General features: G+C 71.7%; 59 protein-coding genes and 1 pseudogene (2 of these 60 only partly in view). 37 read left to right on the top strand and 23 right to left on the bottom strand.

Annotated elements, in window-relative coordinates; genetic code table 11:
• Positions 1-361: the start of a TIGR04222 domain-containing membrane protein gene (locus ACLQ3K_RS13915; RefSeq protein WP_426000043.1), read on the bottom strand. 548 nt of this gene lie to the left of the window's left edge; the window shows 361 of its 909 coding nt (coding positions 1-361); the start codon lies at positions 359-361; its stop codon lies off the left edge, out of view.
• A 106-nt stretch (positions 362-467) separates the two neighbouring features.
• On the bottom strand, positions 468-1,388 hold the full coding sequence (locus ACLQ3K_RS13920) for a TIGR04222 domain-containing membrane protein (RefSeq protein ID WP_426000045.1): 921 nt from the start codon (positions 1,386-1,388) through the stop codon (positions 468-470).
• A 248-nt stretch (positions 1,389-1,636) separates the two neighbouring features.
• Here ACLQ3K_RS13920 and mshC point away from each other — a divergent pair, with 248 nt between their 5' ends.
• Complete coding sequence (gene mshC, locus ACLQ3K_RS13925; protein WP_426000047.1) at positions 1,637-2,881, top strand: cysteine--1-D-myo-inosityl 2-amino-2-deoxy-alpha-D-glucopyranoside ligase; 1,245 nt, start codon at positions 1,637-1,639, stop codon at positions 2,879-2,881.
• A gap of 25 nt (positions 2,882-2,906) precedes the next feature.
• The gene (locus tag ACLQ3K_RS13930) at positions 2,907-3,218 is read left to right on the top strand and encodes a hypothetical protein (protein WP_224651275.1); all 312 of its coding nucleotides are present in this window, start codon (positions 2,907-2,909) and stop codon (positions 3,216-3,218) included.
• A 19-nt stretch (positions 3,219-3,237) separates the two neighbouring features.
• On the opposite strand, the gene ACLQ3K_RS13935 is transcribed toward ACLQ3K_RS13930, so the two are convergent.
• Positions 3,238-4,101 (bottom strand): PAC2 family protein, encoded by an 864-nt coding sequence (locus ACLQ3K_RS13935; protein WP_255604208.1) that lies wholly within the window; start codon positions 4,099-4,101, stop codon positions 3,238-3,240.
• A gap of 53 nt (positions 4,102-4,154) precedes the next feature.
• Here ACLQ3K_RS13935 and metH point away from each other — a divergent pair, with 53 nt between their 5' ends.
• From metH to ACLQ3K_RS13950, 3 genes are read left to right on the top strand one after another with little or no spacing between them, the layout of a single operon-like run.
• On the top strand, positions 4,155-7,760 hold the full coding sequence (gene metH / locus ACLQ3K_RS13940; protein ID WP_426000049.1) for a methionine synthase: 3,606 nt from the start codon (positions 4,155-4,157) through the stop codon (positions 7,758-7,760).
• Positions 7,761-7,800: 40 nt separating this feature from the next.
• Positions 7,801-8,229, top strand: coding sequence for a class I SAM-dependent methyltransferase (locus ACLQ3K_RS13945; RefSeq protein WP_336670295.1), 429 nt, complete (start codon positions 7,801-7,803; stop codon positions 8,227-8,229).
• Positions 8,226-8,408: a hypothetical protein gene (locus ACLQ3K_RS13950; protein WP_224651279.1), complete on the top strand. Its 183-nt coding sequence runs from the start codon at positions 8,226-8,228 to the stop codon at positions 8,406-8,408. The genes ACLQ3K_RS13945 and ACLQ3K_RS13950 overlap by 4 nt, the downstream gene beginning before the upstream one ends.
• Positions 8,409-8,427: 19 nt before the next feature.
• On the opposite strand, the gene ACLQ3K_RS13955 is transcribed toward ACLQ3K_RS13950, so the two are convergent.
• Positions 8,428-8,967 carry a Uma2 family endonuclease gene (locus tag ACLQ3K_RS13955; protein WP_224651281.1) on the bottom strand — a complete coding sequence of 180 codons (540 nt, stop codon included), beginning with the start codon at positions 8,965-8,967 and terminating at the stop codon, positions 8,428-8,430.
• Positions 8,968-9,044: 77 nt separating this feature from the next.
• Between ACLQ3K_RS13955 and ACLQ3K_RS13960 the strand changes: the two genes are divergently transcribed.
• Positions 9,045-9,920, top strand: coding sequence for a DUF2268 domain-containing protein (locus ACLQ3K_RS13960; RefSeq protein ID WP_426000052.1), 876 nt, complete (start codon positions 9,045-9,047; stop codon positions 9,918-9,920).
• Here the strand turns inward: ACLQ3K_RS13960 and ACLQ3K_RS13965 are convergent.
• Entirely contained in the window at positions 9,907-11,619 is a 1,713-nt protein-coding gene (locus tag ACLQ3K_RS13965) for a bifunctional metallophosphatase/5'-nucleotidase (RefSeq protein WP_426000054.1), read from the bottom strand. The two genes, ACLQ3K_RS13960 and ACLQ3K_RS13965, sit on opposite strands and share 14 nt — an antisense overlap.
• 84 nt (positions 11,620-11,703) lie before the next feature.
• On the opposite strand from ACLQ3K_RS13965, the gene ACLQ3K_RS13970 reads away from it, so the two are divergent.
• The gene (locus tag ACLQ3K_RS13970; RefSeq protein ID WP_426000056.1) at positions 11,704-12,366 is read left to right on the top strand and encodes an HAD family hydrolase; all 663 of its coding nucleotides are present in this window, start codon (positions 11,704-11,706) and stop codon (positions 12,364-12,366) included.
• Here ACLQ3K_RS13970 and ACLQ3K_RS13975 read toward each other — a convergent pair.
• Positions 12,353-12,751: a hypothetical protein gene (locus ACLQ3K_RS13975; RefSeq protein WP_426000058.1), complete on the bottom strand. Its 399-nt coding sequence runs from the start codon at positions 12,749-12,751 to the stop codon at positions 12,353-12,355. The two genes, ACLQ3K_RS13970 and ACLQ3K_RS13975, sit on opposite strands and share 14 nt — an antisense overlap.
• Positions 12,752-12,853: 102 nt before the next feature.
• Positions 12,854-14,626: an alpha/beta hydrolase gene (locus ACLQ3K_RS13980; RefSeq protein WP_426000436.1), complete on the bottom strand. Its 1,773-nt coding sequence runs from the start codon at positions 14,624-14,626 to the stop codon at positions 12,854-12,856.
• Positions 14,627-14,788: 162 nt separating this feature from the next.
• Between ACLQ3K_RS13980 and ACLQ3K_RS13985 the strand changes: the two genes are divergently transcribed.
• Together ACLQ3K_RS13985 and hisG are read left to right on the top strand one after the other, a co-directional pair.
• Complete coding sequence (locus ACLQ3K_RS13985; protein WP_068525912.1) at positions 14,789-15,052, top strand: phosphoribosyl-ATP diphosphatase; 264 nt, start codon at positions 14,789-14,791, stop codon at positions 15,050-15,052.
• 23 nt (positions 15,053-15,075) lie between these two features.
• The gene (gene hisG / locus ACLQ3K_RS13990; RefSeq protein ID WP_426000060.1) at positions 15,076-15,921 is read left to right on the top strand and encodes an ATP phosphoribosyltransferase; all 846 of its coding nucleotides are present in this window, start codon (positions 15,076-15,078) and stop codon (positions 15,919-15,921) included.
• A gap of 40 nt (positions 15,922-15,961) precedes the next feature.
• On the opposite strand, the gene ACLQ3K_RS13995 is transcribed toward hisG, so the two are convergent.
• The gene (locus tag ACLQ3K_RS13995; protein ID WP_426000062.1) at positions 15,962-16,792 is read right to left on the bottom strand and encodes a thioesterase family protein; all 831 of its coding nucleotides are present in this window, start codon (positions 16,790-16,792) and stop codon (positions 15,962-15,964) included.
• A gap of 121 nt (positions 16,793-16,913) precedes the next feature.
• Here ACLQ3K_RS13995 and ACLQ3K_RS14000 point away from each other — a divergent pair, with 121 nt between their 5' ends.
• The 6 genes from ACLQ3K_RS14000 (at position 16,914) to ACLQ3K_RS14025 (ending at position 24,942) form a co-directional block, all read left to right on the top strand.
• Positions 16,914-17,741, top strand: coding sequence for a tRNA (adenine-N1)-methyltransferase (locus tag ACLQ3K_RS14000; protein WP_426000064.1), 828 nt, complete (start codon positions 16,914-16,916; stop codon positions 17,739-17,741).
• A 96-nt stretch (positions 17,742-17,837) separates the two neighbouring features.
• On the top strand, positions 17,838-19,502 hold the full coding sequence (gene arc / locus ACLQ3K_RS14005; protein ID WP_426000438.1) for a proteasome ATPase: 1,665 nt from the start codon (positions 17,838-17,840) through the stop codon (positions 19,500-19,502).
• Positions 19,503-19,572: 70 nt separating this feature from the next.
• Complete coding sequence (locus tag ACLQ3K_RS14010) at positions 19,573-22,194, top strand: ATP-binding cassette domain-containing protein (protein WP_426000066.1); 2,622 nt, start codon at positions 19,573-19,575, stop codon at positions 22,192-22,194.
• Positions 22,195-22,253: 59 nt separating this feature from the next.
• Entirely contained in the window at positions 22,254-23,744 is a 1,491-nt protein-coding gene (gene dop / locus ACLQ3K_RS14015; protein ID WP_426000068.1) for a depupylase/deamidase Dop, read from the top strand.
• Between the two features lie 4 nt (positions 23,745-23,748).
• The gene (locus tag ACLQ3K_RS14020) at positions 23,749-24,207 is read left to right on the top strand and encodes a nitroreductase family deazaflavin-dependent oxidoreductase (protein ID WP_426000070.1); all 459 of its coding nucleotides are present in this window, start codon (positions 23,749-23,751) and stop codon (positions 24,205-24,207) included.
• A gap of 6 nt (positions 24,208-24,213) precedes the next feature.
• On the top strand, positions 24,214-24,942 hold the full coding sequence (locus ACLQ3K_RS14025; protein ID WP_426000072.1) for a hypothetical protein: 729 nt from the start codon (positions 24,214-24,216) through the stop codon (positions 24,940-24,942).
• Positions 24,943-25,061: 119 nt separating this feature from the next.
• On the opposite strand, the gene ACLQ3K_RS14030 is transcribed toward ACLQ3K_RS14025, so the two are convergent.
• Positions 25,062-25,448 (bottom strand): hypothetical protein, encoded by a 387-nt coding sequence (locus ACLQ3K_RS14030; RefSeq protein WP_426000074.1) that lies wholly within the window; start codon positions 25,446-25,448, stop codon positions 25,062-25,064.
• Between the two features lie 74 nt (positions 25,449-25,522).
• Between ACLQ3K_RS14030 and ACLQ3K_RS14035 the strand changes: the two genes are divergently transcribed.
• The 4 genes from ACLQ3K_RS14035 (at position 25,523) to ACLQ3K_RS14050 (ending at position 28,142) form a co-directional block, all read left to right on the top strand.
• Positions 25,523-25,717 carry a ubiquitin-like protein Pup gene (locus tag ACLQ3K_RS14035; protein WP_224647175.1) on the top strand — a complete coding sequence of 65 codons (195 nt, stop codon included), beginning with the start codon at positions 25,523-25,525 and terminating at the stop codon, positions 25,715-25,717.
• Positions 25,714-26,490 carry a proteasome subunit beta gene (prcB, locus tag ACLQ3K_RS14040; RefSeq protein ID WP_426000076.1) on the top strand — a complete coding sequence of 259 codons (777 nt, stop codon included), beginning with the start codon at positions 25,714-25,716 and terminating at the stop codon, positions 26,488-26,490. Before ACLQ3K_RS14035 ends, prcB begins: the two co-directional genes overlap by 4 nt.
• Positions 26,487-27,197 carry a proteasome subunit alpha gene (prcA, locus tag ACLQ3K_RS14045; protein ID WP_224647171.1) on the top strand — a complete coding sequence of 237 codons (711 nt, stop codon included), beginning with the start codon at positions 26,487-26,489 and terminating at the stop codon, positions 27,195-27,197. The genes prcB and prcA overlap by 4 nt, the downstream gene beginning before the upstream one ends.
• 78 nt (positions 27,198-27,275) lie before the next feature.
• Positions 27,276-28,142: a CPBP family intramembrane glutamic endopeptidase gene (locus tag ACLQ3K_RS14050; protein ID WP_426000078.1), complete on the top strand. Its 867-nt coding sequence runs from the start codon at positions 27,276-27,278 to the stop codon at positions 28,140-28,142.
• Here ACLQ3K_RS14050 and ACLQ3K_RS14055 read toward each other — a convergent pair.
• A complete protein-coding gene (locus ACLQ3K_RS14055) occupies positions 28,135-28,854 on the bottom strand; it encodes an SDR family oxidoreductase (protein WP_426000080.1) in 720 nt (239 codons plus the stop codon). The genes ACLQ3K_RS14050 and ACLQ3K_RS14055 overlap by 8 nt on opposite strands.
• 54 nt (positions 28,855-28,908) lie before the next feature.
• Between ACLQ3K_RS14055 and ACLQ3K_RS14060 the strand changes: the two genes are divergently transcribed.
• The 8 genes from ACLQ3K_RS14060 to ACLQ3K_RS14095 all read left to right on the top strand — a co-directional run bounded on the left by ACLQ3K_RS14060 (position 28,909) and on the right by ACLQ3K_RS14095 (position 37,730).
• Complete coding sequence (locus tag ACLQ3K_RS14060) at positions 28,909-29,478, top strand: TetR/AcrR family transcriptional regulator (protein ID WP_224647168.1); 570 nt, start codon at positions 28,909-28,911, stop codon at positions 29,476-29,478.
• 35 nt (positions 29,479-29,513) lie between these two features.
• Positions 29,514-30,872 (top strand): Pup--protein ligase, encoded by a 1,359-nt coding sequence (gene pafA / locus ACLQ3K_RS14065; RefSeq protein ID WP_426000083.1) that lies wholly within the window; start codon positions 29,514-29,516, stop codon positions 30,870-30,872.
• A gap of 54 nt (positions 30,873-30,926) precedes the next feature.
• Positions 30,927-31,901: a helix-turn-helix transcriptional regulator gene (locus ACLQ3K_RS14070; protein ID WP_224647166.1), complete on the top strand. Its 975-nt coding sequence runs from the start codon at positions 30,927-30,929 to the stop codon at positions 31,899-31,901.
• Positions 31,898-32,872: a helix-turn-helix transcriptional regulator gene (locus ACLQ3K_RS14075; RefSeq protein ID WP_426000085.1), complete on the top strand. Its 975-nt coding sequence runs from the start codon at positions 31,898-31,900 to the stop codon at positions 32,870-32,872. The genes ACLQ3K_RS14070 and ACLQ3K_RS14075 overlap by 4 nt, the downstream gene beginning before the upstream one ends.
• Positions 32,873-32,967: 95 nt before the next feature.
• Positions 32,968-33,219, top strand: a complete 252-nt coding sequence (tatA, locus tag ACLQ3K_RS14080; protein ID WP_336670275.1) for a Sec-independent protein translocase subunit TatA — start codon at positions 32,968-32,970, stop codon at positions 33,217-33,219.
• A 12-nt stretch (positions 33,220-33,231) separates the two neighbouring features.
• A complete protein-coding gene (gene tatC / locus ACLQ3K_RS14085) occupies positions 33,232-34,239 on the top strand; it encodes a twin-arginine translocase subunit TatC (RefSeq protein WP_426000088.1) in 1,008 nt (335 codons plus the stop codon).
• Positions 34,226-36,976, top strand: coding sequence for a DEAD/DEAH box helicase (locus ACLQ3K_RS14090; protein WP_426000090.1), 2,751 nt, complete (start codon positions 34,226-34,228; stop codon positions 36,974-36,976). The genes tatC and ACLQ3K_RS14090 overlap by 14 nt, the downstream gene beginning before the upstream one ends.
• 70 nt (positions 36,977-37,046) lie before the next feature.
• Complete coding sequence (locus ACLQ3K_RS14095) at positions 37,047-37,730, top strand: DUF4333 domain-containing protein (RefSeq protein ID WP_426000092.1); 684 nt, start codon at positions 37,047-37,049, stop codon at positions 37,728-37,730.
• Positions 37,731-37,768: 38 nt separating this feature from the next.
• Here the strand turns inward: ACLQ3K_RS14095 and ACLQ3K_RS14100 are convergent, their stop codons facing one another.
• The gene (locus ACLQ3K_RS14100) at positions 37,769-38,722 is read right to left on the bottom strand and encodes a 5'-3' exonuclease (protein WP_426000094.1); all 954 of its coding nucleotides are present in this window, start codon (positions 38,720-38,722) and stop codon (positions 37,769-37,771) included.
• A gap of 17 nt (positions 38,723-38,739) precedes the next feature.
• On the opposite strand from ACLQ3K_RS14100, the gene ACLQ3K_RS14105 reads away from it, so the two are divergent.
• Together ACLQ3K_RS14105 and ACLQ3K_RS14110 are read left to right on the top strand one after the other, a co-directional pair.
• Entirely contained in the window at positions 38,740-39,864 is a 1,125-nt protein-coding gene (locus ACLQ3K_RS14105; RefSeq protein ID WP_426000096.1) for a M24 family metallopeptidase, read from the top strand.
• A 21-nt stretch (positions 39,865-39,885) separates the two neighbouring features.
• Entirely contained in the window at positions 39,886-41,328 is a 1,443-nt protein-coding gene (locus tag ACLQ3K_RS14110) for a sugar porter family MFS transporter (protein WP_426000098.1), read from the top strand.
• 13 nt (positions 41,329-41,341) lie between these two features.
• Here the strand turns inward: ACLQ3K_RS14110 and ACLQ3K_RS14115 are convergent, their stop codons facing one another.
• Positions 41,342-41,743: a PPOX class F420-dependent oxidoreductase gene (locus ACLQ3K_RS14115; protein WP_426000100.1), complete on the bottom strand. Its 402-nt coding sequence runs from the start codon at positions 41,741-41,743 to the stop codon at positions 41,342-41,344.
• 41 nt (positions 41,744-41,784) lie between these two features.
• Between ACLQ3K_RS14115 and ACLQ3K_RS14120 the strand changes: the two genes are divergently transcribed.
• From ACLQ3K_RS14120 to ACLQ3K_RS14145, 6 genes are all read left to right on the top strand, one after another.
• Entirely contained in the window at positions 41,785-42,570 is a 786-nt protein-coding gene (locus ACLQ3K_RS14120; protein WP_426000102.1) for an SDR family NAD(P)-dependent oxidoreductase, read from the top strand.
• Positions 42,567-43,706: a precorrin-6y C5,15-methyltransferase (decarboxylating) subunit CbiE gene (cbiE, locus tag ACLQ3K_RS14125; RefSeq protein WP_426000104.1), complete on the top strand. Its 1,140-nt coding sequence runs from the start codon at positions 42,567-42,569 to the stop codon at positions 43,704-43,706. Before ACLQ3K_RS14120 ends, cbiE begins: the two co-directional genes overlap by 4 nt.
• On the top strand, positions 43,703-44,461 hold the full coding sequence (cobM, locus tag ACLQ3K_RS14130) for a precorrin-4 C(11)-methyltransferase (protein WP_426000106.1): 759 nt from the start codon (positions 43,703-43,705) through the stop codon (positions 44,459-44,461). Before cbiE ends, cobM begins: the two co-directional genes overlap by 4 nt.
• Positions 44,461-45,201, top strand: a complete 741-nt coding sequence (locus tag ACLQ3K_RS14135) for a cobalt-precorrin-6A reductase (RefSeq protein WP_426000108.1) — start codon at positions 44,461-44,463, stop codon at positions 45,199-45,201. The genes cobM and ACLQ3K_RS14135 overlap by 1 nt, the downstream gene beginning before the upstream one ends.
• A 126-nt stretch (positions 45,202-45,327) precedes the next feature.
• Positions 45,328-45,657, top strand: a complete 330-nt coding sequence (locus tag ACLQ3K_RS14140) for a nuclear transport factor 2 family protein (protein ID WP_426000110.1) — start codon at positions 45,328-45,330, stop codon at positions 45,655-45,657.
• A gap of 5 nt (positions 45,658-45,662) precedes the next feature.
• Positions 45,663-45,929 carry a hypothetical protein gene (locus ACLQ3K_RS14145; protein WP_426000112.1) on the top strand — a complete coding sequence of 89 codons (267 nt, stop codon included), beginning with the start codon at positions 45,663-45,665 and terminating at the stop codon, positions 45,927-45,929.
• Here the strand turns inward: ACLQ3K_RS14145 and ACLQ3K_RS14150 are convergent.
• On the bottom strand, positions 45,910-46,281 hold the full coding sequence (locus tag ACLQ3K_RS14150) for a MerR family transcriptional regulator (RefSeq protein WP_224647146.1): 372 nt from the start codon (positions 46,279-46,281) through the stop codon (positions 45,910-45,912). The genes ACLQ3K_RS14145 and ACLQ3K_RS14150 overlap by 20 nt on opposite strands.
• Before the next feature lie 9 nt (positions 46,282-46,290).
• Between ACLQ3K_RS14150 and ACLQ3K_RS14155 the strand changes: the two genes are divergently transcribed.
• Together ACLQ3K_RS14155 and ACLQ3K_RS14160 are read left to right on the top strand one after the other, a co-directional pair.
• Entirely contained in the window at positions 46,291-47,091 is an 801-nt protein-coding gene (locus ACLQ3K_RS14155; RefSeq protein WP_336670267.1) for an alpha/beta fold hydrolase, read from the top strand.
• Positions 47,092-47,109: 18 nt separating this feature from the next.
• Complete coding sequence (locus ACLQ3K_RS14160; protein ID WP_426000114.1) at positions 47,110-47,697, top strand: cysteine hydrolase; 588 nt, start codon at positions 47,110-47,112, stop codon at positions 47,695-47,697.
• 17 nt (positions 47,698-47,714) lie between these two features.
• Here the strand turns inward: ACLQ3K_RS14160 and ACLQ3K_RS14165 are convergent, their stop codons facing one another.
• From ACLQ3K_RS14165 to ACLQ3K_RS14210, 10 genes and pseudogenes are all read right to left on the bottom strand, one after another.
• Positions 47,715-48,146, bottom strand: a complete 432-nt coding sequence (locus tag ACLQ3K_RS14165; protein WP_426000115.1) for a PPOX class F420-dependent oxidoreductase — start codon at positions 48,144-48,146, stop codon at positions 47,715-47,717.
• Positions 48,147-48,200: 54 nt separating this feature from the next.
• Positions 48,201-49,409, bottom strand: coding sequence for an MFS transporter (locus ACLQ3K_RS14170; RefSeq protein ID WP_426000116.1), 1,209 nt, complete (start codon positions 49,407-49,409; stop codon positions 48,201-48,203).
• A complete protein-coding gene (locus tag ACLQ3K_RS14175; protein ID WP_426000118.1) occupies positions 49,409-50,317 on the bottom strand; it encodes an alpha/beta hydrolase in 909 nt (302 codons plus the stop codon). Before ACLQ3K_RS14175 ends, ACLQ3K_RS14170 begins: the two co-directional genes overlap by 1 nt.
• A gap of 90 nt (positions 50,318-50,407) precedes the next feature.
• Positions 50,408-51,253: a helix-turn-helix domain-containing protein gene (locus tag ACLQ3K_RS14180; RefSeq protein ID WP_426000120.1), complete on the bottom strand. Its 846-nt coding sequence runs from the start codon at positions 51,251-51,253 to the stop codon at positions 50,408-50,410.
• Between the two features lie 79 nt (positions 51,254-51,332).
• Positions 51,333-51,623 (bottom strand): DUF1330 domain-containing protein, encoded by a 291-nt coding sequence (locus ACLQ3K_RS14185; protein WP_224647135.1) that lies wholly within the window; start codon positions 51,621-51,623, stop codon positions 51,333-51,335.
• A 16-nt stretch (positions 51,624-51,639) separates the two neighbouring features.
• Positions 51,640-53,118 (bottom strand): precorrin-2 C(20)-methyltransferase, encoded by a 1,479-nt coding sequence (locus tag ACLQ3K_RS14190; protein ID WP_426000122.1) that lies wholly within the window; start codon positions 53,116-53,118, stop codon positions 51,640-51,642.
• Complete coding sequence (locus ACLQ3K_RS14195) at positions 53,115-53,750, bottom strand: precorrin-8X methylmutase (protein ID WP_224647131.1); 636 nt, start codon at positions 53,748-53,750, stop codon at positions 53,115-53,117. The genes ACLQ3K_RS14190 and ACLQ3K_RS14195 overlap by 4 nt, the downstream gene beginning before the upstream one ends.
• A gap of 9 nt (positions 53,751-53,759) precedes the next feature.
• The gene (locus tag ACLQ3K_RS14200; RefSeq protein ID WP_224647192.1) at positions 53,760-54,557 is read right to left on the bottom strand and encodes a hypothetical protein; all 798 of its coding nucleotides are present in this window, start codon (positions 54,555-54,557) and stop codon (positions 53,760-53,762) included.
• A 117-nt stretch (positions 54,558-54,674) separates the two neighbouring features.
• Positions 54,675-54,824 (bottom strand): annotated as a pseudogene (locus tag ACLQ3K_RS14205) (hypothetical protein); the annotation flags it as partial.
• On the bottom strand, positions 54,821-55,126 hold the 3' portion of the coding sequence (locus ACLQ3K_RS14210) for a beta-ketoacyl-ACP synthase 3 (protein WP_224647129.1). It continues 759 nt past the right edge of the window; the window shows 306 of its 1,065 coding nt (coding positions 760-1,065); its start codon lies beyond the right edge, outside the window — the gene reads right to left on this strand; it ends in the stop codon at positions 54,821-54,823. The gene ACLQ3K_RS14210 and the pseudogene ACLQ3K_RS14205, both read right to left, overlap by 4 nt.

Genomic DNA, 55,126 nt, shown 5'->3' on the forward strand with positions numbered 1-55,126 from the left:
ACAGCGCGTCGGTGACCTCGTCCGCCGTGTACGACGAGAGGTCGTCGCAGTACGCGTGGACGGCGCGGACGAACGGATCCGCGTCGGCCGGCAGTGGTGGGCCGGTCATCTGCCGGACGGTGCTGACGTGCCCGCCGGCGCGCAACTGGGCCAGCGCCACCACGACGGGGGCCTGCCGGCTGCGCACGCACGCCAGCTCGACGGCCGACAGCGGGGGATCGACGACGGTGCGCCGCCGCGGCGCGGTCGCGAACCGCCAAGCGAGCGCGAGCGCGACCCCGCCGACCAGCAGGTACAGGAACCAGCGGGTCTCGGTGGGGAGGAGCGTTGCGATGACTGTCTCGAGTGCGGTGCGGGGCATGACGTTCACCTCCTGGTGACGGGTTCGATGAGATCCCGGTGCCCTTGCTGCGGAGGGCCCGGTGGTTCTGGGGATCGGGTTCTGGGATGGGGATGCGCGAGGCGGCTCAGCCGCCGCAGCCTCCGCCGCCGCCACAGCCACCCCCGCCTCCGCACGAGGAGCCTCCGCCGCAGGAGGAGCCGCCGCAGGTGAAGGAGCTGCCGCAGGAGGATCCGGCGCCACCGCTGCCCGTGCCGCCCGCCACGGCCATCGCCGCGGCGTACCGGGGGTCGATCTGCCAGAGCGCGGCGGTGCCGAAGAGGGCGACGGACAGCCCCACCGCCGCGGCGCCGTAGGTGGCGAAGGCGGGCCGCAGGGCCGGCTTGAGGTAGCTCGCGCGCGCCTGCTCGGACGCGAGGAGCCGCTTTCCCGCGCGGGTGGTGCGGGGCACCGACATGAGCTGGGGGAGGAGGAAGACGGCCGTGAGCACGGATGGGACGAGGAAGGACATGGCCGCCGCCTCCACCGGATGACGCCCGGTGAGGGCCAGTACGGGCGTGCACACGACCCCCGCGACCACGACGGCGGCGAGAGGCATGGCACCGAACCGGGTGCGCCAGCGCTCGCCGCTCGTGCGGAGGTAGCCGCGTCGCGCGAGGCCGTCCTCCAGGTCTCGCAGCGGTCCCAGCTGGTCGTGGAGCAGCAGATTCACGGAGAACTGCGAACCGTCGAGCCGGTGCAGCATCCGGCGGGTGAACTCGTCCGTGGCGGGCGGGAGGGGCCGCGCGGGATCGGCGCGGCCGTCGGCATCGAGGTGCCCACCCGCCCTGAGCAGGCCCATCGTCGCGACGAGCGGTGCCTGCCACGACCGCAGGCAGGCGATCTCCGCCACGGTGAGCGGTGGGTGCTCGACGACCGGGCGCCGGACGGCGGTCAGGAAACGCCAGGTCAGGGCGAAGGCGATGCCGCCGAGCAGGCAGTACAGGAACCACCGGGACTCGGCGGGGAACAGATGGTCGAGGACGTTCTCGAATGGATTGCGGGACATGACATTCACCTCCTGTGACGGGCGGACCTTCAACGTTGGGTAAAGCATGGCGGCAGATCGGGCTACCCGCTAGTAACCGGGGGCAAGAGTTTGCTGAGAGTTCGTGCGGCACAGGATCGTCCCTCGTCGGACGGGCTGTTCCCGGTGCGATCGCCGCGGGCGGGCGGAGAGCGCGGCCGATGACGGCGGCGCCGGCCGCCGATCCGGCCCGGAATCCACGCCCGCGAAGGTACGCATAGGGTGGGGGTATGCGTTCCTGGCCGACCCACACCGTCCCCACCGTGCCCGGACCGTCGGTCCCGCTGCGCCTCTACGACACCTCCGACGCGGCGGTGCGTCCCGTGAACCCCGGCGCCGTGGCGGGGATGTACGTCTGCGGCATCACCCCCTACGACGCGACGCACCTCGGCCACGCCGCCACGTACCTCGCGTTCGACCTGGTCAACCGCGTGCTGCGCGACAACGGCCACGAGGTGCACTACGTGCAGAACGTGACCGACGTCGACGATCCGCTGTTCGAGCGGGCCGAGCGCGACGGGATCGACTGGCGCGATCTGGGCGCACGGGAGACCGACCTGTTCCGCGAGGACATGGAGGCGCTGCGGGTGATCCCTCCACGGGACTACATCGGGGCCGTCGAGTCGGTCGACGAGGTCGTCGAGTACGTCGGGAAGCTCTTGGACAACGGCTCGGCGTACGTCGTGGACGATCCCGAGTTCCCCGACGTCTACTACCGCTCCGACGCCACGGAGCAGTTCGGCTACGAGTCGGGCTACGACCGCGCGACGATGGAGAAGTTCTTCGCCGAGCGCGGCGGCGATCCCGACCGCCCGGGCAAGCGCGACAGCATCGATCCGATCCTGTGGCGCGCCGAGCGCCCCGGCGAGCCCTCGTGGCCCTCGCCGCAGGGCCCCGGCCGCCCCGGGTGGCACATCGAGTGCGCCGCGATCGCGGCGAACCGCCTGGGCGCGACTTTCGACGTCCAGGGCGGCGGCAGCGACCTGATCTTCCCGCACCACGAGTACTCCGCGGCACACGTCGAGGCGGCGACCGGTGAGCGCCGCTTCGCGCGGCACTACGTGCACGCGGCGATGATCGGCCTCGACGGCGAGAAGATGTCGAAGAGCCGCGGCAACCTCGTCTTCGTCTCGAAGCTGCGGCGCTCGGGCGTCGACCCGGCCGCGATCCGGCTGGGTCTGTTCGAGGGGCACTACCGGCAGGACCGGCCGTGGTCCGACGAGGTACTGCAGCGCGCTCTGGCGCGGCTGGACTTGTGGCGCCGGGCTTTCCAGGCGTCGTCGGGCCCGGACGGCGCGGAGCTCATCGCCCGCGTCCGCCGATACCTCGCGGACGATCTGGACACCCCGCACGCCCTCGCCGCGATCGACGCCTGGGCCGAGAAGGCCGTCACCGTCGGCGGTCCCGACGCCGGCGCGCCGGCCGCCGTGGCCCTCGCGATCGACGCGCTGCTCGGCGTACCTGCCGCGGCCTGACAGCGCGACACGCTATATTGCGCCTGTGAGGACCGTCAGCGAGCTGGCCCCGGATCTGACCGAGGGCGTGTGGACCGTACAGACCCGCACGTCCACGTACGTGGTCGATCTGGGGGAGATGACCCTGATGCGCGCGCCGGGCATCGGCGGCGAATCCGAGGGCGAGCAATGGAGCATCAGCTCGCTGCGCCGCGACTCGGAGGACATCCCGCTGCTGGGCATCAAGAGCTGCCGGGTGGGCGAGTCGGCACAGTTCTGGGTCCGCGCCGCCGACGACCCGGACGTGCGCACCTGGCGCATCACCACGCCGGTCGTCTCGATCGAGCGGATCGGCTGACGCCACCCGCCCCGCACCGCTAGGGGCCCGTGCCCGGGTCCCGTCGCCGCAGGTACTTCTCGAACTCCTCCGCGATGGCGTCGGCGTCGATGTGCTGCTCGACGTCCTTCGCCTCCGCATCGCCACGCTCCTCGAGCCCGCGCACGTAGTCGGCGATGTCCTCGTCGTCCTCGGTCATCTCCGTCACGGACGCCTCCCACGCCTCGGCGCGGGTGGGCAGGTCACCGAGCGGCACGGCGAGGTCGAGCGCGTGCTCCACGCGCTGCAGCAGGGCGACGGTGGCCTTCGGGTTCGGGGGCTGGGAGACGTAGTGCGGCACCGCGGCCCAGAAGGAGACCGCGGGGAAGCCAGAGCGCACGCACGCGTCCTGCAGGACGCCCGTGATCCCGGTGGGGCCCTCGTACCGGTTCTGCTCGAGGCCGAAGCGCTTCGCCGAGTCCGCGTCGTAGCCGGCGCCCGTGACGGGAACCGGACGGGTGTGCGGCGTGTCCGCGAGGAGCGATCCCAGGATCACGACGCTGTCGATGTGCAGCTCGGTGAAGATCGCGAGCAACTGGTCGCAGAACGCGCGCCACCGGAAGTTCGGCTCCGTGCCGCGGAGCAGCACCACGTCGCGGTCGGCCTTGGGCGGCCGGCACACGGAGAGCGTGGTCGACGGCCACTCGACGGCGCGGGTCACCCCGTCGACCTGCTTGATGATCGGCCGGTTGACCTGGAAGTCGTAGAAGTCGTCCGAGTCGACCTCGGTGATGAGTTTCGCGTCCCAGGTCAGCTCGAGGTGCTCGACGGCGCCCGACGCGGCGTCGCCCGCATCGTTCCAGCCCTCGAACGCCGCGATGAGGACCGGGCGGTCGAGCTCAGGGAAGGACGTCACTTCGATCAGAGTACGCGCCGGTCGTGAAGATTCGATTTGCCCGCACCCACTACCCTGGGACTATGACCCGTACGCATCAGCAGCCGCTGCAGTCGAGTTTCCTGGAGGCGGCCTCGAGCCGTGTTCTCATAGGCGACGGTGCGATGGGCACGATGTTGCAGGCAGCGGACCTGACCCTGGACGATTTCCTGGGGCTGGAGGGCTGCAACGAGATCCTCAACGACACCCGGCCGGACGTGCTGGAGGAGATCCACCGCGCCTACTTCGCCGCCGGCGCCGACGCGGTGGAGACCAACACCTTCGGCTGCAACCTGAGCAACCTCGGCGACTACGACATCGCCGACCGCATCCGGGAGCTGTCGGAGAAGGGCACCGCGATCGCCCGGAAGGTGGCCGACGAGTTCGCCGCGGACGGCACGCCCCGGTTCGTCCTGGCCTCCATGGGCCCTGGCACCAAGCTGCCCACGCTGGGCCACACGTCGTTCGCCGTGATCCGCGACGCCTACGCCGAGGCCGCGCGCGGCATGCTCGACGGCGGCGCGGACGCCTTCCTCATCGAGACCTGCCAGGACATCCTGCAGTCGAAGGCCGCGGTCCTGGGCTGCCAGGACGCGATGGACGAGCTCGGCCGGCGCATCCCGGTCATCGTGCACGTCACGGTGGAGACCACCGGCACGATGCTGCTCGGCTCGGAGATCGGCGCCGCGCTGACGGCCCTGGAGCCCCTGGGCATCGACATGATCGGCCTGAACTGCGCCACCGGCCCGGCGGAGATGAGCGAGCACCTGCGGCACCTGTCGCGGCACTCGACCATCCCCGTGTCCGTGATGCCGAACGCCGGCCTGCCGGTGCTCGGCAAGAACGGCGCCGAGTACCCGCTCACGCCCGAGGAGCTGGCGGTCGCCCTGTCGGGCTTCGTGTCCGAGTTCGGCCTGAGCTTCGTGGGCGGCTGCTGCGGCACCACCCCCGAGCACATCCGCCAGGTCGCCGAGGCGGTGCGGGCCACCGAGCGCCTGCAGCGCGTCCCGGAGACCGAGAGCGCGATCAGCTCGCTGTACACGTCCGTGCCCTTCGCGCAGGACGCGTCGATCCTGATGATCGCCGAGCGTACGAACTCGAACGGCTCCAGGGCCTTCCGCGACGCGATGCTCGCGGGGGACCACGACAAGTGCGTCGACATCGCCAAGGACCAGATCCGCGACGGCGCCCACATGCTGGACCTCAACGTCGACTACGTGGGGCGCGACGGTGCGCTGGACATGGCGGCGCTGGCCGCCCGCCTGGCGACCGCGTCGACGCTGCCCGTGATGATCGACTCCACCGAGCCCGAGGTCATCAAGGCCGGGCTCGAGCACCTCGGCGGACGGTGCGCCGTCAACTCGGTCAACTACGAGGACGGCGACGGACCCGAGTCGCGCTTCGTCAAGATCATGGAGCAGGTCAAGGCGCACGGCGCGGCCGTCGTGGCGCTGACCATCGACGAGGAGGGCCAGGCCCGCACCGCCGAGTGGAAGGTGCGGATCGCCGAGCGGCTCATCGCCGACCTCACCGAGAACTGGGGCCTGAGCCTCGACGACATCATCATCGACCCGCTGGTGTTCCCCATCTCGACCGGCCAGGAGGAGGTCCGGCGCGACGCGCTCGAGACCATCGAGGCCGTGAAGATCCTGCACGCGAAGTACCCGAGCCTGCACTTCACCGTCGGCCTGTCGAACGTGAGCTTCGGACTGAACCCGGCCGCGCGGCAGGTGCTGAACTCGGTGTTCCTGCACGAGCTGACCGAGGCGGGGCTCGACTCCGCCATCCTGCACGCGTCGAAGATCCTGCCGATGAGCAAGATCGAGGACGTCCAGCGCGAGACCGCGCTGGACCTGGTCTACGACCGCCGCGGCACCGACGGGCTGCAGTCGGGCGGCGACGCCGACTACAACCCCCTGTCGAAGCTCATGGAGCTGTTCGAGGGTGTCTCCGCTGCAGGCGCGCGCGAGTCCCGCGCGCAGGAGCTCGCGAAGCTGCCGCTGTTTGAGCGGCTGGAGCGGCGCATCGTCGACGGTGAGCGCGAGGGTCTGGACGCCGACCTCGACGCCGCGCTGCTGGAGAAGCCGGCGCTGGCGATCATCAACGACACGCTGCTCAGCGGCATGAAGACGGTCGGCGAGCTGTTCGGCTCCGGCCAGATGCAACTGCCCTTCGTGCTGCAGTCCGCCGAGGTGATGAAGCTGGCCGTCGCGTACCTCGAGCCGCACATGGAGAAGTCCGAGGACGACGCCGGCAAGGGCCGCATCGTGCTGGCGACCGTCAAGGGCGACGTGCACGACATCGGCAAGAACCTCGTGGACATCATCCTGTCCAACAACGGCTACGAGGTGGTCAACATCGGCATCAAGCAGCCGATCGCCGCCATCGTCGAGGCCGCCGAGGACAAGCACGCCGACGTGATCGGCATGTCCGGCCTGCTGGTGAAGTCGACCGTGGTGATGAAGGAGAACCTCGAGGAGCTCAACACCCGCGGCCTGGGGGAGAAGTACCCAGTGCTGCTCGGTGGCGCCGCCCTCACCCGCGCCTACGTCGAGAACGACCTCGCGGAGGTCTACGCCGGCGAGGTCAGCTACGCCCGGGACGCCTTCGAGGGCCTGCGCCTCATGGACGACATCATGGCGCTCAAGCGCGGGATCGGCCCGGACCCGGACAGCCCCGAGGCCCTCGCGGCCGCGGAGAAGGCCCGCGAGCGCAAGGAGCGGCACGCCCGCAGCCGCCGCATCGCCGAGAAGCGCAAGGCCGAGGCCGCGCCGGTCGTGGTGCCGGACCGCTCGGACGTCGCGCTGGACTTCGACGTGGCCACCCCGCCGTTCTGGGGCACCCGTGTCGTCAAGGGCATCGCGATCAGCGAGTACGCCTCCCTGCTCGACGAGCGCGCCCTGTTCTTCGGCCAGTGGGGCCTGCGCGGTGCCCGCAAGGGCGAGGGCCCGTCGTACGAGGAGCTCGTGGAGACCGAGGGCAAGCCGCGGCTGCGCTACTGGCTCGACAAGCTCAAGTCGGAGAAGATCCTCGACCACGCCGCCGTGGTCTACGGCTACTTCCCCGCGGTGAGCCACGGCAACGTCATCGACGTGCTCGAGTCCCCGGAACCCGATGCGCCCGTGCGGTACTCGTTCGAGTTCCCGCGACAGCAGCGCGGCCGGTTCCTCGCGATCTCGGACTTCATCCGCGACCGCGAGACGGCCATCGCCCGCGGCGAGGTCGACGTGCTGCCCTTCCAGCTGGTCACCATGGGGCAGCCGATCGCGGACGCCGCGAACGAGCTGTTCGCCGCCAACAGCTACCGCGACTACCTCGAGCTGCACGGCATCGGCGTGCAGCTCACCGAGGCGCTCGCGGAGCGCTGGCACCAGCGGGTGCGGCAGGAGCTGATCCTGCCCGGCGGCCGGAAGGTCGCGGACACGGACCCGTCGGCCGTCACCGACTTCTTCGACCTCAAGTACCTCGGCGCGCGCTACAGCTTCGGCTACGGCGCCTGCCCGGACCTCGAGGACCGCGCGAAGATGGTCGACCTGCTGCAGCCCGAGCGCATCGGCGTCGAGTTGTCGGAGGAGCTGCAGCTGCACCCGGAGCAGTCCACCGACGCCTTCGTCCTCACCCACCCCGAGGCGAAGTACTTCAACACGTAGGCGGTCCGCACCGCGGAGCCGACGTCCTGAGGAGGCGGTGATGGCCGAGATATCCGCGCGGCTCGCAGGCATCGTCGCCGCGCTGCCCCTCGCTCCCGGGCTGCGGGTGCTCGAGATCGGCTGCGGCCCCGGCGTGGCCGCGCGCGCCGTCGCCGACCGCGTTCCGGGGGGCCACGTCCTCGCGATCGATCGGTCCGCCGCCGCGATTCGGCAGGCCGAGGCGGGGTGCGCGGAGCAGATCGCCGCCGGTCGCCTGACGGTCCGACGGTGCGCCGTCGAGGACCTCGCCCTCCTGCCGGGCGAGGAGCCCTTCGACCTCGCCTTCGCGGTGCGGGTGGGCTGCCTCGACGGCCGGCACCCGCGGGAGGGCGAGATCGCGCTGCGCCGGATCGCCGACGCCCTTGTGCCCACCGGGCGCCTGTTCATCGACGGCGGTACGCCGCTGCGCGAGCTGGACGTGCCCGGGTGAGCGTGGACGACTACCGCCTGCACCTGCAGGCCGGCGAGCCCGGCGACGAAGGCGCGTGGTTCTGGCGACTCGACGACGCCGCCGGCCTGCAGATCGCGGCGTCCTGGGCCGACTCCATCGCGGGCGCTCTCGAGGCTGTGAAGCAGGTGTCCTCGGACCTCGGCCTGGACGACGCCTGACGACGACGGAGATGGGACGTCAGCGCAGCGCGGACAGATCGACGACGAGGGGGAGGAGTCCGTCGACCGCGATGCGGTCGGCCACGGTCGGGCCCTCGTACGCGCCGTCGACCAGCGTGAGCACTTCGGCGGATGCTCCGTCGAGGTCGACGATCCAATAGTGCCGGATCCCGGCGGCGGCGTACTCGGCGCGCTTGATCACACGGTCGGTGCGCCGGGACCCGGGCGACAGGATCTCGACGGCAAGGAGTACGTCGGCCGCGGTGAGCGGTTCGGGCGCACCGGACGCGAGAACGATCACGTCGGGCTGGCGCACCGTCGCGGGCGTGCGCTGCAGAACCACGTCGACCTCGTCGTAGACGTCGAAGCCCGCAGGCAGCTGCGCCTCGATCGTATTGGCGAGGCGGCGGATCGCCCGCGCGTGCGCGAGCCTCGGACTCGGACTCGGTGACACCTCCAGTACCCCCCGGCACAGTTCGGCGCGCCGCAGCGATTCGTCCTCCCCCAAGGCGAACCAGTCCTCCAGCGTGAGCAACGCGGGATCGGATGCGGCGGTCATGGCCCGATGCTACTGCGAACATCCGACACGCGGAACGGCTTGACCCTCCCGTCACGGGAGGCCCTAGCGTCGCGGACATGAAGATCACCGTCCTGGACACCTACACCGCGATGCGCGAGATCCTGTGCGCGCCCGAGCCGGAGCGCGCGGCGCTGCTGGAGGAGATGTGGCGGCCCGGCGCGGGCATGTACCGGTACTTCCCGGGCCCCGTCGACCTGGTCGCGATGCACGCCGCGTCGTCCGGATTCCCGCTCGACCGCGATACCGCCGCCTGCCTCGACGCGGTCGAGCGGCTCCGCGCCGCGGACGCGTGGGGCCGGATCGAGCGGGCGCTCCGCCATGCCGCCGACCGGCTCGCGGACGCCCTGCGCCGCGTCGACCTGCCGGAGGTCACGGTCCTGCTGATCGTCGGCGACCCGTCGGATCGCATCTACCTCGACGAGGCGCTCGGCCTCACCGCGAACGGCAGCGTCACCGGCTACCTGTACCTCAACGTCTGGCCGTCGCCGGAGAACCTGGATCGGCTGGAGGCCATGGCTGTCCACGAGTTCGACCACAACGTGCGGTACGCGCCCGGCGGCGTCGTCTGGGACCCGGCGACGGTCACCGTCGGGGAGCAGATCGTCTCGGAGGGCCTGGCGGACGCCCTCGCCCGCGAGCTGTACGGCGAGGAGCTGGGCCCCGCGCGGATCGGCGTCCCGCACCGGCACGACGACGCGCTCTACGCCACCGTCGTCGACAACCTCGGCGTCACCGGTATGCAGAACTTCGCCTCGTGGGTCCTCGGCGACGCCATCGCCGGCCGGTTCGGCGCGAAACCGATCGGCGTGCCGACGGGCGCGGGCTACGCGGTGGGCAACCGCCTCGTCGACGCCTACCTGGCGGCGACGGGCCGCACCGCGAGCGAGGCCGTGCACGCGGACGCGCGCGAGATCATCGCTACAGCTTCGTGACCCGGCTGGTGGGCACCTGCAGGTCCGGGGTGGCCTGCAGGTACTTCTCCAGCGCGTCGAGGTCGATGCCGCCGACGGCGAGCTCGGTCGACTGGGTGAACACGCTGAAGCCGTCGCCGCCCGCGGCGAGGAAGTTGTTCGTGGTCACCCGGTACTTCGCGACGGGGTTCAGCGGCTGGTCGCCGACCTTGACGCTCTCGCGCACCACCTTCCGGTTCGGCGCGCCGTTCGGGTCGTAGCTGTAGGTGATGCCCGACGGTGCCAGGATCGTCGTCTTCGCGGGGTTCTGCCACTGCTGCTCGAGCAGGTCGATGATCTGCTGGCCGGTGAGCGAGACGGTGACCACCTGATTGCCGAAGGGCTGCACCGTGTACGCCGCACCGTAGGTCACGTCGCCGCCCTTGAGGTCGGCGCGGACGCCGCCCGGGTTCATGAGGGCGATCTGCCCGGCCGCGTCGTTCGGCGGGCGGGTGGTGAAGAGCATCGCGTCGGCGATCACGTCGCCGAGCGGCGAGTCGCCGCCGGGGAAGGCCTCCCGCTTGAGCTCGGTGGGGATCCTGCCGATCACCCGGTCGGCGCGCGGCTTGGCCTCCTTCTCGTAGAACTCGACGAGGCGCTGCGTCGCGGCGTCGGCGGGGAGGTCCCGGCTCACGACGCGGTTCACGGCCGTCGCCTTGGCCGCGGGGCCGCTGAAGTCGAGCGTGATGTCGGTGATGAGGCGGCCGTACGACGCCGCCTGGGTGACGGTGCGACCGTCGATGGAGCAGTTGTAGGCCTGGTGCGAGTGCGCGGTGACCAGGGAGGTCACCGCCGGATCGATCCGCTTGGCGAGGTCGGGCACGGGCGCGGAGACGTCCTGGCAGGCGTTCGGGTCCTGCTCGCCGGAGCCCTTCTGCGCGCCACCGTCGTGCATGGTCGCGACGATGGCCTGCGCGCCGGCGGCTTTGATCTCGGGCACGTACTTGTTGATGGCGTCGGCCTCGTCGCCGAAGCTGTAGCCGCGCACGCCCTCCGGCGCGACGATGGTCGCCGTCTCGGGGGTGACGGTGCCGATCACGGCGATCTTCTTCCCGCCGACCTCGAACATCTTCCACGGGACGGTGCCGGGCGGCAGCTGCCCCTGCTCGTTGGTGACGTTCGCGGCGAGGTACTGGTAGGCGGCGCCGGTGAAGGGCTCGCCGGGCTCGCAGCCCTGGGGCGCGCAGCCGCCCTTCTGCAGCCGCTCCAGTTCGATGGTGCCGTGGTCGAACTCGTGGTTGCCCACCGAGCTCGCCTGCAGGCCCACCGAGTTCAGGAACTTGATCGTCGGCTCGTCGCGGAACAGCGCCGAGACCAGTGGGCTGGCGCTCACCAGGTCGCCCGCCGCGACCGTGAGGGTGTTCGGGTACTGCTTCTTGAGCCGCTGCAGGGCGGTGGCGAAGTACGCGGCGCCGCCGGCCTCCTTGCCGCCGATCTTCCCGGTGGAGCCGGTCGGCGGCTGCAGGTTGCCGTGGAAGTCGTTGAACGCCAGCAGGTGCACCTGGTCCGGGTTCGCGGCCGGCAGATCATCGACGCCGGGCACGGTGAAACTCGCCTTCGCGGTCGACGAGGCGGCGCCCGAGGACGACAGCGTCGCGTCGTTCCCGGAGGTGCCGCAGCTCGCGAGGAGCGCGGCGGTCGCCGTCAGGGCCAGGGCGGTGTGCAGCCTGCGATTGCGCATGTCAGGAATTCGAACACAGGTAGCCATCGTTCGGGTGACGAATGAATTAACACCCCGTGCGCGCGCCGACCTAGGGTGGGCGGCATGACCTCTCCGTCGCTGCCCGCCGCGGTCCTGTTCGACATGGACGGCACCCTCCTCGACTCCGAGAAGCTCTGGGACATCGCCGTCGCCGAGTTCACCCGCGACCTGGGCATGGAGATCACGCCGGAGGCGCGGGAGTCGACGCTCGGCAACGCCACCGCGGACGCGTTGCGCAAGCTGTTCGACTTCGCGCAGGTCCCGGAGGCGGACCGCGACTACGCCGGCGCGGAGCGGTGGGTGTCGAACCGCGTGGTCGAGCTCTTCGACGGCGGCATCCCGTGGCAGCCCGGCGCCCGTGAGACGCTGGACCTGCTGGCCGCGGCGGACGTCCCGCTGGTCCTGGTCACCAACACGATCCGCGAGGTCACCGAGCACGCGCTCGGCACGCTCGGCCGCGACCGGTTCGTCGCCACCGTCTGCGGCGACGAGGTGCCCAGCCCCAAGCCGGCCCCAGATCCCTACCTGCGCGGCGCGCAGCTCGCGGGCTTCCCCGCGGCGGATTGCGTCGCGGTGGAGGACTCGCCGACCGGCTCGCGGTCCGCCCTCGCCGCGGGGTGCACCGTCCTCACCGTCGGACCCGAGCCGGTGCTCGACGGTGCCCGCCACCTCGGCACGCTGTCGGGCGCCGGTCTCGCCGACTTCGCGCCGCTCAGCCGACGCTGAACGAGGCGTCGCCGGCGCGACAGACGGCCAGCGTCTCCGACGTCGGGGCGCATCGCCAGCCGCCCGTCTCGAGGGTGACGGGCTGACCGTCCGCGTGCGCCGCGGCGGCGGCGTAGGCCCGCGCCGCCCGCAGCACCCGGACGCAGTTCGCCGACCCGCTGCGGATCACGACCTGCGCGTCGTCCTGCGCGGTGGCGACGGAGCCGCAGACCGTGCCCGAGGCCGCCAGTTCGACGGTGCCGGCGGGCGCAGCCGCGGACGCCGAGGAGGTGCCCGCGACGGCGGAGAAGCTCACCTCGCTCGCGGCCGGATCGTCGTTCGCCGCCGCGCATCCCGCGATGGGAAGCAGGAGCAGCGTGCACATCGCTGACCAACGTGGGTTCATTTCCAGGAAGCTAGCCGCGACGGCCGTCGCGCGCTCGCTCAGAGGCCCCGAAGGTGTTGGGCATCACGGTTTTCGTTAGGTCCCGCGACGACGGGCCGGCTGTTACTTCTCCGCGCCGTCGATGGCGGCGCTGGCCATGACGGCCATGCGGACCCGTTCGGTGTCGGCGGGCGTCCAGCCGGCGGGCGGTAGGACGGCGGCGAAGGCGTCGACCATCGCGGTCCCGTAGTTGTGCCCGTGCCCGTCGGGCACCCCGGCGGCGTTCGCGAGATCCGCGGAGACCTGCCAGAACGTGACGAACGGGTACCAGGCCATCGCGGGACTGCGGTCGCGGCCGGGCGGCTCGCGGAGCCAGTCCGGCTGGCGGAGCATCAGTTCCGGTGACCACCACACGACCGGGTCCGACGGGTGCTGGACGTAGACGATGTGGGGCGCCAGCCACTCCACGCCGCCGCTGCCGCCGTCGCCGGTCAGCGGCCGCTGTCCGTCGGTGAACCGGACGATCAGCCCGTCGGTATAGGTGGGCAGCACCTCGGGCGTGCCCAGGTCGCGGCGATCGGTGATCGCCGAGTGGATCGGGTTGGCCTGGGGCGGACCGAGCCAGACAACACCGTCGACCTTGTCGCGGATGTCGGGCAGCCCGGCGAAGGCGCCCTCGCCGGCCCGGGAGCCGAGGCTCTCGCCCATGACGAGCAGCTTGGGGCGCGCAGGGGCGGGCCGGGCGCGGACGTCGGCGACGACCGCGTCGATGAGCCGCTTCCCGGACTGCAGCGAGGCCTCACCGTCGGTGAGGAAGGAGATCCAGCTCGGCAGGTACGAGTACTGCATCGCGACCAGGGCGACGTCGCCGTCGTACATGAGCTCGACGGCACGCGCGGCGGTCGGATTCACCCACCCGGATCCGGTGGTCGGGACTACCACGACGTGGCGGCGATCGAGGGCGCCGGTGCGGGCGAGCTCGCGGTGCAGCAGCGCGATCCGGTCCTCGGGCGTGTCGGCGTTCTCGAGTCCCACGTAGACCCGGACCGGCTCGGTCACGGGACGCGTGGTGAACCGGGCGATCTGGGCCGCCCGGAGCCCGCCGGAGACGAACTTGCGGCCCTCGTTCCCCAGCCCGGACCACCGCGCGGCGGAGCCCTCCGACCCCGACCGCCACGCTTCCGTCGGCTGCGGGAACTCGGCCAGTTCCTGGTCGTTGGTCGACGATGCCAGGGTGTTCGCGGTCGCGGTGAAGGCGCGGAACCCGACGTCGTTGACGGTGAAGACCACCAGGACCACGACCAGCCCGAAGCCGAGCACCTTGGCCGCGGGCTGGGGCACGCGCAGGTACCGGTTGGCGCGGCGGGCGAGGAACAGCCCGAGGTCGCGGAGCACGCGGAACGTCGAGATCAGCGCCGCGGATACCAGGAAGGCGACGATGGGCGTCAACACGTACCAGAGGTTCGAGCCGGGCGGCATGTCCATGAGCGCGCGCACGTCGTCCTGCCAGCGCTTCGCGGCGACCATCATCGCGAGCCCGCCGAGGAGGACGCCGAGCACGATCAGCGCCCGCCACACCGGTACGAAGCGGGCCCGGCGCGGGTCGTCGCGGATCGGGTGCGCCCGCACCAGCAGGTCGACGATCACCCACTTGAGGAACACGCCGATCGCGTAGCCGATGACCGCGTTGATCCCCGAGACGATGCCCTGGAAGAACCAGGACCGGGGGAGCAGCGACACCGTCAGGCTGCTCATCAGGAACAGGCCGCCGACGAACAGCCCCGCGAAGTCGAGATGCAGCAGGCTCCACGCCCACGCGAACAGGGGATGCCGGGCCGCGAACTCGTCGTAGTTCTCGCGGACGAACCGGTCGGGATCCCGCGCGGCGCGCACCACCCGGAGCCGCGCGCGGATCAGGGCGCGGGTGTACCGGTACTGAGTGGCGCCCTTCGCGGGCGGGGTGCCGGGCCCGTCCGTATCCGGGGCCGACGGTGCCGTCGCCTCGGTCGCGCTGCCCTCCACACGGACCACTCTAGTTCGCGTGGGACAATGACCTCCGTGAAGACCATGGAGACGCTGTTCGCGGAGTTGGCCACCAAGGCCGAGGAGCGGCCCGCCGGGAGCGGGACCGTCGAGGCGCTGGACCGCGGTATCCATTTCCTGGGCAAGAAGGTGCTCGAGGAGGCGGGCGAGGTGTGGATCGCCGCCGAGCATCAGAGCGACGAGGACCTCGCCGAGGAGGCCTCGCAGCTGCTGTACTGGCTGCAGGTGCTGCTCGTCAAGCGCGGCCTGACGCTCGACGACGTCTACTCCTACCTCTGACTTTCCCCGAAGGAACCACTCACATGTTGCGGGTCGCCGTACCGAACAAGGGCGCGCTCTCCGAGGCCGCCGCCGCCATCCTCAGCGAGGCGGGCTACCGTCGCCGCTCCGACGCGAAGGACCTCACGGTCCTCGACAACGCCAACGAGGTGGAGTTCTTCTTCCTCCGCCCCAAGGACATCGCGCTCTACGTCGGCTCGGGCGAGCTCGACATGGGCATCACCGGCCGCGACCTCGCGCTGGACTCGGGCGCCGAGTTCACCGAGCGCCTCGCGCTCGGCTTCGGCCGCTCCACCTTCCGCTACGCCGGCCCGGCCGGCCAGGAGTGGACCGTCGCCGATCTGGGCGGCAAGCGGGTCGCCACGTCGTACCCCAACCTCGTGCGCCGCGACCTCGCGAACCGGGGCCTCGACGCCGAGGTGATCCGCCTCGACGGCGCCGTCGAGATCTCCATCCAGCTCGGCGTGGCCGACCTCATCGCCGATGTGGTGGAGTCGGGCCGCTCACTGCGCCAGAACAACCTGGTCGCCTTCGGCGACTCGCTCTGCGATTCCGAGGGCGTGCTCATCGAGCGCGTCGGTCTCGACTCGGACCGCGCCCGCGACCAGCTCACGGCGCGGCTCAAGGGCGTCGTCTTCGGCCGTCAGTACGTGATGCTCGACTACGACTGCCCGCGCACCCTGCTCGACGGTGCCGTCGCCGTCACGCCCGGCCTGGAGTCGCCGACGGTGGCGCCCATGGCCGACGACAACTGGGTCGCGGTGCGCGCCATGGTGCTTCGCAAGGAGGCCAACGACGTGATGGACGACCTCGCCGAGCTCGGTGCCAAGGCGATCCTCATGACGGACATCCGCAGCTGCCGGTTCTGAGGTCGCACGGCGCGCTCCGCTGCGGAGCGCGCCACGGTCGTCAGCGGGCGGCGACGAGGAGCGTCTGCGCGCCCACGGCGAAGGCGCCGTCGCCGTCGTAGAGGCGCGAGACCGTGGTGCCGATGCCCTCGTCCCCGACGAGCTGGTCGCCGAGCAGGCCGACCCAGCCGTCGACGGGCCGCGGGGACCGGTGGAAATGCACCGTCATGTCCATGTTCATCCAGGTCACGGCGGTGGGATCGAGGTAGGCGGAGATGCCGTTCGCGGCGTCGACCACCGAGAAGACCTGCACCAGGGGCGAGGGCTCCTCGCCGGCGACGAGCGGCATCTTCGCCCGGATCCAGCACTGCTTGACGCCGTCCGGCCCGTCGGGGCCGTCGACGAACTTCCAGTCGCACGCGGCCAGGAAACCCTGATCCTCGAGGTGCGCGAAGAAGCCCGGCATCACGCCCTGCGAGGCGCCGGCCGGCGGCAGGGCGGGGGAGAGGTCGCGGGCGATCGCGGTGGTGTCCGATGCGGCGAGCGCCCACGCCTGCGCCCGCGCGACGGTGCGGTACTCGCCGGCGCCGTCGACGCAGTCCATCTCCGCGGCGATGAGCGAGATGGTGCGTCCGGGGCGCGCGACCCAGGCGCGCACCCGGGTCCGGGTGATCGGCACGACGCCGAGGAGGTCGATCGTCACGCGGGAGATCCGCGCGCCGTCGCCGACCAGCTTCTCCATGGCGCGCACCATGATCGCCGCGGGCGGCGCTCCGTGCTGCATGGTGGCCGCCCACACGCTGGCGGTGGACGGCGCCGGATCGAAGACCTCGTACTCGAACCCGTCGGCGTCGAGGGTCCCGGCGGGGTGGAAGAACGCGCTATCGGCCATGTACCAGTCCTACCGATAGGTCGGATTCGCTCCGCGAGCGGGGTGCTGGGAGGATGCTGGGCGCTCCCGGACGCGACCGCGGCGGCCGGATCGGCGGAGCTCCCTGGGAGGATGTACAGCTATGGCGAACAGTGGACCCTTCGTGGTGGGCGACCGAGTACAGCTGACGGACGCGAAGGGCCGGAAGTTCACCGTCCATCTGGAGGCGGGCAAGGAGTTCCACACGCACAAGGGCGGCATCCGGCACGACGAGCTGATCGGCGCCCCCGAGGGCAGCGTGGTCAAGGCAGTCAACGGCACTCCGTACCTCGCGCTGCGGCCCCTGCTCACCGACTACGTGCTGTCGATGCCGCGCGGCGCGCAGGTCATCTATCCCAAGGACGCGGCGCAGATCGTGGCCGAGGGCGACATCTTCCCCGGCGCGCGGGTGCTCGAGGCGGGCGCCGGCTCGGGCGCGCTGACGTGCTCGCTGCTCCGCGCCGTGGGCCCCGAGGGCTCGGTGACGAGCTGGGAGGTCCGTGAGGACCACGCCGAGTACGCGGCGAAGAACGTCGAGGAGTTCTTCGGCGGCCGCCCCGAGAACTGGAACCTGCAGCTCGGCGACCTCGCCGAGTACGACGGCCCCCAGGTGGACCGCGTGGTCCTCGACATGCTCGCGCCGTGGGACGTCCTCGACGCGGTCGGCAAGGCGCTCGTGCCGGGCGGCGTGCTGACCGTCTACGTCGCCACCACCACGCAGCTGTCGAAGGTGGTCGAGGCGATCCGCGAGCAGGCGATCTGGACCGAGCCGCGGTCCTGGGAGGCGCTGGTGCGCGAGTGGCACGTCGTCGGCCTCGCCGTGCGGCCCTCGCACCGGATGCAGGGCCACACCGCTTTCCTCATCACGTGCCGGCGCCTGGCCGACGGCACGGTCGCGCCGCGTCCGCAGCGGCGGTCCAACAAGGGGTAGCGTGAGAAGTCCCCACGGAAAGGGAGTTCACTCGTGACGGAACCGGATCCGACCCGTCCCTCGGCCGCGCCGGCGGACTCGTCCGCCCCGCAGGCCATGTCCGCGGCCGTGCTGCGCGAGCGCGTCGACGCGCTCACCACGCGCAACGCGAAGCTGCTCGAGACGCTGCGCGACGCCCGCAACCAGTTGCTCACGCTCCGCGAGGAGGTCGAGCGGCTGGGGCAGCCCCCGTCGGGCTACGGCGTGCTCCTGGCCACGTACGAGGACGACACCGTGGACGTCTTCACCTCCGGCCGCAAGATGCGGCTCACGTGCTCCCCGAACCTGGACGTGCCGACCTTCCGCACGGGCCAGACGGTGCGCCTCAACGAGGCGCTGACCGTGGTCGAGGCGGGCGAGTACGAGACGGTGGGCGAGATCTCCACGCTCCGCGAGATCCTGGACGACGGGACGCGCGCCCTGGTCGTCGGGCACGCCGACGAGGAGCGCGTGGTGCGCCTGGCCGCGCCGCTCGCGCTGCAGGCCTCCGACGATCCCGGACTCGACGAGTTCGGGCTGCCGAACCGCAAGCTGCGCATCGGCGACTCGCTGCTGGTCGACACCAAGGCCGGCTACGCCTTCGAGCGCATCCCCAAGGCCGAGGTCGAGGACCTGGTCCTGGAGGAGGTCCCGGACGTCGACTACTCGGACATCGGCGGCCTGGGCCGGCAGATCGAGCTCATCCGCGACGCCGTCGAGCTGCCCTTCCTGCACAAGGACCTGTTCAAGGACTACTCGCTCCGCCCGCCCAAGGGCGTGCTGCTGTACGGCCCGCCCGGCAACGGCAAGACGCTCATCGCGAAGGCCGTCGCGAACTCGCTCGCCAAGAAGATCGCCGAGGTCCGCGGCGACGATTCGCGCGAGGTCAAGTCCTACTTCCTCAACATCAAGGGCCCCGAGCTGCTCAACAAGTTCGTCGGTGAGACCGAGCGGCACATCCGCCTGATCTTCCAGCGGGCCCGTGAGAAGGCGTCCGAGGGCACGCCCGTCATCGTCTTCTTCGACGAGATGGACTCGATCTTCCGCACCCGCGGCTCGGGCGTCAGCTCGGACGTCGAGACCACCGTCGTGCCGCAGCTGCTCTCGGAGATTGACGGTGTCGAGGGCCTCGAGAACGTCATCGTGATCGGCGCGTCGAACCGCGAGGACATGATCGACCCCGCGATCCTGCGGCCCGGCCGACTCGACGTGAAGATCAAGATCGAGCGGCCCGACGCCGAGGGCGCGATCGACATCTTCTCGAAGTACCTCACGCCCGAGCTCCCGATCCACGAGGACGATCTGGCCGAATTCGGCGGCGACCGCGAGGCCTGCGTGAAGGCGATGATCGAGCGCGTCGTCGAGCGGATGTACGCGGAGACCGACGACAACCGGTTCCTGGAGGTGACCTACGCCAACGGCGACAAGGAGGTCATGTACTTCAAGGACTTCAACTCCGGCGCGATGATCCAGAACGTGGTGGACCGGGCGAAGAAGCACGCCATCAAGGGGTTCCTCGACACCGGGCAGCCCGGCCTGCGGATCACCCACCTGCTGGAGTCCATCGTCGACGAGTTCGCCGAGAACGAAGACCTGCCCAACACCACGAACCCGGACGACTGGGCGCGGATCTCGGGCAAGAAGGGCGAGCGGATCGTCTACATCCGCACGCTGGTGACCGGCAAGAACTCCAGCGCCTCCCGGGCGATCGATACCGAGAACAACACCGGCCAGTACCTGTAGGGCCGCTGCGGTTGCACAACAAGCGCCGCATAAGCCCAGGGCAAGCGGCATCTGAATAGAATGCTCCGTGATGAGTACGGATACCGCGGTTCTCACCGTCACTGTGGACGGGCAGACGCTGACCTTCGCCCCCGGTAAGACGGTGACCTTCGGGCGCACCCTCGAATCGGACGTGACGATCAACCACCCGTTGGTCTCGCGGACGCACGCCGTGGCGTCCGCGGGGCCGACGGGGTGGATCCTCACGGACCGGAGCACGAACGGCGTCTTCGTGGGCGGCGTCCGCCGGCCCACCATCGCCCTCAACGGCAGCCAGCAGTTGATGTTCGGAGACCCCCGGACCGGCGCCCCGGTCACCTTCTCGGCGGCCGCGCGCTCGAACACGCCGCCCCCGCCGCCGCCGCGCACTCCTCCGCCCGCGGCCGCGCAGCAGCCGGTCCAGCAGCTCCCGGCGGCGCGCCGCGCACCGTCGAACCCCGTGCCCCGGACGACCCCGCCGCCCGCGACCGGCGGCTTCTCGCCGCCTCCGACGGGCGGCATGCCGTCGAACCCGGGGCCGCAGGGGCCGCCCGCTACCCCGGCGCCCCCGGCGCGCCCGATGCCGCTGCCGCCGCGCCAACAGGCACCGTCGGCCCCGATCCCGGCCCAGCAGGCCCCGGTCCCGCCGCGCCCGGCGGGCGACGTCGCCCCGCACCTGCGCGCCATGGCCGGCAACACCGGCCTGTACCAGGTGGCGAAGATGCCCGCGCGGCCCGTCGGCACCGGCCAGATGACCATCGGCCGCACGCCCGACAACGACATCGCGATCGGCGACATGCTGGTCTCGCGGCGCCACGCCCGCCTGCTCACCGGCCCGCAGGGCCTGGTCATCGAGGACCTGGGCTCGGCGAACGGCACGCAGGTCAACGGCCGGCGCATCGCCGGACCGACGTCCCTGCGCGACGGCGACCTGGTCACCGTCGGCAACTCCGACCTCATCGTCGAGCAGGGCCGGCTCGAGCGGCCGAAGGCCCAGGAGTTCGCGGGCGCCGGCCTCGCGGTGCAGGGCATCACCCTCACCGTCGACGGCAACAAGACGCTGCTGCACGGCGTCGACTTCCGCGCCGCCCCGGGCACGCTGACGGCCGTGATCGGCCCGTCGGGCGCCGGCAAGTCGACGGTGTCCCGGGTCGTCTCCGGCGCCGTCACGCCCACCGCCGGCCGGGTCGAGTTCGAGGGCCGCGACGTGCACCGCGACTTCGACGCGCTCCGCTCCCGCATCGGCATGGTGCCGCAGGACGACGTGCTGCACCGCCAGCTCACCGTGCTGCAGGCCCTCCGGTTCGCCGCCGAGCTGCGCCTGCCGCCGGACATGTCGAAGGCCGACCGGGACCAGGTGATCGACGGCGTGCTCGCCGAGCTGCAGCTCACCGAGCACAAGCAGACCCGCGTGGACAAGCTCTCCGGCGGCCAGCGCAAGCGCGCGTCCGTCGCCATGGAGCTCCTCACCGGCCCGTCGCTGCTCATCCTCGACGAGCCCACCTCGGGCCTGGACCCCGCGCTGGACCGGCAGGTCATGCAGACCCTGCGTCGCCTGGCCGACGCGGGCCGCGTGGTGATCGTCGTGACCCACTCGCTCACCCACATCGACATGTGCGACCAGGTGCTGCTGCTGGCGCCCGGCGGCAAGACCGCGTACTGCGGCTCGCCGAAGGGCGTGAAGGCCGCGATGGGCACGAGCGACTGGGCGGAGATCTTCGACTTCGCGGCCAAGCAGCCTGACGTGGCCTGGCAGCGGTACCGGTCGGCGCATCCCGCCCCGCCGCCGCCCGCGCCCACGGGTGCGCCGCCGTCCCCGACGAAGGCGCGGAAGACCTCCGTGCGCAAGCAGCTCTCCGTGATCGCGCGCCGCCAGGTCCGGCTGATCCTCGCCGACCGCGCCTACCTGATCTTCCTGCTGCTGCTGCCGCTGGTGCTCGGCGGGATCACGTTGCTCGTGCCTGCGGACGACGGCCTGGCCTCGCCGTACTCGCTCCCGGACGGCTACAGCGGCGCGAAGATGATCCTCGTGCTGCTGGTCGTGGGCGCCTGCTTCATGGGTGCCGCGCTGACCTCGCGCGACCTGGTCGGCGAGCGCGCGATCTACCAGCGCGAACGCGCCGTCGGACTCGGACCGGGCGCGTATCTGTCCGCGAAGACGCTCGTCTACTTCGTCGCGGCCACCATCCAGGCGGTCATGATGATGGCGATCGTGATCCTCGGTGTGAAGCAGTCGACGGCGCAGGGATCGGTGCTGGCCAGCGCGCCCGTCGAGCTGGTCATCGACATCGCGGTTCTCGCGTGCGTGTCCACGCTGGTGGGCCTGCTGATCTCCGCGCTGGCCAGGTCCAGCGAGCAGGTGATGCCCATGCTCGTGGTGGTCGTCATGGTGCAGCTGGTGATGAGCGGCGGACTGTTCACGCTGCACGATCGCGTGGGCCTGGAGCAGATCTCGTGGCTGTTCCCGTCGCGCTGGGGCTTCGCGGCGAGCGCGTCCACCGTCGAGCTGCAGAAGCAGATCGATGCGGTCTCCGGGCGGCCGACGATGCAGGCGATCGACCCGCTGTGGGACTCGACGCCCCTGCAATGGGGTATCTCGATCGGTGTGCTCGCACTGATGGCGGTCGTGCTGTGGATCGCGACGCGCTGGCGGATCGGGCGGCAGTCGGCCTGACGGACGGCTGGTCGCCGCCGCCGGGAGCGGCCCGGACCACCCCGGATAGGCTGGGCACCATGCAGCGCATCATCGGGACCGAGGTCGAATACGGGATCTCCGCGCCGAAGGATCCCACCGCCAATCCGATCCTCACGTCCACCCAGGCCGTGCTGGCCTACGCGGCCGCCGCCGCGGTGCCGCGCGCCAAGCGCACCCGGTGGGACTACGACCTGGAGTCGCCGCTGCGCGACGCCCGCGGCTTCGACCTCGGCCGCGGCGGCCCGGCGCCGATCATCGACGCCGACGAGATCGGCGCGGCGAACATGATTCTCACCAACGGCGCGCGGTTGTACGTCGACCACGCGCACCCCGAGTACTCCGCGCCCGAGGTCACCGATCCGCTCGACGCGGTGATCTGGGACAAGGCGGGGGAGCGGGTCATGGACGCCGCGGCCCGCTACGCCTCGACGGTGCCCGGCGCCCCGGCGCTGCAGTTGTACAAGAACAACATCGACGGCAAGGGCGCCTCGTACGGCACGCACGAGAACTACCTGTGCCGGCGCGAGACCCCCTTCGCGTCGATCGTCACCGGCCTGACCCCCTTCTTCGTGACCCGGCAGGTCTTCACCGGCAGCGGCCGCGTCGGCATCGGCGCCAACGGCGACGAGCCGGGCTTCCAGCTCTCGCAGCGCGCCGACTACATCGAGGTCGAGGTGGGGCTCGAGACCACCCTCAAGCGCGGCATCATCAACACCCGCGACGAGCCGCACGCCGATCCGGACAAGTACCGCCGATTACACGTGATCATCGGCGACGCCAACCTCGCCGAGACCTCCACGTACCTCAAGGTGGGCACGTCGGCGCTGGTCCTGGACCTGATCGAAGCCGGCGTCGACCTGTCGGACCTGCAGCTCGCCACTCCGGTGACCGCGGTGCATCAGGTCTCGCGCGACCTCTCGCTCACCGCGCGGCTCGAGCTCGCCGACGGCCGGACCATGACGGCGCTCGAGATCCAGCGCGAGTACGCCGATCGGGTGGGCCGCTTCCTCGAGGGCTCGGACGACGCCCGCGCGCTCGACGTCCACGCCACCTGGGTGCGGGTCCTCGACACGCTCGCCGACGACCCGCTGCGGCTCGCGGACGAGCTCGACTGGCCGGCCAAGTTGCGCCTGCTCGAGGGCATCCGGCAGCGCGAGGGCCTCGGCTGGGCGGCGTCCAAGCTGCAGCTCGTGGACCTGCAGTACTCCGACGTGCGGCTCGACAAGGGCCTGTACAACCGGCTCGTCGCCCGCGGCTCGATGAAGCGCCTGGTCACGGAGCAGCAGGTGATGGACGCCGTCACCACCCCGCCCGAGTCGACCCGCGCCTACTTCCGCGGCGAGTGCATGCGCCGCTTCGGCACCGAGATCGCCGCCGCCAGCTGGGATTCCGTGATCTTCGACGTCGGCGCCGAGTCGCTTGTCCGGATCCCCACCCTCGAGCCGCTGCGGGGCACCAAGGAGCACGTCGGCCGGCTGCTGGACGACGCCGCCTCCGCGCGCGATCTCGTCGATTCTCTGCGAGGCTAGGGCCATGGACATCGGTCGCGAGGTGGGGAAGCTCTACGCCAAGGCCTTCCCGGAGGTGCTCAAGGCGCACGGCGAGCTGTACGTGCGTTCCGGCGGCCGCATCGGGCACAAGCTGCTGTTCGGGGTGCCCAGCCTGATCGTGCGCACCGTCGGGGCGAAGTCGGGCGAGCCCCGCACCACGGTCCTGACCTACGTGCGCGACGGCGACGACTACGTCGTGGTCGCCTCCATGGGCGGCGCACCCCGCAACCCCGCGTGGTTCCACAACATGGTCAAGGCGGGCACCGTCGACGTGCAGGTCGGCACCGACCGCTTCCCGGCCACCGTCGAGGCGCTGCGGCCCGGCGACGCCGACTACCAGAGGCTCTGGGACCTCGCCGACGCGAACAACGGCGGCCGTTACGCCGCCTACCAGCGCAAGACGACGCGCCCGATCCCGGTGGTCCGGCTCCGCCCCGCCTGATCGACGGTGCATCACGCGATCGCACCGCCGCGCCGGCTACGGCCGATGGTGCTGGGGTTGTGCTGCAGTTCGGCACTCTTCCTCGGGGCGGCGTTCATCGGTATCGCCCTCGCGATGCAGGGCGAGGGAGTCGACTGGTTCGTCAACGTCGTCGGAGGGCTGTTCTTCGGCGTGGGAGGTGTTGTCCTGGCTCGGCAGGCGTCCGTGCTCGCCGTCCCCAGGTTCGGTGCGCTGCGGCTGGTCGGCGGGACGGAGGTCCGAGGCCGGCTCGGTCCACGGTTCGTCGCGACCACGGTCGTCGCCGTCCTGCATACGGCGCTCACAGCAGTCGCCGTGTGGAATGCGGTAGGCCACGTCGAACCCCCCGTTGATTGGACGTCGGTCCCTACGGGACTCTCTCTCGCCGCATTCGCCGCCATGATCGATGTCTTCGTCGTCGGCTACGCGGTCGGGATGTATCGAGCGAGCCGCATGGTGCTCATGTCGATCAACGACGAAGGTGTGAGCACAGCGACTGTGATCGACTCACCGGCGTACACGCGCTGGGACGAAGTGTCCGCGTGGACGACGACCCCGGAGTCGGTGTTCGTCCCGACCATCGGGCGCGACATCCGGCACCACCTCGTGTGGCGGTTCGGCGCTGAGTCCGTCCGCACGCCGGTGGACCTGCGTCCGAGCGCGGACGAGATCACGCGGGAGATCGCGCGGAGGGCGCCGAATGCGCGCACGCGCTGACCAGGGCGGCTCCACCATGCGCTGACCAACACTTTTCGAAGCGTTCTGCGAGGGTTTCGGCGGCCCTGCGAGTCGCAGAACGCTTCGAAAAGTGTTGCCCGTGACGGCGGACCGTCGGGCTACATGCCGATGGCGAGGTTCCGGGCGTAGCCGACGCGGTTGAAGACGTCCTGCACGGCCGCGTAGGAGTGCACGGGCACGCTGGTGGTGAACGATCGCCCCTCCGGACCGAAGACGGTGACCTGCACGAATCCCTGCGTGCGGTCCTCCTTCGCGAGCAGGAAGAACAGCGAGAAGAGGCAGACCACGAAGGCGCCGACGATGGCGAGCACGATCGCCCACGTGGGGATCTCCCGCGTCGTCACGCTCTGGTCGGTCACCGTCCATTGCGCGCCCGCGATCGGGAACGTCCCCGCCGGAGTGATCACCTCGGTTCGGGTGCAATGGATGTCGCCGATGCTCACGAGCACCGGATCGGGCATGTTGAGCGGCGTGTACGGATCCACGACAGCAGTGTAGGCCGGTAGTGTTGGCACATCGGGTCGTGCGGCCCGGATACGGTCGCTAAGGAGGCAGCGAGATGGCGCAGGAGCAGGTCAAGCGTGGCGGCGGCGGAGACGACGAGGATGCCACGGGTGCACCGTCGGGTGCCGGCCAGGAGCGCATCGAGAAGCTGACCGACGAGACGGACGATCTGCTGGACGAGATCGACGACGTGCTCGAGGAGAACGCCGAGGACTTCGTGCGTGCGTACGTGCAGAAGGGCGGCCAGTGACGCCGCTGCACGGCGGATCGTCGTTCGTCGAGCACCTCGCCGCCGTGGCGCCGGACGCGCTGCCCGGCCGGGGTGCCGGGTCCGACGGTGCGCCCGACGTCCCGCACGGCACCACGATCGTCGCCGTGGCCTTCGACGGCGGTGTGCTGCTCGCGGGTGACCGCCGCGCCACCATGGGCAACCTCATCGCGCAGCGCGACATCGTCAAGACCTTCGTCACCGACGAGCTGACCGCGGTCGGCATCGCCGGGACCGCGGGGATCGCCAAGCAGATCGTGAAGCTGTTCACGGTGGAGTTGGAGCACTACGAGAAGATCGAGGGCGTGCCCCTGACCTTCGACGGCAAGGCCAACCGCCTGGCCGGCATGGTGCGCAGCAACTTCGGCGCCGCCCTGCAGGGCCTCGCCGCCGTGCCGCTGCTGGTCGGCTTCGACGAGGCCGAGGCCCGCGGCCGGATCGTCTCCTACGACGTGACCGGCGACTGGCACGACGAGGTGGGCTACCACTCGATCGGCTCGGGCTCGGCCTGGGCGAAGTCGTCGATCAAGAAGCGCTTCCGTCCCGGCCTCGACGCCGACGGTGCGCTGGACGTGGCAGCGGAGGCTCTGTTCGATGCGGCCGACGACGACACCGCGACCGGCGGTCCCGACGTGCTCCGCAAGCTCTATCCGACCGCGATCGCCATCACCGCCGACGGTGCCGTCGAGGTGTCCGAGGAGGACGTGGCCGCCGCGACCGACCGCGTGATCGCGGCGAGGGGAGGCGACCAGTGACGTTCCCGTACTACGCGTCCGCCGAGCAGATCATGCGCGATCGCTCGGAGCTGGCGCGCAAGGGCATCGCCCGCGGCCGCAGCGTCGTGGTGCTCAAGTACGCCGACGGGGTGGTCTTCGTCGCCGACAACCCGAGCTCGCTGTACAAGATCAGTGAGATCTACGACCGCATCGGCTTCGCCGCCGTGGGCAAGTACAACGAGTTCGAGTCGCTGCGCCGCGCGGGCATCCAGTTCGCCGACACCCGCGGCTACCAGTACTCGCGGCGCGACGTGACCGGCTGGTCGCTGACCAACGCCTACGCCTCGACCCTGGGCACCGTCTTCACCGAGCAGGCGAAGCCCTACGAGGTGGAGCTGTGCGTCGCCGAGGTCGGGACGCCCGACAACACCGGCTCGCGGCTCTACCGCGTGGGCTACGACGGCTCCGTGGGCGACGAGAAGCAGTTCGTGGTCATGGGCGGACAGACCGAGTCGATCACGCCGGTGCTCACCGAGGGCTACGCCGACGATCTCGATCTTGCCGGCGCCGTGGCGCTCGCAGTGAAGGCGCTCAGCGCGCCGGCACCGTCGAACGGGTCGGCCACGACGGCCGAGCCGAAGACCTTCGCCGCGGGCGAGCTCGAGGTCGCGATCCTGGACCACACCCGCCCGCGCCGCGCCTTCAAGCGCCTCTCGGACGAGCGGGTCGCGGAGCTGTTGGGCTGACGCGGTAGCGCTGGCACCACCCCGGAATCGGGCGTTCGCGCCCGTGACCGGGGACCGTCGATCCGGTGTGCTGGAGGCATGACCGACACCTCTGTGCACCGGCGCGGCATCGCCTGGTTCCTCGCACTCACCTTCGTACCGTCCTGGGGGATGTGGTTCGCCGCGTACGGGCTGGGCCACCCGCTCGACGATCCGGCGATCCAGCTGATCACCGCGGCGTTCCTCCCCGCCCTCGCCGCCCTCGTCGTGCGCCTGTGTATCACCCGGCAGGGCATGGCGGGCGCCGGCCTGCGGCCGCAGCTCCGGGCGCAGTGGCGGTGGTACCTGGCCGCCCTCGCGATCCCGCTGGTGCTCCTCGTGATCGCCCTCCCGCTGGGCTTCGCGGCCGGCGTGATGACGATGCCCGCGGACGGGATCCCTGCGCACCTGCAGGCCGTGGCCTTCGGCCCGCTGATCATGGTGGTGCTGGCGCCGGTCTTCTTCGGCGAGGAGTTCGGGTGGACCGCCTACCTGCGGGGCGCGATCGCCGACCTCCCCGCGCTGCAGGGCCGACCCACGGCGGCCTCTGCGCTGACGGGCGCGATCTGGGGAGCGTGGCACTGGCCGCTGGCCTCGGTCGGCTACTTCAGTTTCCAGCCGCCCCTGCGCGACGTCCTACTGCTCATCCCGCTCTGGATCCTGATGTCGATGTTGCTCGAGATCGTCTGGAGCACACTGTGGTACGGATCCGGGAGCATCTGGCCGACGTCGATCGCGCACGCCGGGTTCAACCTGGTCTTCTCCGCGACGATGGGGGAGTTCCTGCCGCCCGAGGCCCTCGTCGCCGCCTTCCTCGTGCCCAGCGCGGCGCTCGTCCCGCTCGCGATCGTGGCGTACCGCGTCGACCACCGCCGACGCACGGGGATGCTCCCCACGACGGTGCCGGTCGCCGCGGCGGTCAGCTGATCACGTCGACCACGGCCTCCGGAGCGGACCGCTCGGTGACGAGGGCGACAACGGTCTCGGCGAGGTCGCCGGGCTGCAGGGTGATCGCGGAGTAGTCCTGCGCCGGGGAGCTCGCTGCGACCGAAGCGGCGATATCGCCGCCCGCGATCATCCCGCCGACGGTGAGGGTGCCGGCGTACACGCCCTCCGGCGCGAGGGCCGCGTGCAGGTTGAGGGCGTACGCGCGGTACGCCGCGGCGACCAGGGTGAGCGCCCCGAGGTGCGGCATCGGTACCACGCTGCTCAGGCCTCCGACGAGGACGAGGGCACCGTCCTGGGCACGCAGCTCGGGCAGGACGGCGGTCGCGAACTCGATCACGGGGGCGACGGTGCCGAGGGCGCCGGTCGCGGCCTCCGGGGTCAGCTCGGTGATCGGCGCGAGATCGACGGGCGCGCCCGCGCCGTAGTACGCCACGTCGATCCGGCCGAACCGCTCCACCACGGCGGCAGTGGCGTCGACGAGGGCCCCGGGGCGTGCGGCGTCGACCACGAAGGCCTCGGCGTCGATGCCCAGTGCGCGGAGTTCGGCGAGGTACGCGGGGTGACGGTCCGCCGAGCGGGAAGCGATCGCGACGCGGTGGCCGCGCCGGCCGAAGGCGCGCGCGACGGCCATGCCGAGACCGGGGCCGGCGCCGACGACGAACAGGACGGGGTGCGCAGTAGTTGAGGTCATACTCAACTTGGTATCAGAAGTTGAGGCATCCCTCAAGATTGCTAGGCTGGGGGCATGTCTCCTCGGGCGGACGCGGTGCGCAATCGGCAGAAACTGGTGGACGCCGCGAGGCTGTCGTTCGCCGATCAGGGCGTCGACGTGCCGCTGGAACAGATCGCCAAGCGGGCCGGCGTCAGTATCGGAACCCTGTACAACCACTTCGCCGACCGCGGCGAACTGGTCGACGCGGTGCTGCCCGACCGCATGGCGCGGATCGACGCGATCGCCGCGGAGTCCGCCGCCGAACCCGATGCGTGGACCGCCTTCGCGACCTTCCTCGACGCGCTGATCTCCGCCCAGGCGCGCGACCGCGCGGTCAACGAGGCCGTCGCGCGCGGGTCCATCGGCACCGTGGACCTGGTCGCCGAGTGCGGCCGGGCGGGGAGTGCGGTGCTCGCGGTCCTGGAGCGCGCCCACGTCGCCGGCGTGCTCCGCGACGACTTCGGGTTCGACGAGTTGGGGACCCTGATGGTCGCGGTCGCGAACATCATCGCGCTGCACCCCGAGGACGACGGGGCGTGGCGGCGCCACCTCGGATTCGTCCTCGACGGGATCAGGCGCACGCCGCACCGAACAGAGGCATGACCACGGCGGACTCGTCGAGAGGTAGTGTTCGTCACGTGCAGCGGCGAATCATGGGAATCGAGACCGAGTTCGGTGTCACGTGTACTTTTCACGGTCACCGCCGACTGAGCCCCGACGAGATCGCCCGGTACCTGTTCCGGCGCGTGGTCTCGTGGGGCCGCAGCTCGAACGTCTTCCTGCAGAACGGCTCGCGCCTCTACCTCGACGTGGGCAGCCACCCCGAGTACGCGACCGCGGAGTGCGATTCGGTGCTCCAGCTCGTCACGCACGACAAGGCGGGCGAGCGTGTCCTCGAGGACCTGCTGCTCGACGCCGAGCAGCGGCTGCAGGACGAGGGCATCGGCGGCGACATCTACCTGTTCAAGAACAACACCGATTCGGCGGGCAACTCCTACGGCTGCCACGAGAACTACCTCGTGGGCCGCGTGGGCGAGTTCTCCCGCATCGCCGACGTGCTGCTGCCCTTCCTGGTGACCCGGCAGCTGATCTGCGGCGCCGGAAAGGTGCTGCTCACGCCGAAGAACGCCACCTACTGCCTGAGCCAGCGCGCCGAGCACATCTGGGAGGGCGTCTCCAGCGCCACCACCCGCAGCCGGCCCATCATCAACACCCGGGACGAGCCGCACGCCGACGCCGAGAAGTACCGCCGCCTCCACGTGATCGTGGGCGACTCGAACATGTCCGAGACGACCACGATGCTCAAGGTGGGCACCGCCCACCTCGTGCTCGAGATGATCGAGGCGGGCGTCCAGTTCCGCGATTTCTCGCTCGACAACCCGATCCGCGCGATCCGCGAGGTCAGCCACGACACCACGGGCCGCCACGAGGTGCGGCTCGCGGGCGGCCGACAGGCCGGCGCCCTCGACATCCAGCGCGAGTACTACGGCAAGGCCGTCGAGTACCTCGCCACGCGCGAGCCCGACGAGCAGCTCGCGAGGGTCGTCGACCTGTGGGGCCGGACCCTCGACGCCGTCGAGTCGCAGGACTTCTCCGGCATCGACACCGAGATCGACTGGGTCATCAAGCGCAAGCTGTTCCAGCGCTACCTGGACAAGTACTCGATGGACCTGTCCGATCCGAAGATCGCGCAGCTCGATCTCGCGTACCACGACATCAAGCGCGGCCGCGGCGTCTTCGACGTGCTGCAGCGGCGCGGGCTGGCCGCGCGGGTGACCACCGACGAGGCCGTGGACGCCGCCGTGAAGAACCCGCCGGAGACCACCCGCGCGAAGCTCCGCGGCGACTTCATCACCGCGGCGCAGGCCGCCGGCCGCGACTTCACCGTCGACTGGGTGCACCTCAAGCTCAACGACCAGGCGCAGCGCACTGTGCTGTGCAAGGACCCCTTCCGCAACGTCGACGAGCGCGTCGAGCGCCTGATCGCGTCGATGTGACGCGACATCGCGTCGATCCGGGCCGAGCGCGCGCATAGAACGTAAGATCGACAGGTGGCAACTTCGCGGATCGAGCGTCTCACCAACCTGGTGATATGCCTTCTGTACACGCAACGCCCGCTCGATCGGGACTACATCCGGGCGAACGTCTTCGGGTACGACCCGGACTCGGACGACGAGGCCTTCGAGCGGATGTTCGAGCGCGACAAGGCCGACCTGCGCGAACTCGGGGTCCCCATCGAGGTGGCTCCGGTCTCCCGGATCAACTCGGCCGTCGGCTACCGCATCGCCCTCGACGAGTACGCCCTCGGCGACATCGACCTCGATCCTGAGGAGGCGACCGCGGTGGCCGTCGCCTCGGCGCTGTGGCAGTCGCCGGAGCTGTCCGCCGCCGCCCAGTCCGCGGTGCAGAAGCTGCGCGCGGGCGGCCTGGACGTCGACGGCCCCGGCGCGGGCGTGAGCCCCGGCATCGCCCCCGACCGCGGGGCTGAGGGTGCGCTCCTCGCCATGCTCGAGGGCGTCGACCGGCGCCGCCAGGTGACTTTCGAGCACCGCGCCAATCCGGCGCAGCCGTACGTCGACCGCACGCTCCACCCGTGGGGCGTGGTCACGTTCCGCGGCAGCGCCTACGCCGTCGGGCACGACGTCGCGCGCGATGCGGTGCGCACCTTCAAGCTCAGCCGCGTCCGGGGCGGCTCGGTCACGGGCAGCCCCGCCACCGTCCGGCCGCCGGAGGGCTTCGACCTGCACGCGCACGTCGTGGCCACCGTCGCCGAGCGCGATCCGGTCGGCACGGCCCGGCTGTGGGTCGCGCAGGGCAAGGGCGACGGGCTGCGCCGGCTCGCCTCGACCCAGGCCGACGGTGACTTCCGGGGCCGGCCCGGCACGGAGCTGACGGTGGAGATGCGGTCGGTGGACGCCGTGGCCCGCGAGGTCAGCGGACTCGGGCCCGATGCGGTGGTCTTCGAGCCGCAGCAGTTGCGCGACGCCGTGGTCGAGCGACTCACGGCACTGGTGGGGGAGCGATGAGCACGCAGTCGAAGCAGCCGAGCCGGCAGATGCAGCGCCTGGCGCGCTGGCTCAACGTGATCCCGTACTTCCGCACACATCCGGACGCGGACCTCGAGCGGGCCGCGGCCGACCTGGGCGTCACCGTCGCGCAGCTGCGCAAGGACATCACGGGCCTGACGATGTGCGGGCTGCCCGGCATGTTCCCCGGCGACCTCATCGAGATCGACTACGACGAAGCCGGCGTCGACATCGAGTTCAGCGCCAACCTGGACCGCCCCCTCAAGCTCACCGGCCCCGAGGCCGCGTCGCTGCTGCTCGCCCTGCGGGCCCTGGCCGACTCGCCCGGCGTCGCGGACCCCGCGGCCGTGCTCCGGGCCATCGCCAAGCTGGAGGCGGCCGTCGCCGGCGCGGGCCGCGACACCGTCGCCTCGATCGACGGCGCGCAGGACGGCGGCCCCGTCGCCGCCATCGCGAGCACCGTCCGCGGTGCCCTGCGCGACGGCCGCGCGCTGCACCTGCGCTACTACTCCGCCACCCGGGACGCGGCCACCGAGCGCGACGTGGACCCCATCGCCCTCGATACCTTCGCCGGGCACAGCTACCTGCAGGCCTGGTGCCGCAGCAGCGAGGGCCTGCGGATGTTCCGACTCGACCGGATCGACGAGGTCGTCGTCCTCGACGAGGCCGCGTCGGTGCCGCAGCACGTCGAGCCCGCATCGGGCCTGTTCGACGGTGCCGCCGCGGACGAGCTGACCACCGCCACGCTCGAGGTCGGGCCCGGCGCCGCCTGGGCGCTCGAGTACCACCCCTTCACGGTGCTCACCGACGAGGCGGGCGGCCCGGTCAGCGCGACGATGCAGTACGCGACTGAGTCCTGGATGGTCCGGTTCGTGCTCAGCTTCGGCGGGGAGCTGACGGTACGCGGCCCGCAGTCGCTGGCCGACGCCGTGGCCGACCGCGCGGCGGCGGGACTCGCGAACTATTCATGAAGTGGACATGTCGGCCGGGACTTCGGCGGGCGTTCGGGGTCGTCGCGATCCGGTAGTCTCAGGAGAGATATTCGCGAAGTTAGTGAGGCATCGTCATGGGCTGGCATACCCCTTGGTTCTGGATCATCGCTGCGGTGGTCCTGCTGATCCTGTTCGGCGGCAAGAAGCTGCCCGACGCGGCGCGCGGCCTCGGCCGTTCCATGCGCATCTTCAAGAGCGAGATGGACGAGATGAAGACCGAGGGCGAGAAGAAGACCGCCGCTGAGCAGCCGCAGGCCCAGGTCGCCGACAAGCCGATCGACGTCCAGACGGTGCAGCCGTCCGAGGCCGATCACAAGTCGGCGTAGCCGCCTGCCCCTTTGAAGATCCCGTTCGATCCCCGTCGTCGTCGTGCCGTCGTCAATCCCGACGGCACGATGTCGATCGTGGAGCACCTCTACGAGCTCCGGACCCGGCTGTTGTGGTCGCTGCTCGCGATCGTCCTCACGTCGGTCGTCGGCTTCTGGTGGTACAGCCACGGCCCGTTCGGGCTGCCGTCCACAGGCCACCTGCTGACGGGACCCTACTGCGACCTCCCGGCCACCTCGCGCGCCGAGATCACCCGGGACGGTGAATGCCGCCTCCTGGCCACCGGTGTCTTCGACCAGTTCAACCTGCGGCTGAAGGTCGCCGTCGCCACCGGCGTGCTGCTGGCGTGCCCGGTGTGGCTCTACCAGATCTGGGCCTTCATCGTGCCCGCCCTGCACCGCAACGAGAAGCGGTACACGGCGGCGTTCGTCGCTCTCGGCGGCACACTGTTCGTGAGTGGCGCGGTGCTCGGCTACCTGATGATCACCAGCGCCTTCAGCTTCTTCCTCACGGTCGGCAACGAGACCCAGGTGACGGCGCTGCAGGGACCCGACTACTTCAGCTTCGTGCTGAACGTGATGGCGATCTTCGGCATCAGCTTCGAGCTGCCGCTGTTCATCATCGCGCTCAATCTGGTCGGCGTCCTCAAGTACGACAAGCTCAAGCAGTGGCGCCGCGGCCTCCTGCTGTCGATGTTCATCTTCGCCGCCTTCCTGACGCCGACGGGCGATCCGTTCACGATGCTGACTCTCGGCGCGGCGCTCGCCGTCCTCCTCGAGCTCTCCATCCAGTTCGCCCGGTGGAACGACCGGCGCAAGGCCCGTCGCGCGGGCGCGGCGGACGCCTGGGAGGGCGAGCTCGACGACGAGGCGGCGTCGCCGGCACCGTCGGCCCCGCAGCCGATCGGCGCGTCCACGGGCCCGTCGGGCAGCGCTCTCGCCGCCCCGGCCCCCGTCGGGCAACCGGACAAGCTGACGCGCACGTCGATCCCGCGTTCGGGGTTCGATGACGTCCTCTGAGTTCGACAGCTTCACCGCAGCCCTCGAGTTCACCCTCGACCCGTTCCAGGTCCAGGGCTGCCGCGCGCTCGAACAGGGCCGCGGCGTGCTCGTGTGCGCCCCGACGGGCGCGGGCAAGACCGTGGTCGGCGAGTTCGCCGTCCACCTCGCCCTGGCCGGCGGCACCAAGTGCTTCTACACGACGCCGATCAAGGCGCTGTCGAACCAGAAGCACGCCGAGCTGACCGCTCGCTACGGCGCGCACAACGTCGGGCTGCTGACGGGCGACACCGCGATCAACTCCTCCGCGCCGGTGGTCGTGATGACCACCGAGGTGCTGCGGAACATGCTCTACGCGAACTCGACCACCCTCGACGGCCTGAGCCACGTGGTGATGGACGAGGTGCACTACCTCGCGGACCGGTTCCGCGGCGCGGTGTGGGAGGAGGTGATCCTGCACCTGCCCCAGGAGGTGCGGCTGGTCAGCCTCTCGGCGACGGTCTCCAACGCCGAGGAGTTCGGCGCGTGGATCACCGAGGTCCGCGGCAGTACCGAGGTGATCGTCGACGAGCACCGGCCGGTGCCGCTGTGGCAGCACATGCTCGTGGGCCGGCGGCTCTTCGACCTGTTCGACACCAAGGCACTGCGCACCGCCCAGGAGTCCGGGCAGAAGAACCTGGTCCTCGACGCCGACCTGGTGCGCTACGTCAAGCAGCGGGAATCGCTGGACCGCAGCTTCGAGCCCGGCATCAACAGCCGCACCGGGCGGCGTGCCGGCGGTCGGGGCCGCCCGCAGCCGACCCGCCGGCCGATCCCGCGCCCCGACGTCATCGCGCTGCTCGACGCCGAGGGTCTGCTGCCGGCCATCACCTTCGTCTTCTCCCGCTCCGGCTGCGAGCAGGCGCTGACCCAGTGCCTCCGGTCGCCCGTCGTGCTCACGGACCAGGCGCAGGCCGACGAGATCGGGCGCATCGTCGACAAGCACGTCGCCGAGTTCGCGCCCGCCGACCTCGACCTGCTCGGGTACGAGGAGTGGCGCGCCGCGCTGCTCCGCGGCTTCGCCGCGCACCACGCCGGCATGCTCCCCGCCTTCCGGCACGCGGTCGAGGAGCTCTTCGTCAAGGGGCTGGTGCGGGCGGTCTTCGCCACGGAGACCCTGGCGCTCGGCATCAACATGCCCGCGCGCACCGTCGTGCTGGAGCGCCTGGTCAAGTACAACGGCGAGTCGCACGTCGAGCTCACGCCCGGCGAGTACACGCAGCTCACGGGCCGCGCCGGCCGCCGCGGCATCGACATCGAGGGCCACGCCGTGGTGCTCTGGCAGAGCGGCGTGCGCCCGCAGGAGGTGGCCGGGCTCGCCGGGGCACGCACGTTCCCACTGGTCAGCTCGTTCTCGCCCGGCTACAACATGTCGATCAACCTGCTCGACCGCCTCGGCCGCGTCGGCGCCGAGCGGCTGCTCGAGGCCAGCTTCGCCCAGTTCCAGGCCGACCGGTCCGTCGTCGGGCTCGCGAAGCGCGTCGAGCGCGGCGAGAAGGAGCTGGCGACCCTCAGCGCCCAGATCACCGAGGCCGCCGGCGGCGCCGACTACCTCGAGTACGTGCGGCTCCGCGAGGCCGTCCGGGCGCGGGAGCGGTCGCTGCGCCGCGAACACCTCGCCGACCGGCACGACGGCGCGGCCACCGCGCTCGCGGAGCTGCGCCGCGGCGACGTCATCGCCGTGACCGGCGGCCGCCGCCGCGGCCTCGCCCTCGTCGTGGAGCCGTCCGGCGACCGGCGCGACCCCAAGCCGGTGGTGGTGACCGAGAGCAGCTGGTCGGGCCGCGTCGGCGCCTCCGACTTCGTGGGCGACGTGGCGGTTCTCGGCACGCTCCGGGTGCCGAAGAACGCCGACTACCGCTCGGGCCGCGGCAAGCGCGACCTGGCGTCCACGCTCCGCAACAGCAACATCTCCGCGCCGCGGCAGCAGGCGAAGGCGGCGCGCCCCGCCGCGTCCGACACGCAGCTCGCGGACCTGCGCGCCCGGATGCGGGCGCACCCCGCGCACACCGGGCAGCGCGCCCCCGAGCTGGACCGGCTCGCCGAGCGCTACGCCCGGCTCGAGCGCGAGGTCACGGCCTCAGCGGCGACGGTCCGCGCCACCACCTCCTCTCTCGCCGTGACGTTCGAGCGGATCGTCGCGCTGCTCGGGGATCGCGGGTACATCGAGACCGTCGACGGGGAGTCCGAGCTCACGGAGGCCGGTCACCGCCTGGCCCGGGTCTACAGCGAGTCCGACCTGCTGGTGTGCGAGTGCATCGAGGACGGCGTCTTCGACGGCCTCGACCCGGCAGGGCTGGCCGCGGTGGTCAGCGCGCTCGTCTTCGAGTCCCGCGGCGAACGCGGCGGCATGCTCCTCACCGGCGAGAAGGTGCCCGGCGCGATCCGCTCCGCCGTCCGCGACATCGCCGACCGGTGGACCGACATCGTCTCCGCCGAGGCCGCGCACCGCCTGGAGCCCAGCCGGGAACCCGACATCGGTTTCGTCGCGCCCATGCACCAGTGGGCCGCGGGCGGAACCCTCGCCGCGGTGCTGCTGGCGGCGGGCGAGCGCGGCCGGCCGCTGCCGGCGGGAGACTTCGTCCGCTGGTGCCGGCAGGTGATCGACCTGCTCGATCAGATCAAGCAGACCTCGTTCGACACCCGCCCGGGGTTGGCGACCGTCGCCACCGCTGCGATCGCAGCCGTCCGGCGCGGCGTCGTCGCGGAATCGGGCTGATGATCGGGTATCTTGACCGAAGAGGCGTACGTCGCGGGCCGTCGGCCGGCGACAGGGGAGGAGTGGACACATGAGCAACCCGCAGGATCCGAACCAGTGGGCGCAGCAGGGCTGGCAGCAGCCGGGCCAGCAGCAGCCGCAGGATCAGACCCAGATCGCACCGCAGTACGGCCAGCAGGGCTTCGGCGCGCCGGCGGGTGATCAGACCCAGATCTCGCCGCAGTACCAGGGCCAGTGGGGCCAGCAGCCGCAGCCGCAGGGCCAGCAGTTCGGCGGTGGCTACCAGCAGCCGCAGCCGCAGCCGCAGCAGCCCCCGCAGTTCGGGCAGGACCAGTTCGGCCAGCAGCCCGGCCAGCCCGCGCAGTTCGCGGGCCACCAGTTCGGGCAGCAGTTCGGCCAGCCGGGTCAGCCCGGCCTGGGCGGCCCCAAGAAGTCGAGGACCGGCCTCGTCGTCGGTATCGCCGCCGCGGCGATCATCGCGATCGTGGCGATCGTCGTCCTGGTGGGCTGGCTGACCGGCGCCTTCTTCGGCAAGAAGTTCGACAACGCCAAGGTCAACGAAGGCGTGACGAAGGTCCTCAACGACAGCTACAACGAGACCGACACCAAGGACGTCGACTGCAAGACCGACGGCGTCAAGGTCAAGACCGGCGAGACCTTCACCTGCAGCGCCACCATCGGCGGCAAGCGGAAGACCGTCGAGGTCAAGGTGCTCGACGACAACGGCAAGTACCAGGTGGGCGCGCCCTCCTGATACCGGTGGCCCGCGGGGATTCTCCGCGGGCCGTTCGGTCAGCCCGCGAGGGCGGCGAGCAGGCGCTCCACCTGCGCTCCGATCCGCAGTTCCTCGGCCAATTCGGCCAGGCGCTGCGGATCGCGTGCTTCCCGGGGCATCGCATCGGATCCCGACAGCGCGACGTCCGCGTCGCGCTGCACCCAGACCACGTCCCAGGCGGCGTCGAGGTAGTCCGCCGACGCGGCGATCGACGTCGCCGCCCGGGCGGCCAGCGGCGACGGGGTCCGCGCCGCGGCCTCGCGGATCGCGGCGAGGGAGCCGTACTCCAGCAGCAACTTGGAGGCCGTCTTCTCGCCGATGCCGGGCACGCCGGGCAGCCCGTCGGACGGGTCGCCGCGCAGCAGCGCGAGCTCGGCGTAGGCCTCGCCGGCGCGGTCCAGGGGCAGGCCGTACTTCTCGGCCACCTCGGCCGGCCCGAACATCTCGGCCTTGGCGATGCCGCGGCCGATGTACAGGCACCGCACGCCGGGCGCGGTGTCGTCGGCCACCTGCAGCAGGTCGCGGTCACCCGAGACCACGATGACCGGGTCGTTCTGCTCGCGCGCGGCCAGGGTGCCGAGCACGTCGTCCGCCTCCAGGCCGACGGCGCCGCCCGTGGCGATCCCGACGGCGTCGAGGACCTCGAGGATCATGTCCACCTGGGGCGAGAGAGTGTCGGGCACCTCCTCGGCGCTGCCGTCGCCCTCCTCCGCCACGCGATGGGTCTTGTAGGTGGGGAGCAGCTCCACGCGGAAGGCGGGGCGCCAGTCCAGGTCGAGGCACGCGACCAGCCGTCCGGGCCGATGCGTGGTGATCAGCTGCGAGGTCATGTCGAGGAAGCCGCGCAGCGCGTTCACCGAGCGGCCGTCGTCGGCCTTCACCTTGTCGGGGATCGCGTAGAAGGCCCGGAACCAGAGCCCGGCGGAGTCGAGCAGCATCAGTGGGCGCGCGTCGTTCGTCACGGGAATCATCGTGTCACAATCGGATCATGAGTAACCCCCAGTCCTTTCCCGCCTCGGTGTACGCGACCCGTCTCACCCGGGCCCAGCAGCTCGCGACCGCGGCGGGCACCCCGCTCGTCATCACGCCCGGGCCGGACCTCGCGTACCTCACCGGCATCGTCAGCGAGTCCTTCGAGCGCCTCACCGCCCTCGTGATCACCGACGCCGGCTTCGGCCTGGTGGTCCCGCGCCTGGAGCTCGCGATCCTCAAGGACTCCTCGGTACCCGGACTCGGCGCGGCCGGGGTCGAGCTCACCATCCACGACTGGGTCGACGGTGACGACCCGTACGCCCTGGTCCTCGGCCTCCTCTCCGGGGCGTCGACGGTGGCCGTCGCCGACGCCGTGCCCGCGCTGCACCTGGTGCCGCTGCTGGACCGGGGCCTGAGCGTGCGCCTGGCGACCGGCGTGCTGCGCCGGCTGCGAATGATCAAGGACGCGGCGGAGCTCGACGAGCTGCGGGCCGCAGGCGCCGCGATCGACCGCGTCCACGCCCGGGTCGGCACCTTCCTCAAGGTCGGGCGCACGGAGCGCGAGGTGGCCGACGACATCGCGGCCGCCATCGTCGAGGAGGGGCACACCGAGGCCGCGTTCATCATCGTCGGCTCGGGCCCGCACGGCGCCGACCCGCACCACGAGGTCTCGGACCGCGTCGTCGAGGCCGGCGACATCGTCGTCGTCGACATCGGCGGCCCGCTGGCCTCGGGCTACAACTCCGACTGCACCCGCACCTACGCGATGGGCGAGCCCTCGGCGGAGATCGCCGAGCAGTACGCCCTGCTCGAGCGGGCGCAGCGCGCCTCCGTCGAGGCGGTGCGGCCGGGCGTGAGCGCCGAGGCGATCGACGCCGCGGGCCGCGATCTGCTGGCCGGCGCGGGCCTGGGGGAGTTCTTCCTGCACCGCACCGGGCACGGCATCGGACTGTCCGTGCACGAGGAGCCCTACATCGTTGCGGGCAACGACATTCCGGTCGAACCGGGCATGGCCTTCTCGATCGAGCCGGGAATCTACTTCAGTGGCCGGTGGGGAGCGCGGATCGAGGATATCGTCATCGTCACCGAGGACGGCTGCGAGAGCGTGAACACCCGACCCCACAGCTTGACGATCCTCTAGGAGCTACACACCGGAGGCATCATGACGCACGGCGGCGGCACGCCCGAAGGGCCCTCGATCTTCGAGGAGGGCGACGGCAACAGCAGTCGCGTCGTCCAGATCGCGATCGTCGCCGCGATGGGCGGCCTCCTGTTCGGCTACGACAGCGCCGTCATCAACGGCGCGACGAAGGCGATCGAGGGCCGGTTCGACATCCACGGCTACACGCTCGGCTTCGCCGTCGCCTCCGCGCTGCTGGGCGCCGCCGCCGGCGCCATGACGGCGGGCCGGATCGCGGACCGGATCGGCCGCCTGCGCGTCATGCAGATCGCGGCGGTGCTGTTCTTCCTCAGCGCCATCGGGTGCGCCTTCGCCACCCACACCTGGGTCCTCATCCTGTTCCGCGTGGTCGGCGGCGTCGGCGTCGGCGTGGCGTCGGTGATCGCCCCGGCCTACATCGCGGAGGTCTCGCCGGCCCGGATCCGCGGGCGGCTGGGATCGCTGCAGCAGATGGCGATCGTGCTCGGCATCTTCCTCTCGCTGCTGGTCGACTGGCTGCTGGCCTCGCTCGCCGGCGGCGCGTCGAACGACCTGTGGTTCGGGCTGGAGGCGTGGCGGTGGATGTTCCTGGTGATGGCGATCCCCGCGATCGTCTACGGCGTGGCGTCGACGATGATCCCCGAGTCGCCGCGCTACCTGGTGTCCCGGCACCGCATCCCCGAGGCCCGCAAGGTCCTCACGATGCTGCTCGGCGAGAAGAACATGGACATCACCGTCACCCGCATCGAGGAGAGTCTCGCGGGCGAGGAGAAGCACTCGTGGCGCGACCTGGTCCGGCCCGGCGGCGGCATCTACCCGATCGTCTGGGTGGGCCTGCTGCTGTCGATCTTCCAGCAGGCCGTGGGCATCAACGTGATCTTCTACTACTCGAACATGCTGTGGCAGGCCGTCGGTTTCAAGGAGTCGCAGTCGAACCTGATCAGCGTCTTCACGTCGATCGTCAACGTCATCGTGACCATCGTCGCGATCATGCTGGTGGACCGGATCGGCCGCCGGCCGCTGCTGCTCATCGGCTCGATCGGCATGGCGTTCTCGCTCGCAACGATGGCGGTCTGCTTCAGCACCGCGGAGATCGTCGACGGTAAGCCCTCGCTCACCGGCGTGGTGGGCGTCCTCGCCCTCGTCGCGGCGAACCTGTTCGTGATCTTCTTCGGCGTGAGCTGGGGCCCGGTGGTGTGGGTGTTGCTGGGCGAGATGTTCCCCAACCGCATCCGCGGCGCGGCCCTCTCGCTGGCCGCGGCGGCGCAGTGGGCGGCCAACTGGGCCATCACGGTGACCTTCCCGAAGATGGAGGGCAATCTCACGCTGGCCTACGGGCTGTACGCGACCTTCGCGCTGCTGTCGCTCTTCTTCGTCTACCGGTTCGTGCCCGAGACCAAGGGCAAGTCGCTGGAGGACATGGACGGGAACATCCCCGCGCGGTAGCCGCTCCCGTCCGTCAACCGCGGAGCGTGCTCGATCCCAGAACTCGGGTCACGTCGATCTCGATCACGACGCGCTTCGGGTTCTCCCGCGGCGGCTTGTAGCGCACCGAGTAGCGGGCCTCGGCGTCGCGCACCGACTCCACATCGGTCAGGACCCGCGCCGGCCCCTCCAGGGTGAGCCAGCGGGCACCGTCGACCTGGGTCAGCGCGGCGTACCCGCCCCGGCCCGCGTTGCGCGCCTTCTGGCTGTCGCCGGAGGTGATGACGCGCGCGACCCCGGTCGCGGGGTCGTAGGTGAACGCGATCGCCACGGTGTGCGGCGTCCCGTCGGCGCGCAGGGTGCTCAGCGTCGCGAGGTGACGGTCGGTCACGAAGGCGAGGGCGTCGGGATTGAGGACAGGGCGGTCGTTCGGCACACCGTCACGGTAGCGGGGTGCCGCGCGTCTAGTCTGGTCCGGTGAGTGCGGACAGGATTCCCGACGGCGCGGTGCTCCTCCTGGGCGGCCGGAGCGAGGTCGGCCTGGAGGTGGCGCGGCGCATCGCGCCGGGCCGCGACGTGATCCTCGCGGCCCGCCGTTCGGAGTATCTGGACGAGCAGATCGCGGCGCTGCGCGAGGTCGGCGCCACCGGCGTCTTCCCGATCGAGTTCGACGCGGACCGCACCGAGCGGCACGCCGCCTTCCTGGACGAGGTGGCCGACCGGTTCGGCCGCATCGGCGTCGCGGTCGTCGCCTTCGGCATCCTCGGCGACCAGGCCCGGGCCGAGGCCGATCCCACGCACGCCGTCCAGATCGCGCAGACCGACTACGTGGCGCAGGTGTCCATCCTGCTGGGGCTGGCGAAGCTGCTGCGCGCCCAGGACGACCGGGACGGCGGCCGGGGCGCCATCGTCGCCTTCTCGTCGGTCGCCGGCGTCCGGGTGCGCAAGGCCAACTTCGTCTACGGCAGCACCAAGGCGGGCCTCGACGGCTTCGTGCAGGGCTTCACCGACTCGTTGCACGGCAGCGGGATCCAGGTGTTGCTCGCCCGCCCGGGATTCATCGTCGGGGCGATGACGCGCGAGCTCATGGCGTCCGGGGTGAAGCCCGCGCCGTTCAGTCGCACCGCGCCCCAGGTCGCCGAGGCGACGGTGCACGCGCTGCGCCGCGGCCGCCGCGTCGTCTGGATCCCGCCGGTGCTGCGCCCGCTGTACGCCGGGCTGCAGTTCGTCCCGCAGGCCGTCTGGCGGCGGATGCCGCGATGACGGTGACCGTGGTCGGCATCGGCGCCGACGGCTGGCCCGGGCTGACCGACGGTGCGCGCCGCGCCCTGCTCGACGCGACCGTCATCCACGGCGCGCCCCGGCAGCTCGAGTTCCTGCCGAAGGAGCTGGCCGAGAGGGCCGCGCGGCCGTGGCCCTCGCCGCTGCTGCCCGCGATCGACGACCTCGCCGACGGGGTGCACGTGCTGGCCAGCGGCGACCCGATGTTCTACGGGGTCGGCGCGACCATCGCGCGGCGCCGTCCCGAGCTCGACCTGCACGTGATCCCGCACCTGTCGTCGTTCGCGCTGGCCTGCGCCCGCCTGCGCTGGCCGGCAGAGGAGGTCACGGTCGTCTCCACGGTGGCGCGGGACCCGTCGCCGGTCGTCCGCGCCGTCCGCGACGGGCGGCGGACCCTCGTCCTCAGCGAGTCCGGCACCACGCCGGCGCTCCTCGCGGACCTGCTGCGCGACGCCGGCCTCGCCGCGACGACGACGGTCCTGGAGCAGCTCGGCGGCCCCCGTGAGAAGGTCCGCCCGTTCCGGAAGAACCTGCGCATCGACGACCTCAACGTGGTCGCGCTCGAACCGGCCGGTCCGGCGGGGGAGTTCGCCTTCGAGCACGACGGCCAGATCACCAAGGCCGATGTCCGCGCCATGACGGTGGCGGCCCTGCGCCCGACGCCCGGCTGGATCTGGGACTTCGGCGCGGGCTCGGGTTCCGTCGGGATCACCTGGGCGCTGCAGGGCGGCGGCTCCGTCGTCGCCGTCGAGCGGCGTGCGGACCGGGCCGAGCGGGTGGCGCGCAACGCGGCCCGGGCCGGCGTGACCGTCGAGGTGGTCGTCGGCGACACGGCGGACCTCACCGCGGACCTGCCGATGCCCGACGCGATCTTCGTCGGCGGCGGCCTCACCGAGACCCTCGCCGCGGCGTGCGTCGGGGTGTTGCCCGCGGGCGGGCGGCTCGTGGCGAACACCGTCACCGTCGAGGGCCAGGCCCTGGCCGCGGCGCTGCGGGCCCGGTACGGCGGCGAGCTGCGCAGCTGCACCGTCGCGGACCTCGCGCCCCTGGGTGTGGGCACCGCGTGGCAGCCGCGCCGGCCGATCGTGCAATGGGTGTTCGTGAAAGGTGATGCGTGACCGTCTACTTCATCGGGGCCGGTCCAGGCGCCCCGGACCTGCTGACGCTGCGCGGCGCGGAGCTGCTCGCGCGCTGCACCGTCTGCCTGTACGCGGGATCGCTGGTGCCGCAGCAGATGCTGGACCGGTGCCCGCCGGGGGCGAAGCTCGTGGACACGGCGCGGATGCCGCTGCCGGACATCGTCGACGAGCTGGTCGCGGCGCATGACGCGGGTCTCGACGTGGCGCGCCTGCACTCGGGCGACATCTCCCTGTACTCCGCGTTCACGGAGCAGGCCCGCCGGCTCGACGCGGCCGGCGTGCCGTACGAGATCGTCCCCGGCGTGCCCGCCTTCGCCGCCGCCTCCGCCGCGCTCGGCCGGGAGCTGACGGTGCCCGGCGTCGGCCAGTCGCTGCTCATCACCCGTGTCTCGACGCTCTCGACGGACATGCCCGCGGGGGAGGACCTCGCCTCGCTGGCCCGTACCGGGGTGACGCTGGCCCTGCACCTCGCCGCGCACCGTGCGCAGGCGCTGACCGAGGATCTGCTACCGCACTACGGCTCCGATTGCCCCGTGGCGGTCGTGGCCTTCGCCAGCCGCGAGGACGAGCGGATCGTCCGCTGCCGGCTCGCGGAGCTTCCGGAGCGCCTCGCGGCGGAGGGGATCACGAAGACCGCGGTGATCTTCGTCGGCAAGGTGTTGGACGCGGAGGCCTTCGAGGAGAGCTACCTGTACTCGGCGCGCCGCCTGCGCGCCCCGGGGGCGAGCCACTGATGCCGCGCGTGCTGGTCCTCGGCGGGACCGCCGAGGCCCGCGAACTGGCCCGCCTCCTGCACGAGGACCCGCGGTTCACGGTGCTCAGCTCGCTGGCCGGTCGGGTGGCGAATCCCCGCCTACCGGTGGGGGAGACGCGGATCGGGGGGTTCGGCGGACCGTCGGGACTGGCGGCGTTCCTCGCGGAGGACGGCGTGGACGTGCTCGTGGACGCGACGCATCCGTTCGCGGCGACGATCTCCCGCAACGCCGCCCTCGCGGCGGCGGCGGCGGTGCCGGTGCTCGCACTGGTCCGCCCGGAGTGGACGCCGGTCGCGGGCGACCACTGGACCCGGGTGCCGACGGTGGCCGCCGCGGCGGAAGCCCTGTCGCGCCGAGGCGGCGGACGCGCCATGCTCACGACCGGCCGCCAGGACGTCGGCGAGTTCGCGGCGCTCGAGGACTGGTGGTTCCTGATCCGCGTGGTCGACGCGCCGTCGGGCGCCCTGCCGCCGCGGCACGAGCTGCTCCGCGACCGCGGCCCGTACACGGAGGACTCCGAGCGGGCGCTGCTGCGCGCGAACGGGATCGATGTGCTCGTGACCAAGAACAGCGGCGGGGACCTGGTCTCGGCCAAGCTGGCCGCGGCGCGGGAGCTCGGGATCGACGTGGTCGTGGTCGACCGGCCCGAGCGACCCGCGGGGGTGCCCGCGGTGCCGACGGCGGCCGCAGCCTACGCCCGCCTCGTCGGGGAGGCCTGACACCGCCCGACGTACAAGCAGGACTTGTGGATCGGACCGGTATTCGAGCGGCACAGCCGCACTCGCGCCCCTACGATGGCGACTGTGGGGCTGCAAGCCCACGGACGCTACGACGAGGAGACGCGCATGACGAACATCGAGATCCCCAGCCCGGTCAAGGAGTTCATCGATTCCGTGAACGCCGGTGACGAGGCGGCCTTCCTCGACGCCTTCACCGCCGACGGCTACATCGACGACTGGGGCCGCGTTTTCGGCGATCGCGCCGCGATGCAGGGGTGGAGCGCGAAGGAGTTCATCGGCGCGAAGGGCGTGCTGACGCCGGAGAAGGTCACCGTCGACGGCGACACCGTGACCGTGGTGGGCGACTGGCGCAGCACCCACGCCAACGGGCTCAGCGAGTTCACCTTCGCCGTCGCCGGGGATCGCCTGGCGTCCATGACGATCCGCGAGGGCTGACCACCGTGCGGACGATCGTCATCGTCACCCTCGGAATCGTGTTGGCGTTGATCTTCCTCGCAGTCGGCAGGAAGGTCGGCTCCGTCGGCCCGCAGCGGGCGGCGATCGCCTTCGTCGTGCTCTGGACGCTGGCGATGATCGGCAACCTGGCCGTCGGCGTCTCCCACGGCTACACCGTGGCCGAGGAGTTCCCGATCCTGCTGGTCAATGTCCTCCCCGGCGCCGTCGTGGCCCTGGTGGGGGCGCGCCTGCTCACCCGAGAAGCGCGCTGACGGCGGAGCGTCTGCGCGCCAGCTCGCCGAGGTCCGCATCGATGCGGGACAGGGTGGCGCGCATCGCGGCCTCGATCGCGGGGCACAGGTCGACGGTCCGCTCGTTCCGGGCGCACGGGAGGATCACCCGGATGGCGTCGGTGTCGAAGCCGGCGTCGAGGAGGCCGCGGATCCGGCGCACCTGCGAGGCCGCGTTCCCGTCGTAGACGCGGTAGCCGGCGGGGGTGCGCTCCGCGGCCAGGAGGCCCTTCTCCTCGTAGTACCGCAGGGACCGCGCGCTCGCGCCTGTGACCTCGGACAACTCGCCGATCAGCATCTCGCCCTTGACCTTCACACCAGCGTCAACCCGCACACTGCACGCATGTATTCCGATCGTGCCGCCCAGATCCTGTCCGCTTCCTCATCCGCCGTCGTCGACCGCGGCGCCGGCCCCGTCGTCGCGCTCGCCCACGGCGCGGGCGGCGGGGTGCTCGAGAACTTCGCCGCGCTGGTCGACCGCGCGCCCGACCTGCGGTTCGTCGGACCGTCGTGGCCCGGATCGGGCGGTACCCCGCTCGGCGCAGCGCCGCTCGCCCTCGAGGACCTCGCCGATCGCGTCGTGGCGGCCGCCGTGAGCCGCGGCGCCGAGCGCTTCCCCGTCGTCGGGCTCTCCCTCGGGGCGGCCGTGGCGGTCACGGCCGCGCACCGCCACCCCGAGCACGTCTCGGCGCTGGTGCTGACGGTCGGCGTCGCCCGATCCGACTTCCGGGTACGGACGGTCACGGAAACGATCGGCGCGCTCGCTGCGGCCGGCGCCCACGACGCGCTCGCGGCGTACGTGCTGTCCGTCGCGTCCTCGGACGCGACGCTGCGTGCGCTTCCGCCGGCGACGCTCGAGGAGACACGGATCGCGGTCCGCGACACCATGCCGGAGGGGATGTCCGCGCAGATCGATCTCGCCGGGCGCGTGGACGTCACCGATCTCCTGCCCGGCCTCGCGGTCCCCACCCTGGTCGTCGTCGCGGGCGGCGACCGGCTGGTGCCCGCCGACATCGCCCGGGAGTTCAGCGCGATCCCCGGGGCGCGCGTCGTCGACTACGCCGGGGCCGGGCACATCTTCACGCCGTCCGAGGCCGAGGAGTGGGCCGTCGAGGTCACCGAGTTCCTGCGGGCGGTGGACTGAGCGCGGCATGATCGAGGTATGACAGCTGCTGTCCTGGCCCTGCATTGGCAGGTGAACGTGATCGAGCCGGAGGGCTTCTTCGGTCCGATGCTGGCGAAACCGGTCGAGGAGTCCGGCGTCGTGGACCGAGCCGCGGCCTTCCACGACGCGGCGCTCGCGGCGGGCGTGCCGGTGATCTTCACCCGGTTCACCGTGCCCGAGGGTGAGGGGGACCTCGTGCGGAACACCGCGTTCATGCAGGCGGTCGGCGACGCGCAGGAGTCGTTCCGCCCGGACGCCGACGGCGCGCGGATCATCGCCGCGATGGCCGACCAGCCGACCGCGATCTACGACAACCAACGACTGTCGGGGCTCGCGGGGCCGGCGACGGAATGGCTCGCGGAGCACGGGATCGACACGATTTACCTGACGGGCGTCGCGACCAACCTCACGGTCGAGCAGACCGCGCGGCACGGCACCGATCTCGGCCTCGTCGTGCACGTGGTCGAGGACTGCGTCGCCGCGGCGGATCCGGACGTGCACGCGGCATCGCTCGCGAACCTGGATCTCGCGACCGCGGGCCGCGTGACGGCCGTGGAGGCCATCGCCCGCTTCGGCGCCGCCTGAAGGCCCGACGCGGACGGTCAGCGCAGTTTGGCGCCGTACACGTGCGTGATCTGCAGGACGAGCAGCACCCGGCGGTCCGCGACCATCACCTCGCGGTACTCGCGCCAGTCGGGATGCTCGCCGGCGCCGGTGCGGTAGTAGTCGACGAGCGCGTCCACCTCGGGACCGTCGGGATCCGTCGACGGGCCGATGAGCGTCGCGGTGCCCTCGGCGGTTGCCCAGGTGTAACCGTCGGCGCTCGTGAACTCGATCGCGGCCCGCGGATCGCGGCGCAGATTCGCCTCCTTCGCGCGGCCCGCGGTCATGGACACGAGGATCCGGTCGGCGTCCGCGTCGTACACCGTGGTGACGGGGGAGAGCTGCGGCATGCCACTGGCCCGGAGCGTCGCGAGGACGCCGATCCGGCTGGCGGCGATCAGGGTGCGGGGGTCGAACTCGGTCGAGGCCATGCACCGTCCAACGCCTCGCCGGCCCCCGCTGTTCCGGGGACCGGCGAGCAGGGCTCAGACCGCCGCACCGTCGACCCGCACACCGGGACGAGGAGCGCGGCGCCGTCGCTCGGCGGCGATGCTCGCGGCGGCCAGCAGGGCGCCCGCACCGCTCAGGGCGACGCCGATCCACACCGGCGACGTGGGGCCGCCTCCGAGGCTGATCCCCGTGCCGCCGAGTTGTGCACCCACCGCGTTGCCCAGGTTGAACGCCGCGATGTTGGCCGACGAGGCGATGAGCGTCGCGGTGCCGGCGTTCCGCAGCACGCGCAGTTGCAGGGCGGGCACCGTCGCGAAGCCGATGAGGCCCATGACGGCGAGCGCGACCGCGACGAGCGGCTTCGAGCCCGCGAGCACCGCGACCGCCGCGATGGCGAGGGGCAGGAGCACGGCGAACGTGAGCAACGCGCGGTCCGCGTCCCGGTCGGCGGCACGACCGCCCACGAGGTTGCCGGCGAACAGGCCAAGACCGAACAGCACCAGGAGCCAGGGGATCGCGGCGGCGCCGAAGCCGGTCACGGACCGCAGCAGCGGCTCGATGTACGTGAAGGCGCCGAACAGCCCGCCGAAGACGAGAGCCGTGACAGCGCAGGCGATCCAGACGGACGGGCGCAACAGCACCGACAGTTGGGTCCGCACCGAGGTCGTCTCGGCGGGCACGCTCGGCACCAGGACGGCGATCGCCGCCATGGCCACGAGCCCGATCACGGCGACCGCGACGAACGTGGCCCGCCACCCGAATCGGTGACCGAGCGCGGTACCGGCGGGGACGCCGAGCACGTTGGCGACGGTGAGCCCGGCGAACATCAGCGCGATCGCCGACGCCTGGCGGTCGGGCGTGACCAGCCGCGCCGCGAGCACGGCGCCGATCCCGAAGAAGCCGCCGTGGCACAGCGCCGCGAGGATCCGACCCGCCATCACCAGCTCGTAGGTGGGGCCGGCCGCGGAGAGGGCGTTCCCCGCGACGAAGAGGGCGAGCAGGATCAGGAGCGCGGTCTTCGGCGGCCGCGACACCAGGGCGAGCGTCACGGTGAAGGCGCCGAACACGACGCCGAGCGCGTAGCCGGTGACCAGTCCACCGGCGACGGGGATGCTCACGCCCAGGTCGCTCGCGACGTCGGAGAGCAGGCCGGTGATGGAGAACTCCGTCAGCCCGATCCCGAAGCCGCCCATGGCGAGTGCGAGCAGTCCGGGGTGCAGGCGACGGTGCGAGGTGGCGGTCATCATCGGGCTCCGTTCAGGGTCGCGCGCAGCCAGACGGCAAGGTCGCGCTGGAGGTCGGTGGCGGCGTCGAGCACGGCGTCCATCCAGTAGAAGCCGTGCAGGGTGCCGGGATAATCGCGGTAGTCGACGGCACCGCCCGCTGCCCGGAGAGCCTCCGCGTACTGCCGGCCGTGGCCGCGCAGAACGTCGAACTCCGCCGTCGCGACGAAGGCCGGTGGGAGTGCGGTGAGATCGTGCGCGTTCAGGGGCGCCGCGCCGGTCGGCACGTCGCCGTCGGGAAGGTATTGGCTCCAGAACCATTCCATGTCGGCGGGCGACAGGCTCACCTCGTCCGCGGCGAGGTCGTCGTACCCACCGGGCCGCAGCGGCGGGTAGAGGACCGCGTGGGCGGCGATCGGCGGTCCGCCCCGATCCCGGACGCGCTGCACGAGCGCGGCGGTGATCGTCCCACCGGCGCTGTCGCCGATAACCGCGATCCGCTCCGGATCCACGTCGAGCGCGCCGGAGGCGATCCACTCGAGCACGGCCGCGGCGTCGTCGATCGCCGCAGGGTAGGGGTTCTCGGGCGCCTTCCGGTAGTCGACGGTGACAACGGTGAAGCCCGTGGCGAGCGCCAGGAGCCGCGCGGGTTCGTCGCTGACCTCGATGTCGGCGATCACGAAGCCGCTGCCGTGCAGCATGAGGATCACGGGGCCGCCGGGCGGGCCGTCGCGGTAGACGCGCACGGGCAGAGACGATCCCGGGCCGATCACGTAGGTGTGCCGGACGTGGTCGACGTCGGGTGCGCGGCGTTGCAGGTCGAGGTAGCCGCGTCCCGCCCGGCGGGCCTCGGCGACGGTGCCGGCGTGGACGGGCGCGGCGCCGGCGATGGCGGCGAGGTGGGCGGCGGCCTGGGGGTGCAGGGGCATGACGGATCCGTTCTTCGGGCAGCGGGGATCGCCAGCGGTCGCCGCGGTTCGGCGACCCTGGTGGGGAAGGGTTGGGGCTGGGTGTGCGGCTCAGTCGGCCACGCGGTGCCGCAGCAGCGTCAGGGCGTCGTCGTCCGGGCTGCCGGGCGCGGCGCTGAACGCGATCATGCGGGCACCGTCGGACTCGGGGAGGTGGAGCATCTGGTAGCAGAGGTCGAGCCGGCCCACCCACGGATGGTGGAACCGTTTGACGCCGCTGGTGCACAGCTCGACGGCCTGCAGTGCCCACAGCCGGGCGAAGTCGCGATCGAGCACCAGCTCGCCGAGTAGGCCGCGGAGGGCCGCGTCGTCGGGGAACTGGGCGGCGACCCAGCGGAGTGACGCGACGGCCAGCTCGGCCTCCAGTTCCCAATCGACGAAGAGCGACCGGACCTCCGGATCGAGGAAGGTCTGACGTACCTTGTTCGGCGGCGGATCGGCGTGCAGGTCCTCGTACGGGACGTGCGGGGCCAGAACGGCGTTGCCGAGGCGGTTCCACGCCAGGATGTCCTGATTGCTCGAGAGCACCACGGCGGGGGTCTCCATCGCGTCGACGAGTTGGCGCACGCCGACGAATCCGGCGCCGTGCCGATCGATCGGCGCCGCGCCCTCGCCCGACGGACGAGCCAGCTCGAGGAGGTGCAGGCGCTCGACCTCGCTCAGCTGCAGGGCGCGGGCGAGTGCGCTCAGGACCTCGCCGGAGGGATTTCCCGCGGCGCCCTGCTCCAGGCGGGTCAGGTAGTTGACCGAGACCCCGGCGAGCTCGGCGAGCTCCTCGCGGCGCAGGCCTGGGACCCGCCGTCGGCCGTAGCTGGGGAGGCCGAGAGCGTCGGCGTCCACCGCGGCGCGCCGGGAGCGGAGGAAGGACGCCAGGGTCGGGGCGGTCTCATCGATCATGTCCCCGAGTCTGGTCCACTACGCGCGCGGTTGCCTGCCCCTGCGAGGGGCAGGCTTCGCGGCGGCGGGTCAGCGCAGGTCAGGAGCCTTCACAGATGCGGATCTCGCGGACGGCACCGTCACCGAGGGCGGCGAGGGCTTCCTGGTAGGCGGGGGAGTCGTGCGTTGCGACGGCCTGCTCGAGGCTGTCGAATTCGATGACCGTGGTGCGCTCGATCTTCCCCGCCTCGTAGGCGACGGCGGCCTGGCCGCGGACGATGAAGCGTCCGCCGCCGTCGGTGATCGCGGGCCCGCCGATGGCCGCGTACGCCGCCATCTTCTCGGGGTCCTTGATCTCCTGGTAGAACGCGATCCAATACGCCTTCGCCATCATCCGTCTCCTTCTGTCAGTACTTACGGGGAGTGTGCACGATCCGACCGCCGGAGCGTTCGGTGACCTCGGTGCGCGAGGACCCGACGATGAGGAGGCAGCGCATGTCCACCTGCTCGGGTTCGAACGCGCCGAGGGTGGTCACCGTCAGCGTCTCCTCGGGCGAGCCGACGGCGCGTCCGACGATGACGACGGTCTCGGGGGAGCGCACCTCGAGCAGCACCTCGCGCATCCGTACGAGCTGCTCGCGGCGCGTCCTCGACGCCGGGTTGTACACGGCCAGTGCGAGGTCCGCCGCGGCGACCGCGCGCAGCCGCTCCTCGATGACCTCCCAGGGCTTGAGGTAGTCCGAGAGCGAGAGCACCGCGTAGTCGTGGCCGAGGGGCGCGCCCACGCGGCTCGCGACGGCGTTCGCCGCCGTCATACCCGGCAGCACGCGGACGGGGACGTCGTGGAAGGCGGGATCGGCGGCCACCTCCGCGACGGCGGAGGCCATCGCGAACACGCCGGGGTCGCCGGAGCTCACCACGGCGACGCGGGCACCGCCGGCCGCGAGTTCCAGCGCGTGCCGGGCGCGGTCGGCCTCCACGCGGTTGTCGGAGGCGTGCACGCGCTGGCCCGGCCGCGGGCGCACCCGGTCGGTGTAGGTCTGATATCCGACGATGTCCGTCGCCTCGGACAGTTCGTGCCGCACCTCCGGGGTGGTCCACGCCTCGTCGCCGGGGCCGAGGCCGACGACGACGACCTCGCCGCGCTCACCCGACGGCGCCGCGGGCGCGTTGATCCGGCCGGGCACGAGCACCGTCGCGAAGTACGGCACGTCCTCGGCGCTCACGTCGCCCACCGCGAGCACCCGCTCGTCCGCGCGGCTGGCCCGCTCGACGTACCAGGCCGCGCCGTCCCTATCGGCGTCCTGCAAGGCGCCGCGAACGGTCGGGAAGGTCCTGCCCAGCTTCATGATCGCGGCGGCGTCCGTGTCGCCGAGGCGGCGGCGCAGCTCGGATGCGGGGAGCGTGCCGGGCAGCACGGTGAGCACCTCGTCGGCCTCGACCAGCGGCACACCGGTGGCGGCGGCCGCGGCGCTCACGGACGTGACGCCTGGGACCACGACGCACTCGAACCGATCACGCAGCCGCTTGTGCATGTGCATGTAGGAGCTGTAGAACATCGGGTCGCCCTCGGCGAGCAGCACGACGTTGCGCCCCGCGGTCAGGTGCTCGGCGAGCTCCTCCGCGGCGCCGGCGTAGAAGTCGTCGAGCGCGCCGCGGTAGCCGCCGGGGTGATCGGTCGTCTCGGTGGTCACCGGGTACATCAACCGGATCTCCGCCTGGCCCTCGCGCAGGTACGGCGCGGCGCACGCACGCGCGTTCGAGCGGCCGTGCCGCGCACTGTGATAGGCCACCACATCGGCCTCGGCGATGAGGCGCGCGGCCTTGACCGTGACCAGCTCCGGATCGCCAGGACCCACGCCGACGCCGTACAGGATCCCCGTCACAGCTCCTCCTCCCGCGCCAGCGCGTTGAGCGCCGCCGCCGTGATCGCGCTGCCGCCGCGGCGGCCCAGCACGGTGATGTACTCGACGCCCAGCCCCGCCGCCTCCGCGACGAGCGCGTCCTTCGACTCGGCGGCGCCGATGAAGCCGACCGGGATCCCCACGACGACCGCGGGTTTCGGCGCGCCCGCCGCGAGCAGGTCGAGCAGGTGGAACAGGGCCGTCGGCGCGTTGCCGATCGCGACGACAGCGCCCGCCATGCGTTCGCCCCACAGCTGCAGGGCCGCGGCGCTGCGCGTGTTCCCGATCTCGGCGGCCAGCGCGGGCACGCGCGGATCGCGCAGCTGGCACAGCACCTCGTTGTCCTCGGGCAGGCGGGCGCGGGTGACGCCGTGCACCACCATGTTCGCGTCCGCGAGGATGGGCGCCCCGGCGCGCAGCGCGGAGCGTCCGGCCGCGACGGCGCCGGCGGAGATGCGGATGTCGCGATCCAGATCGACCTGGCCGGCGGCGTGGATCATGCGGACCGCCACCGTCTCCGCGTCGGCGGCGAGGGCGGCGAGGTCCGCCTCGGCGCGGATCGTGGCGAACGATCGCCGGTAGATCTCGGCGCCGTCGGTGAGGTAGTCGTGCACCCGGGAAGTCTATTCGCCGGGCTCGCCGGTCACGACCACCCGTCGGTGTTCGCCCGACGGTGCGCCGCAGCCGCGCTCGCACGCGACCACGTGGACCCGCTCGTCGTCGGCGATGTCGTCGGCGATGTCCGCCGCGTGCGCGAGCGAATCGCCGTGCGCGCGGGCGCATCCGTGATCGCCGACGCACGCGCTCACCCGCAGGAGCGGCGCGTTCGCGTCGAAGATCAGGCCCATCGGCGCGAGGACCCGCACCACGGTCTCCGCAACGCCCTCGTCGAGGCCGTGCACGTGTACCGTCCGCCACGGCGTGATCGTGATCGGGTGGTCCACGGCGGCGACGAACTGCGCGGTGCGCGGGTCGAGCCGGCCCAGCGGAACGCCCATCCCGAGCGTCACCGAGCCGTCGGGCCGGTCGAACCAGCCGACGGGAGGCGGCGTGGGGGGCGCGGGCACGGAACGGGGCCCGGTGGTGCGCCCGCCGAGCGCGGCGGCGATGCGGTCGGCACCGTCGGGCAGGTCGTGCACGCGCCATTCGTCGCCGCGCAGGTCGAGGAACGCCTGCGCGGCGTCGAGCAGCGCGTCGACGGTGCCGGGCAGGTCGGTCGGCCGCCCGGCGAGGTGGAGCACGCCGCCGCGCGACTCGGCGTCCGCGGCGAGCGCCGCGACGTCGCCGGCGCCGTCGTCGAGGGCGAACAGGAACCGACCCGGGAGCTCGGCGAGGGCGGCGCGCGCCACGAGCGCCCGGTCGAGCGCCGCGGCGGTCTCCCGGAGCTCGCCGGCCTGCGGCGAGGCGACGATGTTGCGCACGCGCTCGTGTGTCGGCGAGGGCAACAGTCCCGCGTCGGCGAGACGCCCGCGAGCGGCGTCGAGGTCGGCGACGCCGCGCAGCTGGACGTTGCCGCGCGAGGTCAGCTCGATCGGCTCGTCACCGGCGAGTTCCGCGAGGGCGACGAGCTGAGCGGGTTCGAGCGCTCCGCCGGGCAGCCGGACCCGGACCAGGGCACCGTCGGCCGCGGCGTGCGGTCGCAGGACCCCCGGGCAGGCGTCGGGTTGCTTCGGCTGCAGGACGATCAGTCCTCGAAGTGGACCGGCGGCAGGGTGATGACGTGGCCGGCGTAGGCCAGGCCGGAGCCGAAGGCCATGACGAGCGCGGTCTGGCCGGGCTTCGCCTTGCCGGTGCGCAGGAGCTCCTCGACGGCGAGCGGGATCGACGCCGCGGAGGTGTTGCCGGTGGTCACGATGTCCTCGGCGACCACGCAGTCGTCGCGCAACTCGAGCGCCTTGATGAGCACCTGGGTGATCCGCAGGTTGGCCTGGTGCGGCACGAAGACGTCGATGTCCTTCGAGGTGAGGCCGGCGAGCTTGAGCGCCTCCTG

This window comes from Tsukamurella sp. DT100, assembly GCF_049844855.1.
In the GTDB taxonomy this organism is placed as follows: Bacteria; Actinomycetota; Actinomycetes; order Mycobacteriales; family Mycobacteriaceae; genus Tsukamurella.

Bases quoted from the DNA above. Each gene is read 5' to 3' on its own strand.
- ACLQ3K_RS14055 (WP_426000080.1), bottom strand. From the start codon at position 28,854: ATGACCTCAACTACTGCGCACCCCGTCCTGTTCGTCGTCGGCGCCGGC.
- ACLQ3K_RS14155 (WP_336670267.1), top strand. From the start codon at position 46,291: ATGTATTCCGATCGTGCCGCCCAGATCCTGTCCGCTTCCTCATCCGCC.
- ACLQ3K_RS14090 (WP_426000090.1), top strand. From the start codon at position 34,226: ATGACGTCCTCTGAGTTCGACAGCTTCACCGCAGCCCTCGAGTTCACC.
- ACLQ3K_RS14095 (WP_426000092.1), top strand. From the start codon at position 37,047: ATGAGCAACCCGCAGGATCCGAACCAGTGGGCGCAGCAGGGCTGGCAG.
- ACLQ3K_RS14135 (WP_426000108.1), top strand. From the start codon at position 44,461: ATGCCGCGCGTGCTGGTCCTCGGCGGGACCGCCGAGGCCCGCGAACTG.
- ACLQ3K_RS13945 (WP_336670295.1), top strand. From the start codon at position 7,801: ATGGCCGAGATATCCGCGCGGCTCGCAGGCATCGTCGCCGCGCTGCCC.
- ACLQ3K_RS14035 (WP_224647175.1), top strand. From the start codon at position 25,523: ATGGCGCAGGAGCAGGTCAAGCGTGGCGGCGGCGGAGACGACGAGGAT.
- ACLQ3K_RS14105 (WP_426000096.1), top strand. From the start codon at position 38,740: ATGAGTAACCCCCAGTCCTTTCCCGCCTCGGTGTACGCGACCCGTCTC.
- ACLQ3K_RS13965 (WP_426000054.1), bottom strand. From the start codon at position 11,619: ATGCGCAATCGCAGGCTGCACACCGCCCTGGCCCTGACGGCGACCGCC.
- arc (WP_426000438.1), top strand. From the start codon at position 17,838: ATGTCCGCGGCCGTGCTGCGCGAGCGCGTCGACGCGCTCACCACGCGC.
- ACLQ3K_RS14050 (WP_426000078.1), top strand. From the start codon at position 27,276: ATGACCGACACCTCTGTGCACCGGCGCGGCATCGCCTGGTTCCTCGCA.
- hisG (WP_426000060.1), top strand. From the start codon at position 15,076: ATGTTGCGGGTCGCCGTACCGAACAAGGGCGCGCTCTCCGAGGCCGCC.
- cbiE (WP_426000104.1), top strand. From the start codon at position 42,567: ATGACGGTGACCGTGGTCGGCATCGGCGCCGACGGCTGGCCCGGGCTG.
- tatA (WP_336670275.1), top strand. From the start codon at position 32,968: ATGGGCTGGCATACCCCTTGGTTCTGGATCATCGCTGCGGTGGTCCTG.
- ACLQ3K_RS14170 (WP_426000116.1), bottom strand. From the start codon at position 49,409: ATGACCGCCACCTCGCACCGTCGCCTGCACCCCGGACTGCTCGCACTC.
- ACLQ3K_RS14110 (WP_426000098.1), top strand. From the start codon at position 39,886: ATGACGCACGGCGGCGGCACGCCCGAAGGGCCCTCGATCTTCGAGGAG.
- ACLQ3K_RS14100 (WP_426000094.1), bottom strand. From the start codon at position 38,722: ATGATTCCCGTGACGAACGACGCGCGCCCACTGATGCTGCTCGACTCC.
- mshC (WP_426000047.1), top strand. From the start codon at position 1,637: ATGCGTTCCTGGCCGACCCACACCGTCCCCACCGTGCCCGGACCGTCG.
- ACLQ3K_RS14020 (WP_426000070.1), top strand. From the start codon at position 23,749: ATGGACATCGGTCGCGAGGTGGGGAAGCTCTACGCCAAGGCCTTCCCG.
- ACLQ3K_RS14160 (WP_426000114.1), top strand. From the start codon at position 47,110: ATGACAGCTGCTGTCCTGGCCCTGCATTGGCAGGTGAACGTGATCGAG.
- ACLQ3K_RS14175 (WP_426000118.1), bottom strand. From the start codon at position 50,317: ATGCCCCTGCACCCCCAGGCCGCCGCCCACCTCGCCGCCATCGCCGGC.
- ACLQ3K_RS13970 (WP_426000056.1), top strand. From the start codon at position 11,704: ATGACCTCTCCGTCGCTGCCCGCCGCGGTCCTGTTCGACATGGACGGC.
- ACLQ3K_RS14060 (WP_224647168.1), top strand. From the start codon at position 28,909: ATGTCTCCTCGGGCGGACGCGGTGCGCAATCGGCAGAAACTGGTGGAC.
- ACLQ3K_RS13975 (WP_426000058.1), bottom strand. From the start codon at position 12,751: ATGAACCCACGTTGGTCAGCGATGTGCACGCTGCTCCTGCTTCCCATC.
- ACLQ3K_RS13955 (WP_224651281.1), bottom strand. From the start codon at position 8,967: ATGACCGCCGCATCCGATCCCGCGTTGCTCACGCTGGAGGACTGGTTC.
- ACLQ3K_RS14185 (WP_224647135.1), bottom strand. From the start codon at position 51,623: ATGGCGAAGGCGTATTGGATCGCGTTCTACCAGGAGATCAAGGACCCC.
- ACLQ3K_RS14180 (WP_426000120.1), bottom strand. From the start codon at position 51,253: ATGATCGATGAGACCGCCCCGACCCTGGCGTCCTTCCTCCGCTCCCGG.
- ACLQ3K_RS13920 (WP_426000045.1), bottom strand. From the start codon at position 1,388: ATGTCCCGCAATCCATTCGAGAACGTCCTCGACCATCTGTTCCCCGCC.
- ACLQ3K_RS14000 (WP_426000064.1), top strand. From the start codon at position 16,914: ATGGCGAACAGTGGACCCTTCGTGGTGGGCGACCGAGTACAGCTGACG.
- ACLQ3K_RS14165 (WP_426000115.1), bottom strand. From the start codon at position 48,146: ATGGCCTCGACCGAGTTCGACCCCCGCACCCTGATCGCCGCCAGCCGG.
- ACLQ3K_RS13960 (WP_426000052.1), top strand. From the start codon at position 9,045: ATGAAGATCACCGTCCTGGACACCTACACCGCGATGCGCGAGATCCTG.
- metH (WP_426000049.1), top strand. From the start codon at position 4,155: ATGACCCGTACGCATCAGCAGCCGCTGCAGTCGAGTTTCCTGGAGGCG.
- dop (WP_426000068.1), top strand. From the start codon at position 22,254: ATGCAGCGCATCATCGGGACCGAGGTCGAATACGGGATCTCCGCGCCG.
- ACLQ3K_RS14140 (WP_426000110.1), top strand. From the start codon at position 45,328: ATGACGAACATCGAGATCCCCAGCCCGGTCAAGGAGTTCATCGATTCC.
- ACLQ3K_RS14010 (WP_426000066.1), top strand. From the start codon at position 19,573: ATGAGTACGGATACCGCGGTTCTCACCGTCACTGTGGACGGGCAGACG.
- ACLQ3K_RS14075 (WP_426000085.1), top strand. From the start codon at position 31,898: ATGAGCACGCAGTCGAAGCAGCCGAGCCGGCAGATGCAGCGCCTGGCG.
- ACLQ3K_RS13995 (WP_426000062.1), bottom strand. From the start codon at position 16,792: ATGGCCGATAGCGCGTTCTTCCACCCCGCCGGGACCCTCGACGCCGAC.